Source organism: Pseudomonas mangrovi, from assembly GCF_003052585.1.
In the GTDB taxonomy this organism is placed as follows: Bacteria; Pseudomonadota; Gammaproteobacteria; order Pseudomonadales; family Pseudomonadaceae; genus Aquipseudomonas; species Aquipseudomonas mangrovi.
This window is the reverse complement of sequence record NZ_QASN01000006.1, coordinates 112,392-168,219: the sequence shown is the minus strand read 5'-3', so window position 1 is coordinate 168,219 and position 55,828 is coordinate 112,392. Positions and strand designations below refer to the sequence as shown.

The 55,828-nt window shown below is 64.5% G+C and carries 52 protein-coding genes (1 of these 52 running past the window's edge); 21 read left to right on the top strand and 31 right to left on the bottom strand.

Annotated features, from left to right (window positions below):
- Window positions 1–73 precede the first annotated feature (73 nt).
- The 5 genes from DBO85_RS03710 to DBO85_RS03690 all read right to left on the bottom strand — a co-directional run bounded on the left by DBO85_RS03710 (window position 74) and on the right by DBO85_RS03690 (window position 6,154).
- On the bottom strand, window positions 74–997 hold the full coding sequence (locus DBO85_RS03710; protein WP_158268871.1) for a class I SAM-dependent methyltransferase: 924 nt from the start codon (window positions 995–997) through the stop codon (window positions 74–76).
- A 585-nt stretch (window positions 998–1,582) separates the two neighbouring features.
- Entirely contained in the window at window positions 1,583–2,536 is a 954-nt protein-coding gene (locus DBO85_RS03705; protein ID WP_108105369.1) for an NAD(P)H-dependent flavin oxidoreductase, read from the bottom strand.
- A 95-nt stretch (window positions 2,537–2,631) separates the two neighbouring features.
- A complete protein-coding gene (locus DBO85_RS03700; RefSeq protein WP_108105367.1) occupies window positions 2,632–3,810 on the bottom strand; it encodes a vWA domain-containing protein in 1,179 nt (392 codons plus the stop codon).
- A gap of 189 nt (window positions 3,811–3,999) precedes the next feature.
- Window positions 4,000–4,845: an AAA family ATPase gene (locus DBO85_RS03695; RefSeq protein WP_108105365.1), complete on the bottom strand. Its 846-nt coding sequence runs from the start codon at window positions 4,843–4,845 to the stop codon at window positions 4,000–4,002.
- A 232-nt stretch (window positions 4,846–5,077) separates the two neighbouring features.
- Complete coding sequence (locus DBO85_RS03690) at window positions 5,078–6,154, bottom strand: AsmA family protein (RefSeq protein WP_108105362.1); 1,077 nt, start codon at window positions 6,152–6,154, stop codon at window positions 5,078–5,080.
- A 131-nt stretch (window positions 6,155–6,285) separates the two neighbouring features.
- Here DBO85_RS03690 and cysK point away from each other — a divergent pair, with 131 nt between their 5' ends.
- The gene (cysK, locus tag DBO85_RS03685; protein WP_108105359.1) at window positions 6,286–7,260 is read left to right on the top strand and encodes a cysteine synthase A; all 975 of its coding nucleotides are present in this window, start codon (window positions 6,286–6,288) and stop codon (window positions 7,258–7,260) included.
- A 49-nt stretch (window positions 7,261–7,309) separates the two neighbouring features.
- A complete protein-coding gene (locus DBO85_RS03680) occupies window positions 7,310–7,858 on the top strand; it encodes a glutathione peroxidase (protein WP_108105357.1) in 549 nt (182 codons plus the stop codon).
- Window positions 7,859–8,069: 211 nt separating this feature from the next.
- On the opposite strand, the gene DBO85_RS03675 is transcribed toward DBO85_RS03680, so the two are convergent.
- The 4 genes from DBO85_RS03675 to DBO85_RS03660 form a co-directional block, all read right to left on the bottom strand.
- A complete protein-coding gene (locus DBO85_RS03675) occupies window positions 8,070–10,613 on the bottom strand; it encodes a penicillin acylase family protein (protein ID WP_108105355.1) in 2,544 nt (847 codons plus the stop codon).
- Window positions 10,614–10,943: 330 nt separating this feature from the next.
- Window positions 10,944–11,405: a DUF2489 domain-containing protein gene (locus DBO85_RS03670; protein ID WP_407681441.1), complete on the bottom strand. Its 462-nt coding sequence runs from the start codon at window positions 11,403–11,405 to the stop codon at window positions 10,944–10,946.
- Window positions 11,398–11,589, bottom strand: a complete 192-nt coding sequence (locus tag DBO85_RS03665; protein WP_108105351.1) for an SEC-C metal-binding domain-containing protein — start codon at window positions 11,587–11,589, stop codon at window positions 11,398–11,400. The genes DBO85_RS03670 and DBO85_RS03665 overlap by 8 nt, the downstream gene beginning before the upstream one ends.
- 6 nt (window positions 11,590–11,595) lie before the next feature.
- The gene (locus DBO85_RS03660) at window positions 11,596–12,075 is read right to left on the bottom strand and encodes an LEA type 2 family protein (protein ID WP_108105349.1); all 480 of its coding nucleotides are present in this window, start codon (window positions 12,073–12,075) and stop codon (window positions 11,596–11,598) included.
- Window positions 12,076–12,204: 129 nt separating this feature from the next.
- On the opposite strand from DBO85_RS03660, the gene DBO85_RS03655 reads away from it, so the two are divergent.
- From DBO85_RS03655 to DBO85_RS03645, 3 genes are all read left to right on the top strand, one after another.
- On the top strand, window positions 12,205–12,765 hold the full coding sequence (locus DBO85_RS03655; protein WP_108105347.1) for a hypothetical protein: 561 nt from the start codon (window positions 12,205–12,207) through the stop codon (window positions 12,763–12,765).
- Window positions 12,766–12,993: 228 nt separating this feature from the next.
- Window positions 12,994–14,046, top strand: coding sequence for a PAAR-like domain-containing protein (locus DBO85_RS03650; protein ID WP_108105345.1), 1,053 nt, complete (start codon window positions 12,994–12,996; stop codon window positions 14,044–14,046).
- A 15-nt stretch (window positions 14,047–14,061) separates the two neighbouring features.
- On the top strand, window positions 14,062–14,991 hold the full coding sequence (locus DBO85_RS03645) for a hypothetical protein (RefSeq protein WP_108105343.1): 930 nt from the start codon (window positions 14,062–14,064) through the stop codon (window positions 14,989–14,991).
- A gap of 36 nt (window positions 14,992–15,027) precedes the next feature.
- Here DBO85_RS03645 and DBO85_RS03640 read toward each other — a convergent pair whose 3' ends face one another.
- From DBO85_RS03640 to DBO85_RS03620, 5 genes are all read right to left on the bottom strand, one after another.
- Entirely contained in the window at window positions 15,028–16,125 is a 1,098-nt protein-coding gene (locus DBO85_RS03640; protein WP_233356541.1) for a GGDEF domain-containing protein, read from the bottom strand.
- 159 nt (window positions 16,126–16,284) lie between these two features.
- Window positions 16,285–16,845 carry a nucleotidyltransferase family protein gene (locus tag DBO85_RS03635; protein ID WP_108105339.1) on the bottom strand — a complete coding sequence of 187 codons (561 nt, stop codon included), beginning with the start codon at window positions 16,843–16,845 and terminating at the stop codon, window positions 16,285–16,287.
- 25 nt (window positions 16,846–16,870) lie between these two features.
- Window positions 16,871–17,839: an endonuclease/exonuclease/phosphatase family protein gene (locus DBO85_RS03630; RefSeq protein WP_199286985.1), complete on the bottom strand. Its 969-nt coding sequence runs from the start codon at window positions 17,837–17,839 to the stop codon at window positions 16,871–16,873.
- 193 nt (window positions 17,840–18,032) lie between these two features.
- Window positions 18,033–20,138 (bottom strand): hybrid sensor histidine kinase/response regulator, encoded by a 2,106-nt coding sequence (locus tag DBO85_RS03625; protein WP_108105335.1) that lies wholly within the window; start codon window positions 20,136–20,138, stop codon window positions 18,033–18,035.
- Window positions 20,128–21,627, bottom strand: a complete 1,500-nt coding sequence (locus DBO85_RS03620; RefSeq protein ID WP_108105332.1) for an ATPase domain-containing protein — start codon at window positions 21,625–21,627, stop codon at window positions 20,128–20,130. The genes DBO85_RS03625 and DBO85_RS03620 overlap by 11 nt, the downstream gene beginning before the upstream one ends.
- A 642-nt stretch (window positions 21,628–22,269) precedes the next feature.
- Between DBO85_RS03620 and DBO85_RS03615 the strand changes: the two genes are divergently transcribed.
- The 5 genes from DBO85_RS03615 (at window position 22,270) to DBO85_RS03595 (ending at window position 27,154) form a co-directional block, all read left to right on the top strand.
- Window positions 22,270–23,139 carry a mechanosensitive ion channel family protein gene (locus tag DBO85_RS03615; RefSeq protein ID WP_108105331.1) on the top strand — a complete coding sequence of 290 codons (870 nt, stop codon included), beginning with the start codon at window positions 22,270–22,272 and terminating at the stop codon, window positions 23,137–23,139.
- Window positions 23,140–23,366: 227 nt separating this feature from the next.
- Window positions 23,367–23,519: a GrpB family protein gene (locus tag DBO85_RS19635; RefSeq protein WP_199286984.1), complete on the top strand. Its 153-nt coding sequence runs from the start codon at window positions 23,367–23,369 to the stop codon at window positions 23,517–23,519.
- 617 nt (window positions 23,520–24,136) lie between these two features.
- On the top strand, window positions 24,137–25,792 hold the full coding sequence (locus DBO85_RS03605; RefSeq protein WP_108105327.1) for an alpha/beta hydrolase fold domain-containing protein: 1,656 nt from the start codon (window positions 24,137–24,139) through the stop codon (window positions 25,790–25,792).
- Between the two features lie 371 nt (window positions 25,793–26,163).
- Window positions 26,164–26,553, top strand: a complete 390-nt coding sequence (locus DBO85_RS03600; protein ID WP_108105325.1) for a hypothetical protein — start codon at window positions 26,164–26,166, stop codon at window positions 26,551–26,553.
- Window position 26,554: 1 nt separating this feature from the next.
- The gene (locus DBO85_RS03595; protein WP_108105323.1) at window positions 26,555–27,154 is read left to right on the top strand and encodes a hypothetical protein; all 600 of its coding nucleotides are present in this window, start codon (window positions 26,555–26,557) and stop codon (window positions 27,152–27,154) included.
- A gap of 223 nt (window positions 27,155–27,377) precedes the next feature.
- On the opposite strand, the gene DBO85_RS03590 is transcribed toward DBO85_RS03595, so the two are convergent.
- The 7 genes from DBO85_RS03590 to DBO85_RS03560 all read right to left on the bottom strand — a co-directional run bounded on the left by DBO85_RS03590 (window position 27,378) and on the right by DBO85_RS03560 (window position 31,766).
- A complete protein-coding gene (locus DBO85_RS03590) occupies window positions 27,378–27,821 on the bottom strand; it encodes a hypothetical protein (protein ID WP_108105321.1) in 444 nt (147 codons plus the stop codon).
- 234 nt (window positions 27,822–28,055) lie between these two features.
- Complete coding sequence (locus tag DBO85_RS03585) at window positions 28,056–28,340, bottom strand: hypothetical protein (RefSeq protein WP_108105319.1); 285 nt, start codon at window positions 28,338–28,340, stop codon at window positions 28,056–28,058.
- Window positions 28,341–28,536: 196 nt separating this feature from the next.
- Window positions 28,537–28,914, bottom strand: a complete 378-nt coding sequence (locus DBO85_RS03580) for a hypothetical protein (protein ID WP_108105317.1) — start codon at window positions 28,912–28,914, stop codon at window positions 28,537–28,539.
- The gene (locus DBO85_RS03575; protein WP_108105315.1) at window positions 28,911–29,396 is read right to left on the bottom strand and encodes a hypothetical protein; all 486 of its coding nucleotides are present in this window, start codon (window positions 29,394–29,396) and stop codon (window positions 28,911–28,913) included. The genes DBO85_RS03580 and DBO85_RS03575 overlap by 4 nt, the downstream gene beginning before the upstream one ends.
- A 55-nt stretch (window positions 29,397–29,451) precedes the next feature.
- Entirely contained in the window at window positions 29,452–30,552 is a 1,101-nt protein-coding gene (locus DBO85_RS19030; protein WP_146168161.1) for a Kelch repeat-containing protein, read from the bottom strand.
- 247 nt (window positions 30,553–30,799) lie between these two features.
- The gene (locus DBO85_RS19025; protein ID WP_146168160.1) at window positions 30,800–31,123 is read right to left on the bottom strand and encodes a hypothetical protein; all 324 of its coding nucleotides are present in this window, start codon (window positions 31,121–31,123) and stop codon (window positions 30,800–30,802) included.
- Window positions 31,124–31,226: 103 nt separating this feature from the next.
- Window positions 31,227–31,766 (bottom strand): hypothetical protein, encoded by a 540-nt coding sequence (locus DBO85_RS03560; protein ID WP_199286983.1) that lies wholly within the window; start codon window positions 31,764–31,766, stop codon window positions 31,227–31,229.
- Window positions 31,767–32,405: 639 nt separating this feature from the next.
- On the opposite strand from DBO85_RS03560, the gene DBO85_RS03555 reads away from it, so the two are divergent.
- On the top strand, window positions 32,406–33,038 hold the full coding sequence (locus tag DBO85_RS03555; protein ID WP_108105307.1) for a DUF998 domain-containing protein: 633 nt from the start codon (window positions 32,406–32,408) through the stop codon (window positions 33,036–33,038).
- Between the two features lie 67 nt (window positions 33,039–33,105).
- Here DBO85_RS03555 and DBO85_RS03550 read toward each other — a convergent pair whose 3' ends face one another.
- Window positions 33,106–34,242 (bottom strand): aldo/keto reductase, encoded by a 1,137-nt coding sequence (locus DBO85_RS03550; RefSeq protein WP_108105305.1) that lies wholly within the window; start codon window positions 34,240–34,242, stop codon window positions 33,106–33,108.
- A gap of 167 nt (window positions 34,243–34,409) precedes the next feature.
- Here DBO85_RS03550 and DBO85_RS03545 point away from each other — a divergent pair, with 167 nt between their 5' ends.
- Window positions 34,410–34,754 carry a YgaP-like transmembrane domain gene (locus DBO85_RS03545; protein ID WP_108105303.1) on the top strand — a complete coding sequence of 115 codons (345 nt, stop codon included), beginning with the start codon at window positions 34,410–34,412 and terminating at the stop codon, window positions 34,752–34,754.
- Entirely contained in the window at window positions 34,751–35,188 is a 438-nt protein-coding gene (locus tag DBO85_RS03540; RefSeq protein WP_108105301.1) for a DUF1810 domain-containing protein, read from the top strand. The genes DBO85_RS03545 and DBO85_RS03540 overlap by 4 nt, the downstream gene beginning before the upstream one ends.
- 390 nt (window positions 35,189–35,578) lie before the next feature.
- Here DBO85_RS03540 and pdeM read toward each other — a convergent pair whose 3' ends face one another.
- Genes pdeM through DBO85_RS03520 form a run of 4 tightly spaced genes read right to left on the bottom strand, consistent with a single transcriptional unit; the run spans window position 35,579 to window position 41,566 of the window.
- Complete coding sequence (gene pdeM, locus DBO85_RS03535; protein ID WP_108105559.1) at window positions 35,579–36,259, bottom strand: ligase-associated DNA damage response endonuclease PdeM; 681 nt, start codon at window positions 36,257–36,259, stop codon at window positions 35,579–35,581.
- Between the two features lie 29 nt (window positions 36,260–36,288).
- Window positions 36,289–38,895 (bottom strand): ligase-associated DNA damage response DEXH box helicase, encoded by a 2,607-nt coding sequence (locus DBO85_RS03530; protein ID WP_108105298.1) that lies wholly within the window; start codon window positions 38,893–38,895, stop codon window positions 36,289–36,291.
- Complete coding sequence (locus DBO85_RS03525) at window positions 38,895–40,553, bottom strand: ATP-dependent DNA ligase (protein WP_108105296.1); 1,659 nt, start codon at window positions 40,551–40,553, stop codon at window positions 38,895–38,897. Before DBO85_RS03525 ends, DBO85_RS03530 begins: the two co-directional genes overlap by 1 nt.
- On the bottom strand, window positions 40,550–41,566 hold the full coding sequence (locus tag DBO85_RS03520; protein WP_108105294.1) for a ligase-associated DNA damage response exonuclease: 1,017 nt from the start codon (window positions 41,564–41,566) through the stop codon (window positions 40,550–40,552). The genes DBO85_RS03525 and DBO85_RS03520 overlap by 4 nt, the downstream gene beginning before the upstream one ends.
- A gap of 369 nt (window positions 41,567–41,935) precedes the next feature.
- Here DBO85_RS03520 and DBO85_RS03515 point away from each other — a divergent pair, with 369 nt between their 5' ends.
- The 3 genes from DBO85_RS03515 to DBO85_RS03505 all read left to right on the top strand — a co-directional run bounded on the left by DBO85_RS03515 (window position 41,936) and on the right by DBO85_RS03505 (window position 46,460).
- Window positions 41,936–42,454, top strand: coding sequence for a sigma-70 family RNA polymerase sigma factor (locus tag DBO85_RS03515; RefSeq protein ID WP_108105292.1), 519 nt, complete (start codon window positions 41,936–41,938; stop codon window positions 42,452–42,454).
- Window positions 42,451–43,398: a FecR domain-containing protein gene (locus tag DBO85_RS03510; protein WP_108105290.1), complete on the top strand. Its 948-nt coding sequence runs from the start codon at window positions 42,451–42,453 to the stop codon at window positions 43,396–43,398. Before DBO85_RS03515 ends, DBO85_RS03510 begins: the two co-directional genes overlap by 4 nt.
- A 635-nt stretch (window positions 43,399–44,033) precedes the next feature.
- Complete coding sequence (locus DBO85_RS03505; RefSeq protein WP_158268870.1) at window positions 44,034–46,460, top strand: TonB-dependent siderophore receptor; 2,427 nt, start codon at window positions 44,034–44,036, stop codon at window positions 46,458–46,460.
- A gap of 36 nt (window positions 46,461–46,496) precedes the next feature.
- On the opposite strand, the gene DBO85_RS03500 is transcribed toward DBO85_RS03505, so the two are convergent.
- Window positions 46,497–47,231 carry an SDR family oxidoreductase gene (locus DBO85_RS03500; protein ID WP_108105286.1) on the bottom strand — a complete coding sequence of 245 codons (735 nt, stop codon included), beginning with the start codon at window positions 47,229–47,231 and terminating at the stop codon, window positions 46,497–46,499.
- A 359-nt stretch (window positions 47,232–47,590) separates the two neighbouring features.
- On the opposite strand from DBO85_RS03500, the gene DBO85_RS03495 reads away from it, so the two are divergent.
- On the top strand, window positions 47,591–48,025 hold the full coding sequence (locus DBO85_RS03495) for a DoxX family protein (protein WP_108105284.1): 435 nt from the start codon (window positions 47,591–47,593) through the stop codon (window positions 48,023–48,025).
- A 159-nt stretch (window positions 48,026–48,184) separates the two neighbouring features.
- On the opposite strand, the gene DBO85_RS03490 is transcribed toward DBO85_RS03495, so the two are convergent.
- On the bottom strand, window positions 48,185–49,093 hold the full coding sequence (locus DBO85_RS03490) for a LysR family transcriptional regulator (protein ID WP_108105282.1): 909 nt from the start codon (window positions 49,091–49,093) through the stop codon (window positions 48,185–48,187).
- A gap of 283 nt (window positions 49,094–49,376) precedes the next feature.
- On the opposite strand from DBO85_RS03490, the gene DBO85_RS03485 reads away from it, so the two are divergent.
- The gene (locus DBO85_RS03485) at window positions 49,377–50,294 is read left to right on the top strand and encodes an AraC family transcriptional regulator (RefSeq protein WP_108105280.1); all 918 of its coding nucleotides are present in this window, start codon (window positions 49,377–49,379) and stop codon (window positions 50,292–50,294) included.
- Between the two features lie 112 nt (window positions 50,295–50,406).
- Here the strand turns inward: DBO85_RS03485 and DBO85_RS03480 are convergent, their stop codons facing one another.
- On the bottom strand, window positions 50,407–51,813 hold the full coding sequence (locus DBO85_RS03480) for a CSLREA domain-containing protein (protein ID WP_108105278.1): 1,407 nt from the start codon (window positions 51,811–51,813) through the stop codon (window positions 50,407–50,409).
- Window positions 51,814–52,049: 236 nt separating this feature from the next.
- Window positions 52,050–53,405, bottom strand: coding sequence for a CSLREA domain-containing protein (locus DBO85_RS03475; RefSeq protein WP_108105276.1), 1,356 nt, complete (start codon window positions 53,403–53,405; stop codon window positions 52,050–52,052).
- 278 nt (window positions 53,406–53,683) lie between these two features.
- On the opposite strand from DBO85_RS03475, the gene DBO85_RS03470 reads away from it, so the two are divergent.
- A complete protein-coding gene (locus tag DBO85_RS03470; protein WP_108105274.1) occupies window positions 53,684–54,385 on the top strand; it encodes a class I SAM-dependent methyltransferase in 702 nt (233 codons plus the stop codon).
- 106 nt (window positions 54,386–54,491) lie between these two features.
- Here DBO85_RS03470 and DBO85_RS03465 read toward each other — a convergent pair whose 3' ends face one another.
- Window positions 54,492–54,914, bottom strand: coding sequence for a helix-turn-helix domain-containing protein (locus tag DBO85_RS03465; protein WP_108105273.1), 423 nt, complete (start codon window positions 54,912–54,914; stop codon window positions 54,492–54,494).
- An 80-nt stretch (window positions 54,915–54,994) separates the two neighbouring features.
- Between DBO85_RS03465 and DBO85_RS03460 the strand changes: the two genes are divergently transcribed.
- Window positions 54,995–55,486 (top strand): DUF2938 family protein, encoded by a 492-nt coding sequence (locus DBO85_RS03460; protein WP_108105271.1) that lies wholly within the window; start codon window positions 54,995–54,997, stop codon window positions 55,484–55,486.
- Between the two features lie 31 nt (window positions 55,487–55,517).
- On the top strand, window positions 55,518–55,828 hold the 5' portion of the coding sequence (locus tag DBO85_RS03455) for a flavodoxin family protein (RefSeq protein ID WP_108105268.1). Its footprint extends 277 nt past the window's final position; only the first 311 of its 588 coding nucleotides appear in the window; the start codon lies at window positions 55,518–55,520; its stop codon lies beyond the right edge, outside the window.

Genomic DNA, 55,828 nt, shown 5'->3' with positions numbered 1-55,828 from the left:
CGTGACTTGGCTGGTCTGGTCCTTCAAGCAACGCTCAGGAGGGAGCAGGCCCTCCATCCCCCTTGAGCAAGCTTCATATTCCGGGCTTCGAATCGCCGGATGACGCTGGCGGCTTGCGCGCCAGCACGGCGCCATAGGTGAAGGTACAGCGGCGCAAGCCCAGCAGCGGCGTCAGCAACGATGCGGCGATATGGCGCCAGCGCCAGAGCGGCAGTCGGCCTCGCGCCTTGATGATTTCGACGATGGCGAAGTAGGTGGCAAAGAGCGGCACATGGGCGACCGACGGGGCGACCTTCCACGACCAGTTCTCGATCTTCGGCTCGTCGAAACCCTGCGCGCGTAGCGCCGCGGGCAGCAGGTCCTGGCGGCACATCTCGGGTACGGCCCAGGACAGACACCAGCGCCAGTAGACCTTGGCCATCAGGCGAGACAGCACGCCCTTCTCCGGGAGTTCGCGCAGCAGCATGGCATCGACCATGAGGAAGTGACCGCCCGGCTTGAGGAGTCGGTAGGCCTCGGCAAGTACCGCCGCCTTGGTCGGGCCTTCCGCGTGGCAGGCGCTTTCTATCATGCAGACGGCATCGCAGCTTTCTGCCGGGAGTCCGGTGGCGGTGAAATCGACGCAGTGCATGCTGATGGCATGCCCGCGTTCGGCCTGCTCGTTGAGTCTTCGGCCTATCTCGATCTGGGTCGGCACGATGGTCACCACGTCGACCGCCAGTTCAGGGTAGCTGGCGACTGCCGAGCGGGCGGTTGCGCCGGTGCCGCCACCCAGATCCGCCAGGCGGGTCGGCCTTTCGAGCGGAAGTTGCAGGCGGGCGAGCACCTGCTGGTTCATCTCCTGAAGCATGGCTTCGCGGCGGAAGGGATTCATCCCCCAGCGCCAGTAGCCGAAGTGCATGTTCATCCCCCGGCTCCAGGTGCGGTAGTCCTCCGTTGCCGCGGTGTAGTACTGCAGCACCTGCTCGCGAATCTGTGCCTGACTGGGATGTTGCATGCCCGTTTCCATCTCGCTGCTGTCGGGGCGGGCGTCAGCCGATGAAGTGTCGTTCAAGTGAACCTCTGCTATCGGTAAGGGAATACGGTCTGCAGCCGCCGGTCAGCGGCATCCGCGGCGCAGCCTGCAAGAGCAGGGGCCATGCGGGAGATGTCGAATAGGGAAGATATCGCTGGTGGCGCGGATGAAGCGGGCGCCACCGCCTGGAGACGGGCGGAATGCGGAGGACGAGCAGGTTGTAGAAGGTCGAGTCCATTTGCCAGCTACCGAGTATCCGTGTCGGTGGCCCGTGGCGGCCGGATAAGGCGCCGGGTTCTGCAGTTTGTATACAGCAGCGCTTCGGGGTGGTCGAACTCGAAGCCGCAGGCTGTGGTCTGGCTCACGAAGAGCCGCTGCAAGGTTTGAGTCGAGAGCTTAAGTCAGGGACGGAGCAGGCTCTTCCTGACCCGGCACGCTCGGAGCTGTTGTATGGGTAGCAGCAAGACCGGGGGAAGATGGATTCGTCGAGGCGGAGCGGGGTGGCGCCCGGTGCCACATGGAAAAGGGCCCCGCAGGGCCCTTTCGATTGGCTGGAAGTGCTTCGCCTCAGCCCAGCTTCAGGCGTTCGCGTGCGGCCTGGTATTCGCGGGTCAGGCGGGCAACCACGTCCCTGGTCGGCAGTACCTCCTTGACCGCACCGACGCCCTGGCCGGCGCCCCAGATGTCGCGCCAGGCCTTGCTGCTGGTGGAGCCGAAATTCATCTTCGACGGGTCGGACTCGGGCAAATTGTCCGGGTCCAGGCCGGCGGCGACGATGCTGCCCTTGAGGTAGTTGCCGTGCACGCCGGTGAACAGGTTGGAGTAGACGATGTCCGAGGCGGCAGCGTCGACGATCATCTGCTTGTAGGTCGGGTCTGCGTTGGCTTCTTCGGTGGCGATGAAGGTCGAGCCGATGTAGGCCAGGTCGGCGCCGGCGGCCTGGGCGGCAAGGATCGAGTTGCCGTTGGAGATCGAGCCGGACAGCAGCAGCGGGCCGTCGAACCATTCGCGGATCTCGCTGATCAGCGCGAACGGCGACAGCGTACCGGCATGACCACCGGCGCCGGCGGCAACCGCGATCAGGCCGTCGGCGCCTTTCTCGATGGCCTTGCGCGAGAACTTGTCGTTGATCACGTCGTGCAGGACGATGCCGCCCCACTCATGGACCTTGGCGTTGACGTCCTCGCGGGCGCCAAGCGAGGTGATGATGATCGGCACCTTGAAGCGCGCGCAGACTTCCAGGTCATGCTCCAGGCGGTCGTTGGACTTGTGCACGATCTGGTTGACGGCGAAGGGCGCCGCCGGGCGATCCGGGTTCTGCGCGTTGTGCTCGGCCAGCTCGCGGGTGATGCGTTCCAGCCACTCTTCCAGCACATGTGCCGGGCGCGCGTTGAGTGCCGGGAAGGAGCCGACCACGCCGGCCTTGCACTGGGCGATGACCAGGTCTGGGTTGGAGATGATGAACATCGGCGAGCAGACCACCGGGATCGACAGGCCTTGCAGGATGGCGGGCAGGGACATGGTGACTCCACTTTCGATTGGCCGGGCTGCCCCGGCGGGCGGTTGCGGGATGCCCGGGTGGCCGCGTCATGGCCAGCGCACCCGGGCGTCAGTGATTACTTGGAGAGGAACTTCATGCCGTCTTCCAGGCCCTGCAGGGTCAGCGGGTACATGCGGTCCTCGACCAGCTCGCGGATGATGTTGGTCGAGCTGGTGTAGCCCCAGGCGTCCTTCGGGTAGGGGTTGATCCAGATGAGCTTCTTGTACTTCTCCATGAAGCGCTTCATCCAGACATAGCCGGCTTCCTCGTTCCAGTGCTCGACGCTGCCGCCGGCCTGGGTGACTTCATAGGGCGCCATGGCCGCGTCGCCGACGAACACCACTTTCCAGTCCGCCGCGTACTTGTGCAGCAGATCCAGCGTGCTGGTGCGCTCGGAGGTGCGGCGCAGGTTGTTCTTCCACACGCTCTCGTAGATGAAGTTGTGGAAGTAGAAGTACTCGAGGTTCTTGAACTCGGTCTTGCAGGCGGAGAACAGCTCCTCGCAGACCTTGACATGGGCGTCCATCGAGCCGCCGATGTCGAACAGGATCAGCAGCTTGACCGTGTTGCGCCGCTCCGGGCGCATCTGGATGTTGAGCAGGCCGCCGTCCTTGGCGGTGTGGTCGATGGTGCCGTCGAGGTCGAGCTCCTCGTGGGCGCCCTGGCGGGCGAACTTGCGCAGCCGGCGCAGCGCGACCTTGATGTTGCGCGTGCCCAGCTCGACCTGGTCGTCGAGGTTCTTGTACTCGCGCTGGTCCCAGACCTTGACCGCCTTGCCCTGGCGCTGGCCGGCGTCGCCGACGCGGATGCCCTCGGGGTTGTAGCCGCCGGAGCCGAACGGGCTGGTGCCGCCGGTACCGACCCACTTGTTGCCGCCGGCGTGCTTTTCCTTCTGCTCCTCGAGGCGCTTCTTGAACTCCTCGATCAGCTTGTCCAAGCCGCCGAGGCTCTGGATCTGCGCCTTCTCTTCATCGGTCAGGTGCTTCTCGAATTCCTTGCGCAGCCACTCGTCGGGGATCATCGCCTCGATATGCTGGTTGAGGTTTTCCAGACCCTTGAAATAGGCCGCGAAGGCACGGTCGAACTTGTCGAAGTGACGCTCGTCCTTCACCAGGATCGCCCTGGCGAGGTAGTAGAACTCGTCCATGTCGGCGAACACGACGTTGTGCTTGAGCGCGTTGATCAGATCGAGCAGCTCGCGTACCGATACCGGCACCTTGGCCGCGCGCATTTCGTTGAACAGGTTGAGCAACATACACGTGCCCCTGAAAGAATCATTGATTGCCGCGGGGCCAGTCGACTGGCCAGGGCTGCACGGTGTGAGGGCTGAGCGAGCTAGCGCCCGGCCAGGCGAGGCGTGGTGAGAAAGCGCAGCTTACGTCTGTAAGTGAGCATTTCGAACCGCGCCTCAACGCCGCCTGGCCGACGCGCAGCCAGCCCGGTTTTAGCGCCCGGCGCGGCGGGCCATGAAGGCCAGCCGCTCGAGCAGCATCACGTCCTGCTCGTTCTTCACCAGGGCGCCGGCCAGTGGCGGGATGGCCTTGGTCGGATCGCGTTCACGCAGCACGGCTTCGCCGATGTTGTCGGCCATCAGCAGCTTGAGCCAGTCGACCAGTTCACTGGTGGAGGGCTTCTTCTTCAGGCCCGGCACCTTGCGCACGTCGAAGAACACTTCCAGCGCCTCGGCGACCAGGTCGCCGCTGATGTTCGGGTAGTGCACGTCGACGATCTTCTTCAGCGTCTCGCGATCGGGGAAGGCGATGTAGTGGAAGAAGCAGCGGCGCAGGAAGGCGTCCGGCAGTTCCTTCTCGTTGTTCGAGGTGATGATGATGATCGGGCGCTGCTTGGCCTTGATCGTCTCGTTGGTCTCGTAAACGTAAAACTCCATCTTGTCGAGTTCCTGCAACAGGTCGTTGGGGAACTCGATGTCGGCCTTGTCGATTTCGTCGATCAGCAGGATCACGCGGTCCTCGGACTCGAACGCCTCCCACAGCTTGCCCTTCTTGATGTAGTTGCGAACGTCATGAACCTTGTCGGAATCCAGCTGCGAGTCGCGCAGGCGGCTGACCGCGTCGTACTCGTAGAGACCCTGATGGGCCTTGGTGGTGGACTTGATGTGCCAGGTGATCAGCCGGGCGCCGAAGGCTTCGGCCAGTTGCTCGGCGAGCATGGTCTTGCCGGTACCCGGCTCGCCCTTGACCAGCAGCGGGCGCTGCAGGGTGATGGAGGCGTTGACGGCGAGCTTGAGATCGTCGGTGGCGACGTAGGACTGGGTACCTTCGAACTTCATCTGCAAATCCTCGAAACGGTTGCACGCGGCGCGGAGCCGGGCGGCTCCTTATGAGTAGGCGGCGACTATAACGCGGGCTGGCGGCCACTGTGAACGCAGCGGCGCCATTCAGTCACTGAATGGCTCTGGGTGTCGCTGGAGGAGGTGCCTCAACCCCGGAGGCTTGAATTCTGCCGTGGCCGACGTGCAATCTCGGTCGCGGTGCTTGCCGGGTACGGTGCAGCGTCAACCGTCAGTCCTGCGGGTCGCTCGACCCCTCGAATCCTGGGTCGAAGGCTTCGACGAAGCCGTTGCGCAGGATCGCGATGAACGCCTGCAGCGGGCTCGTCTCGGCATCCTGCAGGCTACCGCTGAGCGGCACCCGGGTGGCGAACTGGTCCTCGCTCTGATTCTTCAACACGTTCTCGCTGATGCCGACCAGGGCTTCCCAGGCCGAGCGGAAGAACCCCTTGTCGCTGTCGGACACGTCCTGTTCCCAGTCGAAGATTTCCACGTCATGCAAAAGCGGCTTGATGTAGCCGTCCAGTTGTCCCTTCTCGGCGCTCGCCTCGATCACCAGGTCGCCATGACCGGCCTTGAAATCGAATTTGCCATAGGCGCCGCTCAGTTCGTTGAGCTGGGTGAGGTCGATGTCGCGGGCACGCAGGCGCATCTCGAAGTCATAGAAGTCCTTGAACGGATCGAATGATGCCTCGGCCTCTACCGGTGCGTGCCCGAGCAGCAGCCCGTCTCCAGCGAACCGCGCGACGCGGGTGCCGTCATCGCCCTCGACGTTGGTCAGGTTGTGGAAGGTCGCCTGGATGTCGCTGGTGCGAACATCCACCTGCGGGTCGGACTGGAAATTGCGAAAGCTTACCTGGCCGTCCACCAGGTGCAGCTCGTTGAGGGTGATGGGCAACAGCTCTTCCAGCTCTTCGCGCCAGTCGGTGCCCTCGCCACTCTGCGAGTCATCCCCGTCCTCGCCGCCATCGACGAAGTTCAGCACGGGTCGCTCGAAGATCACTTCGGCGACTATCGCCCGATCATTCCACAGCGAGCGCCAGCTGACCGCAATGTCGATCGCGGCGATCTGCACGAAGGGCACCGGCATTTCCTGGTCCTTGCGGACGATGAGCAGTTCGTCGAGGCGATAGGCCCCGCGCCACCAGGCGAGGTCGACATCGCTGATCCGGCCGCGGTAGTCGCCCATGTCGGCGAGCTTGTCGTTCAGGTAGTCGCGCAGCAGGTAGGGCAGCAGCAGATGCAGCGCCAGGAGCAGGGCCACCAGGATCAGAACGGCTTGCAACGGGGTGCGTACGAGTCTCTTCATGATCGAGCAGACCGCTGGCCAGGGCCTGCCGTTCCCTGCGCCCCGACGTTGCGTACGGACTGGACGGCCCGGGTGTGCAGGCATAGGCTTTGGCTCTTTCCCGTACTCCGCATTCCGTCAAGGACAGTGCCATGAGCCGCATATTTGCAGACAACGCCCAGAGCATCGGCAATACCCCGCTGGTGATGATCAACCGTCTCGGTGCCAAGGGTGTGACCATCCTGGCCAAGATCGAGGGGCGCAATCCGGGCTATTCGGTGAAGTGCCGGATCGGCGCCAACATGATCTGGGACGCCGAACAGAAGGGCCTGCTCAAGCCGGGCATGACCATCGTCGAGCCGACCTCCGGCAACACCGGCATCGGCCTGGCCTTCGTTGCCGCGGCGCGTGGCTACAAGCTGGTGCTGACCATGCCCGCCTCGATGTCGCTGGAACGGCGCAAGGTGCTCAAGGCGCTCGGTGCCGAACTGGTGCTGACCGAGCCGGCGAAGGGCATGAAGGGCGCCATCGAGAAGGCGGCCGAGCTGCTGGCGCAGAACCCTGGCGAGTACTACATGCCGCAGCAGTTCGATAACCCGGCCAATCCGGCGATCCACGAGAAGACCACCGGCCCGGAGATCTGGAACGACACCGACGGCGCCATCGACGTGCTGGTCTCCGGGGTAGGCACCGGCGGCACCCTTACCGGCATCTCACGCTACATCAAGCACACCTGCGGCAAGTCGATCCTCAGCGTCGCGGTGGAACCGAGCAATTCGCCGATCATCAGCCAGGCGATGGCTGGCGAGGAGCTGAAGCCGAGCCCGCACAAGATCCAGGGCATCGGCGCCGGTTTCGTGCCGAAGAACCTCGATCTGTCGCTGGTCGACAAGGTCGTCACCGTCAGCGACGACGAGGCCATGGCCATGGCGCTGCGGCTGATGCGTGAGGAAGGCATCCTCTGCGGCATCTCCTGCGGCGCGGCGATGGCGGCGGCGGTGCGCCTGGCCGAACAGCCGGAGATGCAGGGCAAGACGCTGGTGGTGATCCTGCCCGACTCGGGCGAGCGTTATCTGTCCAGCATGCTGTTCAGCAACCTGTTCACCGACCAGGAAATGCTGCAGTAACCGTGCGCCCGGAACACCGGGCGTCGCCAGCCAGTAGAGGAGAGCGGCGATGAAGGTTCTACCCACCGTTTTGCTGGCTTTATCGCTGGTAGCCGGCGCGGCGAGTGCCGCCGAGTGCCCGGCGCTGCTGCAGGGTGAGCTGCCGCGCCTGCGTTCACCTGACAGCATCGACCTGTGCGCACAGTTCGCCGGCAAACCGCTGCTGGTGGTGAACACCGCCAGCCACTGCGGTTTCGTCGGCCAGTTCGCCGGCCTGGAGGCGCTGTACCAGCGCTACAAGGACCAGGGGCTGGAGGTGCTCGGCGTGCCGTCCAACGATTTTCGCCAGGAAGACGCTGACGCCAGCGAGACCGCCAAGGTCTGCTACGTCAACTACGGCGTGACCTTCGGCATGACCGAACAGCAGCCGGTCCGCGGCAAGGACGCCATCCCGCTGTTCCGCGAGCTGGCCGCCCAGAGCAGGGCGCCACGCTGGAATTTCTTCAAGTACGTGGTCGGCCGCGATGGCAAGGTCATCGCCAGCTTCTCCAGCATGACAGCCCCGGACGATCCCAAGCTGATCGCCGCGATCGAGCAGGCGCTGGCCTCGCAACGCTGACCCACCCGCACCATCGCCCCACAGCTGTCCTTCTCCCTGCGGGAGAAGGTGGCGCGCAGCGCCGGATGAGGGAAGCTTCGGCGCGCAGGATGCCGAGCGCAGCCTGAGACATGCCTAGGCGGCGAGTCGCCTGCACCATCCCTCACCCGCCTTCGGCACCCTCTCCCGGCGGGAGAGGGAAAACCGGTGTGTTGCTTGAGCTCCCGTGAGGCTATCGCTTGTTGGGGATCAGCAACAGACGCTGGTTGCCATACACCCGGTCGATATTCTCGCTTCTGAACGGGAAGCTGACGTAGTCGCCGCGGCGCCAGGCGTCGATGCCGTCGGCGTAGTGCGGGCTGGCGGGGTTGCCGGACTGGCCGCTGCTGTTGATCGCTTGCATCGGTTCCTGCGCGCCGAAATCCACCACCAGGCGCATGGCCGGGATCAGCCAGGTGTCGAAATCGCGACCCCAGGGGTAGGCGGAGACGTTCAGCGTGCTGTGGTCGCCGCCGGCGGGGTAGGGGCCGCGATTCAGGTAGCCGCTGATGGCTTCCAGCTTGCTGCGCTGGCCGGCCGGCAGCAGGGCGGCGGAGCGGCTGCTGTCGCTGATCCAGTGGTAGCGGTGCAGTTTGCCCCACTGCCAGCCATGGCGATCGGCCCCCAGGCGTTCCTCGCAGAGGGCCACGGCGGCGGCCAGGCTGCGGGCCAGGATGGTCGGCTTGTCTTCGCGTTCGGGGGTGCGCAGATCATCCCAGAAGGGACTGTCGTCGCGACCGAGCAGATGGTCCGCCTGTGCCGAATAGGAGTTGTTGGCGGTGTCCACCAGCGCCTTCCAGGCCGGGCTGTCCTCCGGACCGAGTTCGTCGAGGAATATCTGCTGCGCGCTCATGTGCAGGAAGGCTGAGTAGAGTGCAGCGTCCGCAGAGCTGGCGTGCAGATCACCGTCGAACGCCAGCAGGCGGCGCAACGCTTCCTCAGCCCTGGCGCGTTCCGCGGCGGGCAGGCGGGCGATGGCTGCACGCAAGGGCTGCTGCATGCCGGGGGTGCTGAACATGCCCTGCAGCTTGCCGGCGAAGAGGGTCTTCTGATCGAGCTGCATGGCTTTCATGCTCGCCTGATCGTGCCTGCCGCTGCCGGCCAGCTCGGCGATACGCTCGGCGCGTTCGGGGTAGTACCAGGAGCTCGACAGCTGCATGCCGTAGCCGCGCGGCACGCTGCGCTGGTTGGCGCTGCCGAGCCAGCCTGCGCTGGGGTCCTGGTCGTAGGGATGCAGCATCGGGTCGGCGAAGCCATCCCAGTCGTAGTGGCCGTCCCAGCCGGGTGAGGGCAGCAGGCCGATGCCGCCACGCCGATTCGGGTAGCGACCGGTGACCTGCCAGCCGATGCTGCGCGCATCGGCGAACACCAGATTCAGCGGAACGGCGCGAATCTCGCGGGCTGCCTCGAAGGCCTGGTCGAGGTTCTTCGCCAGCGACAGATCGAAGAACGCATCCAGGCTCCGATCCCCCTCGAGCGAGGGCATGCGCAGCGCCAGGCCGAGGTTGCTGGCATGGCTGGCCGGTTGCAGTGGCAGCTTGCGCTCGCCCGCCAGGGCGGCGTTCAGCAGCGGCCCGTTGCGCGTCTCGTGCAGGGTTTCGCGACGCGGCGACTGGCCCTTGATGAAGAAGGTCTCCTGGCGCTCGCGGGTCGGCAGCCACTTGCCATCGGCCAGGTAGTACAGGCGACCGCCTTCGGACTTGAGCTGTTCGAGGAACAGATCCTGGGTATCGCCCATGACCATGGTCATGCCCCAGGCCAGATGACCGTTGTAGCCGGCGACCACGGCCGGCACCCCGGCCACCGAGACGCCGGCGGCGTTGAATTTCGGCGAGCGGATCTGCACGTAGTTCCATGCCGAGGGCAGGGCCAGCGGCAGATGGGTGTCGTTGGCCAGCAGGCTTGCGCCGCTGCGGCTGCGCTGCGGGGCGATGGCCCAGTTGTTCGAGGCGGCGACGCCGAGCATGTTCAGCTCGGCGATGGCGCTGGCGGTGCGTTCCAGCTGCGGCAGGCCGTCGATCTGCGCGCCGAGGCGCAGGCCGGCGAGTTTCTGCGCTTCATCGAAAGGCAGTGGCTCGTCGGGGTAGGTGGGCAGCAACCAGGCCAGCTTGTCGCTACCGACCTTCTCGGCGAGCACCAGGCTGGCGATCTCCTCGCGCAGGTTGACTGCCAGGCTGAAGTTCATCAGACAGAAGATCAGTGCCGAATCCTCGGGTTTCCAGTAGGCCGGACGGTGGCCGGACTCGGCGAGATCCATCGGCAGGCGGTCGCGGTAGCGATAGAGGTAGGCGTTGACGCCGCGCGCATAGACTTCGAAGGTCTGTTTCAGACGTGGCGAGGCAGCGCGGTAGAGCTGGTCGGCGCTGCGCCTGAGTTCCACGCTGCGCATGAAACGGTCGACGTCCAGTGCGCCGGGCCCGACCATCTCCGACAGGCGCCCCTCGGCCAGCAGGCGCATGCTCACCATCTGGCTCAGGCGATCACCTGCGTGCACGTAGCCCAGGGCGAAGACCGCGTCGTGAAAGCCGGATGTCTCGATCAGCGGCATGCCCAGCGGATTGCGCCGGATGCTGGCGCTGCCGGCCAGGCCGGTGACCCGCTCGATGCCCTTGCTCGGCGGCACGCTGGCGCCGTAGCGGCTGTCCAGCAATGACTGGCAGCCGCTCAACCCCACGGCAGAGAACAGCAGGGCGGACAAGCCGAAGACGGCGAACGGACGGAAGCGGATCGGACGCATGAAGACTCTCGGCTGGAGCAGGGTGGTCCCGGCGGGCTGCCAAGGTTAGCAGCGTGGCTGTGGCAGGCAAGCGGCGGTAAGGGCGGGAGCGGATCGGGATAGCGCGAGCGGCGTCCAGCATCCGGCGGCGAGTCGCCTGAACCATCCCTCACCCGCCTTCGGCACCCTCTCCCGATGGGAGAGGGAAAGGCTGCGCACGCTTGAGGCTCTACATGACAACCACCCCACGCCAGCGTCTCACAGCTGTCCTTCTCCCGCCGGGAGAAGGTGGCGCGCAGCGCCGGATGAGGGATGGTTGGCGCTGCAGGTGGTCTGAAATTCAGCGCAGACTCAGCGCGCCAGCCCTTCATCCAGAAGCCAGCGTGCCGCACTCCGGGCAGCGGCCTTATGTTGCAGCTCCAGTTCGCCGAAATGCACTTCATGGCGACGTCGTTCGGAGCGCTCCAGGGCTTGCCAGTCGGCGTGGGTCGGGATGTCGGCGGTAGCCTCGAAGAGCGTCTGGAAGACTGCGGTGCGACTGTCCTGGCTGAGCAGCGGATCGAAATTGTCGAGTAGCACCTTGATCCGGATCGCGCCCTCGATCAGCGGCAGCTGGCCTTCGAGCAGGGCGCCGGCAAGTATCCGCAGGTCTTCGCGCAGCTGCGCATGGCTGGCCTGTGCCGCCTCGCGCTGCCGTTGCTGCTGGCGCCAGACGCGGCGCCACAGGTGCAGGGCGTAACCGGCGAGTGCCGCCAGCAGCAGAATGCCGGCCGCGACGAGCAGCCAGAATCCGCTCAGTCCGGTCTCAGGCACCGTGGCACTTCTTGAATTTCTTCTCGCTGCCGCAGGGGCAGGGATCGTTGCGGCCGACATCCTTGAGCGCGTTGCGAACCGGCTCCTGGTGGTTGCAGTGCGGTCCGTGCACGTGGCCGTGGTCATGGCCATGGTCGTGATCATGGGCGCAATCGGGGCCGTGGACGTGGGGTTCTTGATGCATGGGGAATTACTCCGGGATGTAGTCGCCGGGGATTATCTCGCCATTGCGCAGCAGTTGCACCTTGCGACCGAACAGCAGCCCGGTCTTGATCTCCGCCTGCAACTGGTAGCTGATCGGCCGGTCGGGTTTCTCGAGCATGCGCACGACCTTCTTCAGGTGGCGCCAGAGGTTGGTGCGTACCGGTACCTTGAAGGTGTGACGGCTGTGCGCGGGGACGGTGAACCAGTCCGAGGATTCGCCATCGGCGAGTTTCATGCCGTTCAGATGCACGCTATAAACCATGCCGCGCACGGGCACGCTCACCGGATTGGGATTGTCGATGCGAAAGGTCAGATGGAACAGCTGGTCGGTGAGCCGGGCGCGTTCCACTTCAATCTTGACGAGCTCGATCTCGGGGTCGTCGAACTGGCCAGTGAACCAGGTCGAGCAACCAGCGAGGCTGCTCAGAAGTATCAGGGAAAGCGTTAGGCGGATAATTCTTGTCATTTGCGCCTGCGATAGGGCCGCTGTTGATGCGAGGCGGCAGTGTAACAAGCCGCAGGTGACAGGCAATCGATTGGTTCGACAAAAAGATCTGCGCCATACTCGGGCCAGCACAGCAAAGGGAGCGTGAGCATGAGCCGCTATGAAATCGCCTTTTCCGGGCAACTGGTGGCCGGCGCGCCGCTGGAGCAGGTAAAGGCCAATCTGGCCCGGCTGTTCCAGGCCGACGAGCAGCGCATCGCGATGCTGTTTTCCGGGCGGCGGATGGTGATCAAGACCGGCCTGGATGAAGCCGGTGCGGAGAAGTATCGGGTCACCCTGGAACGCGCTGGCGCCGTGGCGGAAGTCCGCGCGCTGGATGTCGAGGTCGAGGAAGTCGAGCTGGCACCGCCGCCGGAGCCTCAGGCGCAGCGCCCGGCAGCGTCCGCCGCCGCGGCGCCGACTGCCAGCCCGGCCGGGGCGAAGGTGATTCCGCGCGACGAGTACATGGCCGCGTTCGCCGACGTCGAGGCGCCGGACTTCGGCATCGCTCCGGTCGGAGTCGATCTGCAGGACGAGAAGCCCGATGCGCAGGCCCCTGAGGTCGATCTGTCGCAGTTCAGCCTGGCGCCGGCCGGCAGCGACATGGGCGAGATCCCGCGCAAGCTCGACGGCCCGCTACCGGATATCTCGCACCTCAAGCTGGAACCCTGACGGCTTCCGGTTGAAAGCCAGGGGCGGCGAGTCTTTCGCCGCCCCCGGCTTTTCTGCAACTGGCGGCTGGTGGCCGCAGTTCGGCGCGCACAAGGTCTGTGCGCCACAGCCAGTCGTTGCGGCGCCAGGGCGGGGCGCGGTCGGGCGAGATTTGCAGGCGTCTTTCGTCGTGGCTGCTAGATTCACTTCACCTGCGCAGTGGGCAGACCCTCTTCTGGAGCAGTCGTGATGGCCAACCAGGTATTCGCCAACGGTATGGAAATTTCCTGCAAGGCTGCCGACGGCAAGTCGGTGGCCTGTTTTCCGGATGTCTGCTTCACCCCACCGCAAGCGCCACCTACGCCGCCCGGCGTGCCCATTCCCTACCCCAACACCGGCATGGCCAGCGACACCAGCAATGGCTCGCGCACGGTGAAGATTTCCGCCAAGGAAGTGATGCTCAAGGACCAGAGCTACTTCAAGACCAGCTACGGCGATGAAGCCGGCTGCGCGCCGAAGAAGGGCGTCATCACCAGCAAGATCAAGGGCAAGGTGTACTTCACCGCCTGGTCGATGAACGTCAAGTTCGAAGGCAAGAATGTCGACCGCATGGGCGATCTGACCACCCACAACCACGGCTCCCAGGGCAACACCGTGCCCTGGCCGTATCTGGACGAGGTGGCGCTGGCCCTGGATGACCACCCTTGCGCCAAATCTGGTGACGCCAAGAAGGTCAATGACGATTGCAGCAAGCCGATTGCCAAGGACTGCTCGGATGCCTGCTGCAAGGCCCGGCGCTGCGTCATGGTGCCGTTCAGTCCGAACAGCTGTGTGGGTTGCGGTGGCAAGACCCCGCATCACCCGATTCCGGTTGGCGAGTTGTCCGAGTCGCGCAAGAAGGGCGAAGCCCGCGGCCAGTCGCGCTATCCGAAGTATTCCGACGGTGCCGCACCGTGCATCTGCGTCGAGGGCAAGGACCACGACTCGCGCAACCCGGTGTCGACGGAGCTGGACGAGCACGGTCGCGTCGGCGCCAAGTTCGCCCAGTTGCGCAATGACAAGCTGCCCAAGGGCACCAAGCTGGGTGCCGAGTACGATTTCAGCATCGCCCTCGACTGTGGCGCGCAGGCGGTTTCCTCCGCCACCGGCTGCGACGAGGCCTGCGTGCGCAAGCAGCTGGAAGTCGCGCACGAGCAGATGGACGTGAAACCGACCGACAAGGCCTTCAAGAGCAAGCAGAAGGCCAATGTTCCGCTGTTCAAGAAACCACCGATAGCCGCAGCGCCGGTGGCCCCCCAATAGGTTACGGATAGACGAATGCCATCTTCCCCCGATTATTTCTTTCTCGACGGTATCCCGCTCGGCGCCGGTGACATCGCCCTGGCGGCCCAGTACAACGCCTATGCGGACGTGGAAGCGTCGCGTCTGTTGCTCTGGCTGCAAGGGCAATGGACCTACGTCGACTTCGACGAGGACGTGATTCGCTCGCTGGCCTACGACGCAGCCAGCGCCACTCTCTACATGCTTGGCAAGAATGGCTCGGTGTATCGGCTGGGCGGCGCCGGGGCTGGGATCGGGTTCACCCATGCCAGCATCGCCGGGACCCTGGCCGAGGAGGCGGTGGTCGACCCGGAGGAGCGTGGCGAGCTGCTGCGCATTCGCGTCCTCGACGGACGAGTGCTGGTCTGTGGCCTTGGCGGACAATTGCTGGAGCGCCGAGGTGGCAGCTGGCAGAGCCTGGGCTTCGAGACGCCCATCGCCGAATCCCCGGACTTCGAAGATGTGAGCCTGGACGAGCAGGGCTGGCCGCTGGCAGTCGGCTGGGCCGGCGCCGCCTACCGCTTTACTCCGCAGGGCCCGCAACGCCTGGACTTGCCCAGCAACCTGATCTTCTCGACCTTGGTCGCCGACGGCCCCGGCCGCCATCTGCTCTGCGGCAACCAGGGTGTCGCCTTCGAGATCATCGGCAACATCTTCCGGGATTGCAGCGTCGAGGAGCCGCAGGGCAATCTCTGGTCGATCGTGCGTCACGCCGGGCTGATCTACGCCTGCGAGCCGGGACGCTTGCTGGTGCGCAAGGGCGACGTATGGGAAACCGAAAGCGTCAGCCAGAGCATCGCCGGGCCCTCGTTTCATCGCCTGCTGTCCACCGGCACGGAGCTCTGGTCGTTCGGCGCAGACCATGTCTTCGTCAAGCGCGAGGAGGGCCAGTGGCAGCAGTTCGCGGTGATCGGTAACGAGATTTAGCCGCGTCGCCGTGGTCCTTCCGGGCAGCGCGGCGCTTCAGAGTACTTCGATGCGATCACGCCCATTGGCCTTGGCCAGATAGAGCGCGCGGTCGACGCGATCGAGCATCGCCTGGGTGCTGCGGTCGCCGTCGTACTGGGTCACGCCGAAGCTGGCGCTCTTGTGCTGAACGGTATCGAAGACAAACGCATTGATGCGTTGCTGCAGCAAGGTTGCCGCGGCGCGCGCCTGCTGCGCGTCCGCTTCGGGCAGCACGATGAGAAATTCCTCACCGCCCAGGCGACCGACCTTGTCGACATTGCGCACGTTCTGCCGCAGCAGGGTGGCGAACTGGCGCAGCACGTTGTCGCCGACGGTATGGCCGTGGCTGTCGTTGACGTTCTTGAAGTGGTCTATGTCCATCAGGATCAGCGAAAACGGCGTGCCATAGCGCTGCGCACGGGCCAGCTCGCCAGCGAAGAACTGGTCGATGCGGGCGCGGTTCCACAGGCCGGTGAGGCCGTCGGTACTGGCGCTGAGAGCGAGGTCGCGATGCTGCAGGAAGATTTCCTTGTACGCCTTCTCCAGCACCTGGGCGCAGAGCAGGCCGAAGGAGAACGATGCCAGGATCCAGATCAGGTGCAGGCGCTGCACGCCCGGCTGCAACGAGTCGGTGAAGGTCACGGCAAGGATGATCAGCGCCGAGATCGAGGCGGTCAGCATGGCCTGGCGCAGGCGCAGCCCGGAAATGGCGAAGGTCCAGATCAGGTTCAGGTACAGCTCGGGTGCGAAGTGGGCGAAGTCCGCGTGGCCATAGTTGAAGTGCAGGTTGACGGCTACCGCAAACGTCGGCGCGGTCATCAACACAGCGATCATCGGTCGGTGCAGGGTCGGGCGGAAGCTCATCAGCCCGGTCGCCAGCAGCAATCCTGGAATCACCCCGCCATGCAGCAGCAGGCGCAGGCCATGGGCATCGCTGGCGACATTCAGCTCGATGGCGGCATACACCAGGTACAGCGCCATGGTCAGGAAGGCGACGTAACGGATCTGCGCGACCTTGGCATGCCGATACCAGGCAGCGAAGTGCGCGCAGGTGGCCGGTGAGCTGTCGTGCAGCGGGTCCAGCGATTGCTTCAGGTGTTGGATCAGGCGCACCGGCTTCTCCTGGCAGGTTGCCAGCATGCTACACAGGAAGCGCCGCGCAGCTCCAGCGCCGAGGTGGGCGGAAACGGGTGAGGCGGCGTACAGGCCGCCGGAGACGTTCTGCCGAGAGTGTCTGGCTGCAGCCTTGTCGGCGGAGCCAACGGCGGGCGATCAATCCGTGTCGAGCATCTTCAGCAGCGGCCAGCGTGCCGCCCAGTTCTTGGTGACGACTCGCTCGCGGTACAGCGGGTGCTTCCCGGCGCAAAAATGCGGGCCGGGGCGGACGATCAGGTCGAACAGATCAGTCAGGCCGAAAGGTGCCGCTACCTCCAGCTGATCGTCGTCGCTGAGCCTGATCGCCACGGCGGTCGCGGTCTCCGGCCAGTGGCGCATTGCATCAGTCGTCGAGTCGTAGGGCTGGTCGTGATTGCGCAGGTGCATGCGTGCCTGGTTCTTGATTGACCAGTTCAGCGTCTCGTCGCGCTGCTGCAGCAGTGAATCGAGTTCGGCATCCAGTGCTGCCGCGGCGCGCGCATTATCGAACCAGACGACGTCCACATCGCCCGAAGGCGGCGTGATCGGGCGATGGTGCAGGTGATCCCAGACCGCGTTGCGTACCAGACCGGCAGCCACCCAGCAGTCGGGCAGGGCAAGCTCGCGTACCAGACGCAGGATCTGCATGCGCCTTGGGTCAGCGGTGATGATGTCGCGCAGTCGTTGAATGTGCCGCATGCGGGCCCCTGGCAAGTTCGCGCGTTCAGCGCAGTTGCAAATGCACCACCACCGGCCGGTGGTCGGAACCCAGGTCCGGGCCCAGGCCGGCGTCGATCCGTCGCCAGTGCCCGGAGGCGAACACGTGATCGAGCGGCAGCAGTGAGAGTCCACTGAACGCGTTCGGCCAGGTCGGTGCCAGTCCGCTGGCGCGCTGCAGGCGCGGATCAATGCCGAACAACGTGCGGCTCCAGGGCGTGGCGTTGAAGTCGCCGGCCATCAGCGCCGCCTTGTCGCCTTGCGCCAGCCGCTCTGACTCCTCGGCCAGTGTCCGGTCGCGGGCCCTGGCGAAAGCACTGCTCAGCGGCGGCATCGGGTGCAGCGCGGCAAGCGCTACGCGGCGTTCGGCGAGATGCATCGACGCATGCAGACGCAGGGTCTGCTGGGCATCGGCGGGTTCGACGATCCGTATATCGCTCAGCGGATGTCGGGAGAGGATGGCCAGGCCGAACGGGTCGGCCTGCGGTGCCTCCACCCGGTAGGGGTAGGCGAGCCGCAACGCGTCACTGGCCAGCGCCTGCTGCGCCACCGCGGTGAACTCCTGCAGGAACAGCAGATCCGGCGCCTGCTCGCCCAGCAGCCAGTGCTGCAGTGGCTGAAAATCCCTGCTGGCCAGATTGAGGTTGGCAGAGGCGACCAGGAGGCTCGGCTCCTTTGCGTCACCTTCCTGCGTCGCCGGCAGACTGGTCGGCTGATGGGCGAAAACCAGTGCCAGCACCGCGCTGGGAACCAGGCACCGCCATCCGTCGCGCAACACCAGCAGCAGCGCCAGGCAGAGCATCCCCAGTCCCAGGTACAGCCACTGCCAGTGGCCGAACAGCTCCAGCGCCCAGAGCGCATCCAGGCGGATGAGGCGTGACAGCGGCGCGCTCAGGCTGGCCAGCGCACATAGCCAGAGCAGCCGGCGTGCTCGACTGCGCAGCAGGGTTGGAAAGGATGGGGAGGTCTTGCTCACGAAAAGGCTCGATCGAAGGGGCGCTGGCAGGTGATCAGGGACGGGCGGGGACGGCGGCACCGCCGGGTGAAAATGGCGCAGCGCACTGTGCCATATCTGCCGGCGCATCCGACAGCCAGCCGGCGTGGCCACTGCCGGCGAGCAGCGAGGTGAATGCCCGCAGGTGATGCTCAACCGCCCGGACGAGCGTTGCTCAGTTGAGTCGTCCGGGTCTGCTCGCCGCCTTTGCCTGATCCGTCGCCCCGAGCATGTCGGCCACCCGCGTGGCGAGCACGTCGAGGGCGAAAGGCTTGGTCAGCAGCTGCATGTTCGGGCCGAGGAAATCGGCGCGGCTCATTGCGCCTTCCGCGTAGCCGGTCAGGAACAGCACCGGCAGCTGCGGCTTGAGCTGCTGCACCACCTCTGCCAGTTGGCGGCCGTTCATTCCGGGCAGGCCGACATCGGTGACCAGCAGCTCGATGTCTTCCAGGCGCCGGAAGTAGTCCAGTGCCTCTTCGCCATCGCGCGCCACGACGACCTGATAACCCAGCTCCTGCAGCAGCTCCTGATTGATCAGGCGTACCGAGTCGTCGTCCTCGACCAGCAGGATCGGCTGTCCCTTGCCCGGCACCAGCAGCTCCTGCGCGGCCTGCGCCGCAGAGGAAACCTGCACGGCCTGGGGCAGGCGGATCGAGACGCTGGTGCCGGCATTCGGTGCGCTGTCGATGGTGAGAACGCCGCTGCTCTGACGGGCAAAGCCGTAGACCATGGAGAGCCCGAGACCGGTGCCCTGGCCGATGGGTTTGGTGGTGAAGAACGGCTCGGTCACCCGACTGAGCAGGTTCTGCGCAATGCCGCAGCCCGAGTCGCGTACCTCGATGCAGACCTCGCCTGCATCCGCGCCAACGGCTGATCGTTGCAGGCGAGTGCTGATCGTCAGGTTGCCGCCGTGGGGCATGGCGTCACGGGCGTTGAGGGCCAGGTTGAGCAGCGCGTTCTCCAGCTGGTTGGCGTCGGCGCAGACCCAGGGTTCTTCCGCGCTCAGATCCAGCCGCAGCACGATCTGTTCGGTCAGGGTTCGTTCCAGCAGATCCCGCAGCGTCAGGACCAGGCGGTTGACCTCGAGCGGCTTGGCATCCAGCGACTGGCGCCGGGAGAACGCCAGCAGCCGCTGGGTCAGTGATGCCGCGCGTCCGGCGGAGCTGAGTGCGGCATCCATCAGTCGATCCACGCCGTCGGTTCGCTGGTTGGCGATGCGCAGCTTGATCAGGTCCAGCGCGCTGATGACGCCGGTCAGCATGTTGTTGAAGTCGTGGGCGATGCCGCCGGTCAACTGGCCGACCGCCTCCATCTTCAGCGATTGGCGCAGCTGTTCTTCGGCGCGCGCGCGTTCTTCGCTCTCGGTGCGCAGCTGCTGGACCACCGCGTTGAGCTCGCGGGTGCGTGCCTGCACCTGGATCTCCAGCTCCTCGTTGAAGCGTCGCAGCGACAGCTCGGCCAGTTTTTCTTCATTGATGTCGACGATCACCGCTGCCGCCCCTATGACCTGGCGGCTGCCGCCATACAGGGGTACGGCGCTGACCCGCATCCAGGATTGGGAGCCATCGCCCTGATCGTGGCAGAAGTCGATGCCGGTGGCGGGTTCGCCACGTAACGCTCGAGCGGCGGGGAACATCTGCGGCTCCAGCCGGTTGCCGTGCGCATCGTATCCCGTCCAGGCGGCGGCGCGATCCGGCTGCCGGGAAGGGATGACGCCGCCGGAGGTGTACTGCACATACAGCGGATTGGTGACCAGGGGCTGCCCCTGGTCATCCATGAAGCAGACCCCGACCGGGATGTTCTCCAGCAGCGTCTGCAGGCGACCGCGTTCCTCGGCCAGCTCGACCAGGCGATCACGCATCTCGAACTGCCGCTGGCGCGAGCGCCAGGCAGCCGCCACGGCGCTGAGCAATGACGCCGAGCTGAGAGGGCGCTCCAGCACCACCACATGTCCCGCCGAGTCTGGCAGACGCCGCCGCGCCAGCTCGGTATCCCTGCCGGAGCGACGCTGGTTGGACGACAGCAGGATGACCGGGATTTCCGACCAGGCCGGTTGCTCGTCCAGTGCCGTGCCCAGCGCACCAGTGTTTCTTTGCAGGGCTTCCTCGGTGAGGATCAGGAGCCCGGTCTGGCTGTCTATCGCACTCGCCAGGGTGGAGGCGTCTTCGTAGGTCTGTACCGGGTATTTGTCGCCGAGCAACCGGCTCAGGCAGACCGCATCGCCCTTGAAGGGTGCGGCGACCAGCAGCGTCGTCGGTTGGAACCGGGGTTCATCGGTCACGTTTTCGCTCTTCCAGCAGGGGTGCGTCGGAGCCGAAGTACTCGGGCGTGCCGGTGAGCACGCCGCGGAAGTCGACCAATGGCTCGCCTACCCGCAGCCCTTGCGAGTCGATGCGCAGTTCGCGGATGGCGTTCTCGTGAGCCCCGCTGCGGTGCTTGAGCACCGAGATGGCCTTGCGCAGCCGCCCCTGTGCCTCGAAGAAACGAATCAGGATGACCGAGTCCGCGACATAGGAGATGTCGAGATTGGTCTCCAGAGACCCCACCAGTCCGTGCTGCAGGCCGATCAGGAAGGTCACCACGCCCAGATGGCTGAGGTAGGAGAGCAGCTCGTGCATCTGCAGCAACAGCTGCTGTTCCTGGGGCATGGCGGTCATGTAGCCGTTGAGGCTGTCGACCACGATCATGCTGGCGCCGCGCACCTCCACATCGCTGCGCACGCGCCAGGTGAACTCGCCGGGAGACACCTCGCCCGGATCGATCTGCAGGATCAGCAGCTGGCCGCTATCGATGTAATGGCCCAGCTCAAGCCCCATGCTTTTGGCGCGAGTCAGCAGGGTGCCGATGCGTTCGTCGAACTCGTAGATGGTGCATTTTTCGCCGCGCGCGCAGGCCGCGGCGAGATAGATCAGGGTCAGGGTCGTCTTGCCCGAACCGGCCGGGCCGGTGATCAGGGTGGTGGTGCCCTTCAGCGGCCCGCCGCCGAGCAGCTCGTCCAGCTCGCCAACGCCGCTGCGGACCGCTTCGCCTTTGAATTCCACGTGATGTGACGCTGCGATCAACCGCGGATAGACCTGCAGGCCACCCTTGCGGATGGCGAAGTCATGGAAGCCGCCGATGAAGTCGACCCCACGCAGCTTCTGGACCTGCAGGCGCCGGCGTGCGGCACCGAAATCCAGGGTCAGGCGCTCCAGGGTGATCACCCCGTGGCAGAGGCTGTGCAGATGGTTGTCGCGCTCCGGTGCGCGCCCGGCCAGATCGTCGATCAGCAAGACGGTGACATTGCGCCCGGCAAAGAACTGCTTGAGCGCCAGCACCTGGCGGCGATAGCGCAGCGGGTCCTGGGCCAGCAGGCGCATCTCGGAGAGGCTGTCGAATACCAGCCGTTTGGGCTGCAGTTTGTCCACCCGTTGCTGGATCAGGCGGATGGTGTCGCCGAGTTCCGCTTCCCAGGGATGCAGGATCGATTGTTCATAATCCTCCCCCAGCACCTCTTCGGAGGAACCGAACTCGAACAGCTCGACGCCATCCAGCGACCAGCCATGCGAGTGAGCGACGCTTTCCAGCTCTTCGCTGGTTTCGGAGAGGGTGATGTACAGCACCGGCTCGCCGGCGGCGACCCCTTCCAGCAGGAAGCGAAGGCCCAGGGTGGTCTTGCCGGAGCCCGGTGTTCCTTCCAGCAGATACAGGCGGTTGCTGGGCAGACCGCCCTTCAATACGGAGTCCAGACCGGCATTGCCGGTTGAAATAAGCGGACGCGTTAGAACCATTACTACCTCGAATTGGCGCCGTAGCAGAACGGCAGTGCCTTAGCGAGTCAGAGCTGGAGCAAAGGTCAAAAGTTCATCATCTGTCGCCGAACAGGCGGCTGTCGAAGTGCGCCTTTTTTACAAGAAAAATAAGCAAAAACAGTGAGTTGAGAGTCGATGATGACCTGAGGGCTTCGCCGAAAAGCCCCTGCATCGGCAGTCCGACATCACGCTGTCGGTGGGGCGGTCAGCCCTGATAGGTGCTGGGTGGCGATCCGCCGAATTCGGTTGTGCGCAGGCATAAATGCCCCGTGCTGCGCAGCATCGGCGGCGGCCGGGCGCACGCCCGAGAGCGTCTTGTTTCGATGCGCAGCAGTCGGTATCGGCAATGAGCGGACCCGGTCTTTTCGTCTTGGTCGGAGGCGTGCCGGACTCACCCGGTTTTTTGCATCGACCCGCCCGGTCAAGCAGGATGTAGGGTCACTGGACCGTGCGGCCGGCTCGGCGCCCGTGCATCTGGCCGGGCGCAGACGCCCCAGGCAGGGCTTGTCGGCGGGGCTGCCTGGCAGCCCGCGCAGGAGGCGAAACGAAGATCGAGAGGGAGCATCAGGCGCCGCTGAGGTCCATGGTTTTTCCGCAACAGGTAATGAAGAGGGGTGAAGGATGGATGAGGTGATGGTGCAGCTGGAAGAGTTGTCGCAGGCGTGGCTGCCGCTGGTGTTGCAGTACGGCGGACAGGTGCTGTTGGCGATCGTGACGCTGGCAATCGGCTGGTGGGTCATCGCGCGTCTGACCGCCGGCGTCCAGGTGCTGCTGGAAAGACGCAACATAGACCGCTCACTGCATGCCTTCATCGGCACCCTCGTCAGCATCGGGCTGAAAGTCGTGCTGCTGATCACCGTCGCCGGGATGATCGGGGTCGAGACCACCTCCTTCATTGCCCTGATCGGCGCCGCCGGTCTGGCCGTCGGGCTCGCCCTGCAGGGCAGCCTGGCGAACTTCGCCGGCGGCATGCTGATCCTCATGTTGCGGCCGTTCAAGGCCGGCGAATACATCGAGGCGCAAGGCATCGGTGGCACCGTGGACAGCATCCAGATCTTCTTTACCGTGCTCAAATCGCCGGACAACAAGACCATCATCGTGCCCAACGGCAGCCTGTCGAACGGCAACATCATCAACTACTCGCGCCAGCCGACGCGGCGGGTGGACCTGAACATCGGCATCGACTACGGCGACGACGTGAAGCAGGCGCGGGCCATCCTGCTGGGGCTGGCGCAAGCGGACCAACGCGTCTTCAAGGACCCGGCCCCGGTGGTCTGGCTGACCGCGCTGGGCGAGAGCTCGCTGGATCTTTCCTTGCGCATGTGGACCAGGACGGAAGACTTCTGGGATGTTTTCTGGACCCTGCAGGAGCAGGCCAAGGAAGCGTTCGACAAGGCCGGGATCAGCATCCCCTTCCCGCAACGCACGCTGCATATGATTGCGTCGCCTGCACCGGCGAAGACCGGGGAGCAGCCTCCGGCGCACAACTGAGGCGCGAGGGAGGGCCGGGCGGGGCAGGGTGGCTTTGAACGGGGTGTGATCTCATCCCGCGCAACGGTGTTGCTGCTGCCCGCAATGACGTTGTGCCGGTTGAACGGGCCATCTGACGCCGGCTGGCTTGAGGCACCGATAAAGCGTGGCCCTTCCTGGCTGCACCCCCTGCTCAAACGGTCGCAGGGCCAGCGCCAACCCGCATAGGCTGGTCAGAGACTCCAACGGTGATTTCGCTCAGTGATTACGACGCCACCTGGCCTGCTTTCTTTGACGAGCAGGCTGGCCGACTTGGCGTTTGCTCGTTGCTGCTGCGGGTCGAACATGTCGGCTCTGTAGTCGTGCCCGGGCTTGCCGTTAAGGAACCTCTGAAAAAGTAGCGAGCGAAGGTTGGTGGGAACGCCTAGTTGGGGACGCCTAGCTGGGAACGCCTAGTGGGTCTCACTAAGCTGGAAAGCGCAGTTTACGTAGAGCAAATGAGCATTTTGACGGGGTCGCCTAGACGGGGTCGCCTAGACGGGGTCGCCCTGACGGGGTCACTGTGACCGGCACCGCGGCGCTGGTCATTCCAGCCACGCCAGGCCGAGCGCGGTCCTTTCCAGAGGCGTCGTGGGACATGTCCTGGAGATCGACCATGCTGGTCAGGCTGCATTGGGGAAGATGTGCCGGCGTCCCGTCAGGCCCTATTCGCAGGGGAGACACTAGGCATCGCCGCTCAGCCGTTGAATTCATTGAATATTTGACGGCCGTTAATTGAATGGACCGATGTCGCTCAATGCTCGCTCAGGCATTGATGGCGAGTTGTTCAGCGGTTCGAACCAGCGGAACTTCGTTCAGAAATGCTTCGGATATGTGACGGCCCGCATAGCGCCGATCAGCGGCCGTACCGCCCGCCACATAAGACGGAACCACCGCATTCAATCAGCTTCAAAAGTCCCTGGCCGCCCCTGCCTGCGGTTTCTAGTCAACCCTGATTCCACTATTGGAGCATTTTTCCATGCGCGCCTCCGTGAGCGTCTTTTATGCAAGTTTGCGGCTGTTGTCCGCAGGCTTGTTGTTAACTTCTTCTGCTGCCTTCGCCGCGGATCCCGTTGTAAAAATCTTCGGTATCGGCCAAGGGTTCCTAGTGCCGCCTCAGGAGCCAGTCCGGGTGCAGTATCAGGTCATCCCAGAACTGCCCGGCAACCATTCCTTCTACCTGGACGGCGCCCTTCTCCTTGTCAGGGACGGGAGCCGGATCAGCCGCACCAGCTCGGGCGCCTACGCCATCACTTACCCGGGCGGGATCGCACAGGATCGCGTGGTCGAGCTGCGCATCTGCGTCGATGCGGTGCCCGCTGCCGCCTGCGATCAGGTCAGCATCCGTGCCGGCCAGGCGCTGATGCCCGGCCAGATGGTCGAGGTCAAACCGGTCGGCGTGGCCGGTCACCTGCCGGCGCAAACCGCCTTCGATATCAACTACACCGTTGGCCTGCCAAGCGCAGCGGATCGCCTGCTGTATGTCGACGACGTCCTGCGTGAGCGGCGTGCGGTCACCCGGGTCCGATCCGGCCCCGAGAAGTTCAGATACCCCGGCACCCTGGAAGTCGGCGAAAAGCGCATGGTGCGCATCTGCGTCGACGAGGAATCAGCCACCTGCGGATTTGCCGAAGTGACGGGCGGCCCCGCACCCCATGGTGTCGATCTGCCTGAGCCCTTCCTGGTGGAAAGCCTGCCCGAACACTTCCAGGTCATCGCCGGTTGCACCCCGGTCTGCGGCTACTACTCGAATATCTACTACGGTGATCCCGCCGTCAGCTGGGTGCCCGACCGTGGCGACGGCATGCCCGACGGGCTGCGCATGGATCTCTACTACTCCGGCGCGGATGGCCGGCTGAACCCGGACGCCGTCCCCCGAACCCTGATCATCTACGCGCACTCGGCCGGCTCGAGCAAGGAATCGCTGCTGTCGACCAAACGCTCGTTGCTGAACCACTTCCTCAGAATCGCCAATAACGGCGCCGGCGTGGCGGTCGCTTCGGCCGACTTCCGTCACCCGACCAAGCAGATGAACCCTGACCGCACCCCGGTTTCGGTCGCCGATCTGAGCTACCTCGTCCAGTTCGCCCGCCAGCATGCCGCCGAGCTCAACATCAACCCGGACGATATCTTCATCGTCGGCAGCTCGCTCGGTGGTGGCATTGGCATCCATGCCGCCACCCGCGAAATCGCCAACCCCGCCGATCCCGCGCCGGTCAGAACACAATCCTCGGCCGTCCGCGGCATCTTCATCAACGACGGACAGACGTCGTTCGCGCCGCACTGGTTTCGTAACACCTACCTCGAGCCGGCCGTATGGCCTCGCTACCAGTCCGACCTGCTCGACGACGAAGAGCGCCTGCTCTACGGCCACGCCATTGCTGGCGTCAACAGCAACGCGCCGCTGATGGAGCTGACCTTCAGCACCCGCTATATCGATCACAAGGTCTCCCTCTGGGAGTTCCTCACCCGCACGGCCGACCCCATGCACCTGCCGAACTACGGCCTGGTGATGGAAGCGCAATACCGCCTGCACGGCGTGGGTGAGCGCATCCGCGTGAGAGAGCGCTACGCCGGCAACTTCGGCCAGGACGCCGCACGCTTCATTACGCAGAACCGGCTGGGACGTGACTGAGGCAAAAGACTGCCGGTTTCGGAAATGAATGACTCAGCGAGGGCTGGGGCGCTCGGCCGGAGCTGCGCGCTCAAGTGGAGCTGCCATGACGGGCGGACCCGCGTCAGCAGACGCAGGGTTCCGGCCCGGCAAACTCGTTCGCGTGAAGTAAATGTGGCAGGTTCACTTCCGGCGGGAGAATGGACTTGCAAATAAATCCGCCCCCTTTGTTTCCCCGGGCTCCCGTCAGCTGTACGCGCTGAACAGTGCGCGCCTTCAAAGTTTGGCGAGGTGCTCGGGCGGTCGTCTTGGTCTGGGGCGACAGGCATGGCATAACGAAATTCAGGCGCTCATTGGGAGTGCGGCACCACTGTCCATCCATGCAGGGTCCTATGAACTCAGGGTTTGCTCGCCACAAGGGCCTGAAGCTCGCGCTGCTTGTGGCAGCCTTTGCCGTGCCGATGCTGGCGGCGCTCGCGTTGATCGCTGCCGCCCGTTCCGCTGCGAAACTCGATACGTTGGATATTGCGTTTTGCTTGCTGACGTTGACCAATTGCCAACCACAGAGTCCCTTTAGCGACGCTCCGGTCTGGCCATCGTTACTGAGACTGAACGCGGCTGTTTTTCTGTTCTGGCTTATCTACGCAGGCAGCGCGCATCTGTGCCTGGCAGCCCGTCGTACCTGGCTCAAGGTGTTGGCCCTGCTGCTGGCATTGAGCATGCCCACAGGTATGGTCTTCGTTGGGTTTCTGGCCATTCTGCTGCCTCAGGTTCGGCTCTGAGATGCTACGTCAGCTGACGCTTGCAGGATTGGTCATAGGCCTGGTCATTGCCGCAGCCGACTATCGACTTCTAGGGAAAACCCGCCAATACCTCACGCTGGAGCAAGCGGCGCTGCACCAGGCGCTTGAGCAGCGTGTCGTCGAGCGCATGGACCCGTTGCTGCGCCGGTACTGGCGGGGGCTGGAGCTGCGTCCGGGGCAAGACCCCGATGAGATTGCAGTGCTTGCCCGTTGGGCCTGGATGGATGGCGATGAGCGCGAGGCTGCAGGCTTCGAGATGCTGGTGGATTACAAGGCCTTCGAGCTCCAGCAGCAGGTGCAGCTGCATCGTCCCTGTCTGAGGGAGGTCCACGTGCTGTCGTCGCCGCCGGGCGGCCTGGCCCCGGAGCAATTCATTCAATACCTGCATGTGGATGTCCCATTGGGCCCTCCGCATTCCCAGTCGCCCCTGGCAGGCTGGCGCCCCACGGTCGTTGATCGTGTGGCCATGGAGTCTGGCAAGGTGACCTTTCGAACCGGGTTTTCCGCTTACGCACACCAGGTCCATCTTGCGCCGAATGGTGTATGGGACCCGTTGGATCCCTCTTGTCGGCCGCTGTGAAATCAGCACCTGAACAAAGACTTCATTGGCGTTGACCTGATCGGTCTGCAGTCGCTGCCTTGTCAGCGGGCCATGCGCTTGGCTTGGCCTGCCCGTGGAAGCCCGCAGTGCCATCCGTGGATCCTCGCGCCTTTTCTGCGTTGAATTGATCCCCCTGGGAGAACAGGTGCTGCAACGGTCACGCGTCCCATGGCGAGTTCAAAGGGATGCGAGAAGCGGCCTGTCACTCATGCTTTGCGAGGACTCCCGGGGCTGGCGATGTGCCTTTCTTCACGTTCGCCCCCAGGAGCCCGACCCGAACGCCGTGGGACCTGAGCAGCTTGGTGCTCTGTCTGCTGAGTACCAACAAGACGATCAGATTGATGAGCGGGATGATCGAGAACAACCCCATCATCACCGTGATGGCGACATGGTTCAGCAGCATGGAAAGACGAACCGCGGTGACGAGGATGTAGATCATCAGGATCAAGGACAGGACACCCAGGATGATGACCGCAGACTCACCTTTGATTCCGATGGCCTTGGCTATCGGGTTCAGAAAGATTTGCGCCAGTACGCCAAAGATCAAGGCGCGTTGCCTGGCGGCAACTTTGACCAGTTTGTCAGAGACGCGAGTGTCGGGAATCTGGAGATCCGATTCGGGTGCCCTGTATACGTTAATGTCCATGATGATTTCTCTTTTGAAACAAAGGTGACAGATTTATTTCTGCCGAGGGAATTGACTTTTAAATAGATCCGTCCCCTTTGTTGGCGAGGTGCGCGGGTTTTGGGCCGAATAACTTTGATTCAGTGAGTTAAGTAGGTTTTCGAATGACTGATTGAAAACCGTAGTCTGTCCCGAATGGCACTATTGACTCAGCGCTGAATCGTGGTCTGTGCCTGGTTGCTCCAGGTTGTTTTCTCAGGAGACATTGAAGCGCTTAAGTCCCGCGTAGACAGTGGCAACCACGCCGACGAGTGATGCCACACCTAGAGCGGGAAATAGCAATAGAAGATCAATTCGAATGTTGCATTCCCCCGAGCACAGGATGCGGTACTTCATTAAGAACTCATAAAGGCAGTAGAAAAGCCAGGCACAGCCGACAGCCTGGGCGACTTTGCTCTTAGTCAGAACTCCGGCGACCATGAAAATGGCTGATGGGGCCAAGGCTAGCCAGGGCTGAATAATAAGAACTGATACATCCATGCTTATCGCCTAACAGTAATTGGATTGCGTGCTTCGTTAATTTCAGAGAAATAAAGGTGGCAGATTCATTTCTGGCGGAATAATGGGCTGTAAATAAATTCGTGCCCTTTTTCTAACTGCGGTAGTCGCTGCAAGGGTGGTGGTCACCAAGCATCGGTTTCATTGTGCTTACCGAAAGGGCAGTTGAAGAGTTTGCTCAGGGATACGCATCAACGCCTTGTCTCCAAAAGCACCAGAACAGCAAGCCTGCCGCTGCGCCTATCAGTGCCCAGGCCAGGAGGCCGCTCATCAGCGGGGAGGATGGAAGGGCTACGCAACTCGCTATCGCTCCGGTAATGGCGCCGCCCAGCATAGAGGACCACCATCGGACGAAGTCGAAGCGATAGGCGATATAGAAGAGAGGCGCACCGAAGAAAAGAGCGGCTGCCAGAGTGAAGGGGAAAAGAACAAATGAGAATCCCAAGGGTGCGAGCAAACTTGAACCGTTCTCGATCACCATCATAAAGCCAACGATCATTCCAGGCAGTGCAGAGGAGGCAATAAGACCAGACGCTGCTGCATTGAATCTTTTCATACCCATTCCTTGGCGACTGCCGGAAAAGCGCCGAACCATGTCCACTGCCTGAGGACTACAGGTTGCCCGTGTAACTCTTCGAGCTGTCGCAGGTCTCGCGCGCGATCCTCGGTTTCAATGGGCCCCCAGCCCGAGGAAAGTGTTTGGCCAGTCAAGGATTCGGTGCGTGAGAGCACGATTCTTCCTGATACGAGACTCTGCAGTTTGTCCAGCGCGCCGCGCGCGATCAGCCGCTTGTACCCCAGATTGGTGAGCGTGCGTTCATGGGCGCGAGGATAGAAATCTGTACGGCCTACATGCGTGTGGATTATCTGGGAGGAGATCGTGATTTCCCACGGCTGGATATAAACCGAGACTGATCCGATCTCCTCGCACGGAGAGGCATGGCTTGCGATCAGCACGCCGTAGCGGTTGCGGCTCAAACTGAACTCTCCCAGCCCTCGCTTGGATAGTCCGCCCAGGAATAGTCGTTCGGTCAGCATTGTCTTTCCTCTTCGAAGCCAGCGACTCCGCGCCGGCAGAGCCGTGAACAAGGGCTTAGGAGCAGAGTGGCGAACAGGAGATGGGATGGCGCTCCAGAACCGAGAAGGTGTCCAGCACATGCTTGCGCACCTGCTCGATTTTCTCCTGCGCCAGCTGACCTTCAACGGTCATCTGTACGCTGTAGTTGTCATCGGAGAAACGGACCACTACGCCATCTATGACGATGCGATGAATCCCGTATTCGTCATCATCCTCACATTCAGGCAATGTCTCGTGAAGCAGCGGCGGAGCGTACAGCTGAGGAAACGCGTCCAGCGCGGGTTCACCTTTCAGCTCTTTCCGCAGCTTCAGCAACTGTTCATCAAGGTCACTCTGTTTGAAGTTTCTGCTCCACAGCGCATTCCTGATATCCCAGAGGTGATTGCGACCAGTGTCCTCGCGCTGGAACTCGAAACGAGGCCATTGACGGTCAGTCAAGCGTTCCCATCGCCACTCTTCCAGATGAAAAGCCCAATCATCGATGCTCTCGACGAGGCCGACCTTCTCGCCGCGAAATAGCTTTCCTCCCGAGACAAGGATGCTCGCTCCGTCTTGCAACTCCGCGGTGTGTCGATGAAGCCATCCTGGGGCAGGACCATTTGTCTGGATGGGGCAGACAGACCAGTCACGGGTATCAACGACCAGCACTTGTGTCTGTCCTACATGGCGTTCGCTCAAATAGCCCAGATTGCCGATCAGGATGATCTTGTCCCCGACAGCTGTGGCGCTGTGGAAATCCGTTGGGGGAAATGCAGTTGTCGGGTAGATGAACACCTGAGTCTCACCGGACGGTTCCATGACGACGATATCGTTGTAGATGTAGAAGTCAGGGTCGTAGAAGTCTTCATGTTCCCCTGCGATCCACACCGTGCGACCATCCGCTAACTGGGTTTCGCTTTGTCCGAATCGGTCAAAGCACCACGTGGGGCCTTCGTCGAATGCTGACGGGCCGTTCAGCATATCGTTGGCGCAGAACGCACTTAGGCGAGTTCGGATCAGCCAGTCCCAAAGCGGGTTACTTGATGACTCGGGATTCTTCCCACCCCGGCGTGGCGAGCGCCAGGTGTCGAAGACGCCAGGGGTGACCGTAGCAGGTACTTCATTTTCGGAACTCATACGCAGTTATCTCTTTAGCGGATGCGATATCTTAAAAAGTCGATGAGGCGTCGTGCACAAGTATAGCGCTGTACCAACAAATAAATTTATCGACAAGTAAAGGTGACAGATTTATTTCTGTCGGGAGAATTGACTTTTAAATAAATCCGTCCCCTTTTTTCGCATCTTTAGTTTTTATTTTTATCTTGTGTTTTAGTCTTTATCGTACTGAGTCAGCAAAGCTTTACCTTATTGTGCGAAATGCCAGCTATTTGGCGCGTGCTCTGCGAGCCATTCTGCGTTTTAGATATTCGCCCAATGGTTTATCTGGAACCTTTTTGAAAGCAGATAACCGTGTTAAGCGGGACCTGACTTTTATCTCACTATCTGCTTTATCTGCGTCTACTTCAGATGCATGTCCGTTTAGGCCGCGAAGAGCATCTGCCACTGCGTGTCGCTCGGCCATATGTCCACGCCGTTTTGAGCGCGGAATATTTTTGCGACTTGCCTTTGAGTTCTCATCATAGGTGTTACGACAGTCCTTTTTATAGCTTTTTCGCTTCTTATCATCTGGGGACTTGATTCTGCTCATATTGTTTATTCTTGCATAACGTATGGTTAAGGGGCGGGCTTTAGCCCGTCCCAGCGAGCGGGGCGAGCGATTTGAACCAGTTGTTATGTTTCGACGCAACCATCTAAATTATGCCGGCTTCTTTTTGTAGCTTTTTAATATACCCATTCAAGGATTTATTAAAAACAGGGATGGTGTCACTTACAAAATCCCAGTTAAAATTCAATAAAGCGCTGCTCCAGCCTACGCTATAAATAACCCCGTCTTCGTCGGGTTTTTTATTACCATGCGTCATGATAAAACTTTCTTGATCAAAGTGCGCGCCGTGCTTATTGCGGTAAGCCTTGGCATCTTCTATAAATTTATTGAATTTTACTTTAACTTCGCCAGAAAATGCCTCTGAAATTATCTCATCAAGAATCGGCTCCCAAAATGGTTTCTTGTTGGCGGAAATAACCCCTTCCTTTCCATAGCCGTCGTTAAAAATAGTGCAAAATTTAATAATTATTTCTTCAGTTGTTAGCTCGTCAATGATATGAATATCATGAATGTCAGGGAATAAAGAACCATGTTTTTCTTCGAAGCTGTTTAATGCCTCTCCATCAAGTCGTAGACCAGTTTTCAATCTTCTGCGTTCAGTATCATATAACTCGGTAATATGCAACGGCCTTCCAGTGTTGCAAAAGCGGTGCACTCGTTGCCTAAGCGCCAGAAGATCAATGATTCTATTTGTGGCTATTTGCCAAAGATATAACCTGCCAAGGGTCTCTTTCACTATTAGCATGGCCTTTATTTAGTGTTGATGACTCAGTCAGACTAAGTGAACATAATAGTGATTAGAAGTCCGGTTTTTCGGAGTTGCCTGAAATAAAATTTTCTATCAGAAACAACGACTTGGCTGATCGCTTCGGCGCGTGTTCGTATTCGCTTGACGGCTGTATTTCGTGAATCCATTACACCAGAGCCTAAGAGGCTCCGTCAGAACTGCGGCTGGGGGTGTTTTGAACGGTAGCGGAGAAAATGACGGCGATCCTTTCCGGTGGGTGGGGGGCTTCACTTCCTTGCTGACCCGAGGTTAATGCAGGCCAGTCGCCATGCTCAAGTCGCAAGCCGGATAAAGGGTGCTCTTGTTGCTGCGGAGCGATGTGCGGCGCGTGGTCGGTGTTGGCCGTGTCGCAGATTGAATACCGGTTGAGTGGCTGGCGGGCGCTACGAAGAACCTACAAATATCCATCTCATCGGCTGGGATAAGGCTCTAGCATGGCCTTCGTTTGCCTTTGTCCATGGATTGCAGGAGAGCTTCGTGAAGTTGACCGACCGTTTCTTGTTGGCCCTGGGGCTGGTGATTCCGCTCTGGTTGTGGCTCGGCGTGACGCTGACGGCGCTGGCCTATCCCGGCTATAGCCATCTTGATCAGGCGATGAGCCAGCTGGGCGCTCAGGGTGCGCCGACGCAGGCTTTCTCGGCCTGGGTGAACAACCTGCCGCTGGGTGTGTTCTTCGTGCTTTTCGCTGTCGGCGTTGGGCGGCGGTTTCGCGCATCGCGGTTGGCGCTGCTGAGCGCCGGCTTGATCGGTGTGCATGGTCTGGCGAGTTTCGCTACCGGCTACTTCGCCTGCGACCAGGGCTGTGCGCCGGTGACGCCTTCGTTCTCCCAGCAGATGCACAACCTCGCCGGGCTGCTCATGTTTCTCTCGCTCACCTTGGCCGGTGCGCTGTGGATCTGGCTCGGCAAGCGACTGCTCGCGTCGTCGCGCTTCGCGCTCTTTTCAGCGGCCTGTACTTTGCTTGCACTGGTCAGCGTCGTGCTGATGGGCAAGGCCTTCGAGGATGGCGCCTGGTTCGGTCTCTACCAGCGGATCAACTACGGCGTGTCGGTGCTGTGGGTCGCCGGTCTGGCGTTGATCGCTCTTCGGTCGGGCGAACGAGCGGACTAGCGACTGGCGCTATCCACCCGTTCACCCAGTCATCAACCATTAGTTGCCCAGCGAGTAGCGGGCAGGCTTACCCCGGAACCGGCGCATCCGCATGGATCAGCCCCTGTTCCTTGGCTGCCTTCCAGAACGAGGCGGGTACCGGTGTGGACATCGAGGCGACGTTCTCGCGGATCTGCTCCGGGGTGCTGCCGCCGGGGATGATGCTGGCGACCACGTCCGGGGCGTTGCAGAAGTGCAGGGCGGCAGTGCGCAGGTCGGTGCCGTGCTCGCGGGCCAGGGCCTGGGCACGTTGACGCTTTTCCGGCATGCCGTCAGGAATCTTCTTGCTGTAGTTGAAGTAGTCGTTGCCGGCCAGGTAGCCGGAGTTGAGTGGCGAGCCGATCACCAGCGAAACGTTGCGCTGGCGGCACACCGGCAGCAGGCGCTCGACTGCATCGGCATGCTGGATCAGCGAGTACTGGCAGGCCTGCAGGATGACGTCCGGGTCTGAGCGTTCGATGGCGGCTAGGCTCGGTTCCAGGGTGTTGACGCCCATGCCCCAGCCCTTGATCAGGCCTTCCTCGCGCATCTTCACCAGCTCCGGCATCGCGCCTTTCACCGCCACCTCGAAGCGTTCGCGCCAGCCTTCGCCGAGGTCGATGTTGTCCGGCGAGAGGTCGTGGATAAACACCAGGTCGAGGCTCGATACCCCCATGCGCTGCAGGCTGTCCTCCACCGAGCGGCGGGTCGCGGAGGCGCTGTAGTCGTACTCGTAGCGAAAGCCGACCGCGTCCTTCCAGTTGTCGTGCGAGTAGCCAGGCTCGGCATGCAGCAGGCGGCCGGTCTTGGAGGAGATTTCGAACTCTTTCTGCTGCTGGTCACCGAGGAAGTAGCCGATGCGCTGCTCGCTCAGGCCCAGGCCGTACCAGGGCGAAGTGTCGTAGTAGCGGATGCCGGCATCCCAGGCGGCCTGCATCAGCTGCTGCGCCTGGGCATTGCTCATTGGCCGGCGGGCGTTGCCCAGGGCGATGGCGCCGCCATAGCCGTAGCGCAGGTGCGGGCGGTAGCGTGGATGCCTGCCGTCGTTGGTCGCCAGGCCGAGCTTGCCATGGGCGGGCGGTGTGGAGGCGGCGGACGAAGGGGCTGCCTGGGCCAGGCCGAGATTGCCGAGCGAGAGGCCGGCTGCGCCGATGGCAGTGGAGGCGATGAATTGGCGACGTTGCATGGGATTCTCCGGGCGGGGGCTGTGACAGTTTGCGACCCCTGCTGTCGCCGCAGGTTTCGCCGCAGGCGTTGCCGGATGTCGCGGCCGTCGGAGACAGCGCCGGCTCGCTTGAACGTTCTGCCGCCGGCATCGGTCAGCTGAATCGTCATCCCTATGGAAAAATCCCCATGAAAACACTCATCGATCCATCGAAAACCAATGTCCACGGCCTCGAACGCAGTGCCTCGCTGGGTGGAGGCCTGGCGTTGCTCGGTGCCGGTCTCAGTCGTGGCGGACTGCTCGGTTTCATCGGTGCCGCGGTGGGCGGGTTGCTCGTGGCGCGCGGCGCGACGGGGCAGTGCGAGCTCAAACGCATGCTCCAGGAGAAGCAGGCGCAGTCGCCCGACAAGGCGCGTTACGCCCACATGCCGCTGGATTCCGAATCACGCAGCTTCGATTTCGACGGCCAGAAGCGTTTGCCCGACAGTGTACCGATGGGCCACGAAAGCCATCTGCACACCCCCCTGAGATGAACCTTGCGTATGACCTGGAGCGCTTCGTCGTCGCCCAGCAACGCGATTACCAGCGTGCGCTGGGCGAGCTGCAGGCGGGACAGAAGCGCAGTCACTGGATCTGGTACGTGTTCCCGCAGTTGCGTGGCCTGGGCCATAGCGAGATGGCGCAGCACTACGGCATCGTCGATCTGGCGGAGGCGCGCGCCTATGTCGCGCATCCGCTGCTGGGGCCGCGCCTGCAGGAATGTGCCGGCGCGCTGCTCGCCCACCGCGGGCGCAGTGCGCGGCAGATCATGGGCGCCCCGGATGATCTCAAGCTGCGCTCGAGCATGACGCTGTTCCACGCGGCCGATCCGTCGCAGGCGTTGTTCAGCGAAGTGCTGGTGGCCTTCTACGACGGCGAGGTCGATCTTGCGACCCTCAAGCGCCTGGGGCCGGAAGGCAGCATCTGAGCCGCGCTTGCCGCAGGCCTCTGCATCCGGACACCTGACGTGAGCGATCTATCCAGGTTGGCGCGTGGCGTCATCGCACGCTGGTGGACAAGGCTGCGCCTTGTCCACCCTACGAATAACGGACGCGCTCCGGACCTGGAGCGATCGCCGGGGGTTGGTTGCCGCCGCAGGATGCTGGATGGCTTCGACCATCCAGCCTACGGAAGCCTGCGAGTCGTTTGAACCATCCCTCACCCGCCTTCGGCACCCTCTCCCGGTGGGAGATGCGAAACCCCACACCGCGCCATCGCCCCACAGCTGTCCTTCTCCCTCCGGGAGAAGGTGGCGCGCAGCGTCGAATGAGGGATGAGTGGGGCTGCAGGGTGCCGGCAGAGAAGCGTTCGGCGCTGTTTATTCCTTGCCTTGCGCCACCGCCCAGACCCCGCCATCCCCGACCACGAAGATGCGCTGGCCAGGCTCGGCGCGCTGGTTCATTGCGCCGGTGAAGCTGCCGAACGCGGGCAGCAGGCTGACGCCATCGCTCAGTACGAAGCAGGGCAGACGCAGGCTCTGTCGTCCGCGCCCACGCAGCTGGTAGGCCGGATGCAGGTGACCGGCGAGCACCGGGCGCGTGGGATGCGGCCGCGGCTCGTGTTGCAGCGCGAAGGGGCCGAGCAGCAACGGCTCCGTCACTACTTCGATGCCCAGCTCGGTGGGCGGGTCGCCGGCGCGTTTGTCGTGGTTGCCGCGCACCAGGGTGACGGCCAGTGCAGGATGCCGCGCGCGCCAGTCGCCGAGGGCGTTCAGCGTCGCGGGGGTCTGCGCTTCGGGCGCATGCAGAAAGTCGCCGAGGAAGATCAGCCGCTGGCAGGCAAAGCGCTGCAGCAGCGCATCCAGTCGCTGCAGATTATCGGCCGTGGTGCCTTGCGGGACGGGCTGGCCGAGGGCGCGGTAGGTCGCGGCCTTGCCGAAGTGGATGTCGGCGACCAGCAGTGCCTGCATCGCCGGCCACCAGATGGCCTTGTCCGCCAGCAGCCAGAGTTCGGCGCCGGCCAGCTGCACCGGCAGGTGACGGGGATGTGAGGCGGGCACAGCAGCCTCGCCGCGCGGATATTCGCTGTTCACAGGGTCTTCTTCTGCGGTCGGTGCTTCGGTGGGCGCGGTTTGCCGTCCTTGCCCTGGCGCGGGGTGCGTTTGCGCGGCATCGGGCGCTCGTCATCGATGGCAAAGCCCGGCGCGTCCGTCTGATAGCCGCCGGGGCCGGCAGCCTTTTCCAGGTCGGCGACCATGCGCTTGATGCGTTCGGCGAGTTTCTCCGAACTGAGGCTTTCGCGAAAGCGCTCGACCAGCAGCGGAAAGGCGAAGGGCGTGGCGCGTTTGATCGGCCGTATATCCAGCTGCAGCGCCTGCAGTCGTTGCAGGGTCTGCTGCAGGCGCTGCACGTCCAGCTCCTGACGCAGCACTTCCTGCTGCGCCTGGCTCAGCAGCAGGTTGCCCGGATCGTGCTGCTGGAATACGTCGAAGAACAGGCCGCTGGAGGCCTGCAGCTGGCGAGTGCTCTTGGGCGCGCCGGGGTAGCCGGTAAAGACCAACCCGGCGATCCGGGCGATCTCGCGAAAGCGTCGCCGCGCCAGCTCGCCGGCATTCAGGCTGGCGAGTATCTCGTTGAGCAGTTCGTCACTGGCCGCCAGCGCCGCGGGCAGCGTCTCGGCAAAATCCACCGGGCTGGCGCACAGCAGTTCAAGGCCGTAGTCGTTGACCGCGATGGAGAAGCTCAGCGGCTGGCTGCGTGCCAGGCGCCAGGCCAGCAGACTGGCGAGGCCCAGGTGTACCGAGCGCCCGGCGAAGGGGTAGAGGAACAGGTGCCAGCCTTCGCGGGACTTCAACACCTCGGCTAGCAGGGTGCTTTCGCCGGGCAGCGCGGACCACTGCTGCTGTACCTCCAGCAGCGGCCGCAGCAGGCGCATCTCGGCGCTGGCGTAGTCGTCGCGCGCGGCGGCGTCGAGCTTGACCAGTACCGCGTCGGCCAGCTCGCTGGACAGCGGCATGCGCCCGCCGTTCCAGCGCGGGATGGCGGCCTTTTTGCTGGTGGCGCGGCGGACGAACACGGTCATGTTTTCCACCCGCACCAGTTCCAGCGGCCGACCGGCGAAGAGGAACACATCGCCGGGACGCAGGCGGGCGATGAAGCCTTCCTCGACGCTGCCGAGCGAGCCGCCAGCACCGCCCCTGGTCCAGTACCTAACCGCCAGGCTGGCATCGCTGACGATGGTGCCGATGCTCATGCGATGGCGCCGCGCCAGGCGCGCGTCCGGCACCTGCCAGAGGCCGTCGGCATCCGGCTCGGCGCGGCGATAGTCGGGGTAGGCGGTCAGCGAGTGGCCGCCGTGGCGGATGAACGCCAGTGCCCATTGCCATTCTTCATCGCTCAGCTCGCGATAGGCCCAGGCACTGCGCACCTCGGCCAGCATCGCCTCGGCGAAGAAGCCGCCAGCCAGCGCCATGCTGACCAGATGCTGGACCAGTACATCGAGGGGTTTTTCCGGCGACAGCCGCGCCTCGACCTTGCGCTCGGCCACGGCGGTTTGTGCGGCGGCTGCCTCCAGCAGCTCCAGGCTGTGGGTCGGCACCAGGGTGGCGCGGGACGGTCGGCCAGGCGCGTGGCCGGAACGACCGGCGCGCTGCATCAATCGGGCGACACCCTTGGGCGAGCCGATCTGCAGCACCCGCTCCACCGGCAGAAAGTCCACCCCCAGATCCAGGCTGGAGGTGCAGACCACCGCCTTGAGCCGGCCTTCCTTGAGCGCCAGCTCGACCCAGTCGCGCACCTCGCGCGACAGCGAGCCGTGATGCAGGGCGATCAGCCCGGCCCAGTCCGGGCGCGCGTCGAGCAGTGCCTGGTACCAGATCTCCGCCTGCGAGCGGGTGTTGGTGAACACCAGCGCGGTGCTGCTGGCGTCCAGCTCGGCGACCACCTGCGGCAGCATGCGCAGGCCCAGGTGCCCGGCCCAGGGGAAGCGTTCGAGGCCCGGCGGCAGCAAGGTGTCGATGCGCAGATCCTTCGGCAGCTTGCCCTGCACCAGACGTCCGGCCGGCATCAGCACCTGCTGCGCGTGCGCAAGATTGCCCAGGGTGGCGGACAGGCCCCAGACCAGCAGTTGCGGGTTCCACAGGTGCAGCCGCGCCAGGGCCAGTTGCAGCTGCACGCCGCGCTTGTTGCCGAGCAGTTCGTGCCATTCGTCCACCACGACCATGCTCAGGTGGGCGAAGGCTTCGCGGGCGTCCGCACGGGTCAGCAGCAGGGTCAGGCTTTCCGGCGTGGTGATCAGCGCGCTGGGCAGCCGCCGGCCCTGCCGCGCGCGTTCGGCGCTGCCGGTGTCGCCGGTGCGCTGGCCGATGCTCCAGTTGATCTGCAGATCATCCAGCGGCGCCTGCAGGGCGCGCGCGGTGTCGGCGGCCAGGGCGCGCATCGGGGTGATCCACAGCACCGTCAGCGGGGCGGGGGGCGATGTTCGGCGGGGCGGCGCTGCGGTGCCGATGGCGGGCATCTGGGCGAAGCGATCCAGCGCGGCGAACCAGACGGCGTAGGTCTTGCCGGCGCCGGTGGACGCATGCAACAGACCCGAGTCGCCGTCGTGCAGCGCCTGCCAGACCTCCTTCTGGAAGGCGAAGGGTTTCCAGCCGCGACTGGCAAACCAGAGACTCGACGGGCAGGGTGCACGCGCCATCAGAGCAGGCCCTGTAGCGTGGCCAGGGTGTCGGCATCCTCCACGGATTTGTCGGTGCGCCAGCGCAGCATCCGCGGAAAGCGCACTGCCACGCCGCTCTTGTGCCGTTTCGACAGGGCGATGCCTTCGAAGCCCAGCTCGAACACCAGGGTCGGGGTCACGCTGCGCACCGGGCCGAACTTCTCTACCGTGGTCTTGCGGATGATCGCGTCGACCTTGCGCATCTCTTCATCCGTGAGCCCGGAATAGGCCTTGGCGAAGGGCACCAGCACGCGCTCGCCGGGGGCGGAGTCGTCCCACACGGCGAAGGTGTAATCGGTATACAGACTGGCGCGGCGGCCATGTCCGCGCTGGGCATAGATCAGCACCGCATCGACGCTGAAGGGGTCGATCTTCCATTTCCACCACAGGCCCAGGTCGCGGGTGCGGCCGACGCCGTACAGCGAGTCGCGGCGCTTGAGCATCATGCCTTCCACGCCCAGGTCGCGGGAGGCTTCGCGCTGGCGGGCGAGGTCCTGCCAGTTGCTGCCGGTGATCTGCGGCGACAGGTGCAGATGGGCATCGCCGATCTCGGCCACCAGCATCTCGAGGCGTGCGCGGCGTTCGTCCTGCGGGCGTTTGCGCCAGTCCTCGCCGCGCCATTCGAGCAGGTCGTAGGCCAGCAGCGCCGCCGGCACTTCCTCGAGCAGCTTCCTGCTCAGGGTCTTGCGGCCGATGCGCTGCTGCAGCAGGGCGAACGGCTGGATGCCGAACAGCGCATCGCTGCCTGGTTCGGGCTGTTTCCAGACCACCAGCTCGCCGTCGAGCACGCAGCCATCGGGCAGCGCATCGGCCAGCGCCTGCAGCTCGGGGAAGCGCTCGGTGATCAGCTCCTCGCCGCGCGACCATAGCCAGTGGCGGCCGTCGCGCTTCACCAGTTGCGCGCGGATGCCGTCCCACTTCCACTCCACCAGCCAGTCGCTGGCCGGGCCGAGCTGCGCGTCGAACTGCTCCAGCGGCTGCTGCAGCGGATGGGCGAGAAAGAACGGGTAGGGCTGGCCGCCGCGCTGGGCGTGTTCTTCATCCGACTCCGGCGCGATCAGTGACAGATAACGCGGCGCGCTGGGCCGGTGCGACAGGTCGGTGTAGCCCACCATGCGCTGGGCGACGCGCTTGGCATCGACCTGCGCCAGGTTCGCCAGCGCACGGGTCACCAGCAGCTTGGAGACGCCGACGCGAAAGGCCCCGGTGAGCAGCTTGAGGCTGACCATCAGGCTCTGCTGATCCAGCTGCGCCCACAGCGGCGGCAGACGCGCGGCCAGCTCTTCCGGTGGCAGGCCGCGCAGCGGCAGCAGCTGTTCTTCCAGCCACCAGGCCAGGCCTTCCGCGCAAGCGTGGGGCGATTCGGGGATCAGCAGGGCGATGGTCTCGGCCAGATCGCCGACGGCCTGGTAGCTCTCCTCGAACAGCCAGTCGGAGAGGCCGGACAGGCGGGTCGCCAGTTCGCGGAGGATTTTCGTCGGTACGACCTGGCGCGGCCGCCCGCCGGCGAGGAAGTACACCGCCCAGGCGGCGTCGGCAGGTGCTGCCTGGGCAAAGTAGTCCTGCATCGCCTGCAGCTTGGCGTTGCTCGAGGTGGTCGCATCCAGCTGCGCGTAGAGTTCGGCGAAGGCCTTCATGCGGAGACCTGCGGCTCGGCGGTGTCGTCCTCGTCGCCGTATTCGGTCTCGAACCCGCGGGCATCGAGACCCTGCTCGCGCAGATGGCGCACCAGCACGTTGACCTGCCCATGGGTGACCATCACCCGCTCGGCGCCGGTCTGCTCGATGGCCCAGAGCAGGCCGGGCCAGTCGGCGTGGTCGGAGAGGGCGAAACCACGATCCACCCCGCGCCGCCGACGGGTGCCGCGCAGCAGCATCCAGCCGCTGGCGAAGGCATCGCTGTAGTCGCCGAAGCGGCGCATCCAGGTGCTGCCGCCGGCCGACGGCGGGGCGACGACCAGCGCCTGGCGCAGCGCCGGATCGGTCTTCTTGAAGTCACCGGCGTAGTGGGTGGCAGGGATGCGCACCCCGCCGGCGCGATAGACCTCGTTCAGCGGCTCGACCGCGCCGTGTACCAGGATCGGCCCGATGCTCTCGTCGATGCCATGCAGGATGCGCTGGGCCTTGCCGAAGGCATAGGCGAACAGCACGCTGGCGCGCCCGGCGGCGGCGTTGGCGCGCCACCAGGCATCGATGCCGGCGAAGATCTCGGCCTGCGCCGGCCAGCGATAGATCGGCAGGCCGAAGGTCGATTCGGTGATGAAGGTGTGGCAGCGCACCGGCTCGAAGGGCGCGCAGGTGCCATCCGGCTCGACCTTGTAGTCACCGGAAGCGACCCAGACCTCGCCCTGGTATTCCAGGCGCACCTGGGCCGAGCCGAGCACGTGGCCGGCGGGGTGAAAGCTCAGGGTCACGCCGTGATGATCGAGCCGCTCGCCGTAGGCCAGCGTCTGCAGCTGAATGTCCTCGCCCAGCCGCGAACGCAGGATGCCTTCACCGGGTGCCGCCGCGAGATAGCGCGTATTGCCACGCCGGGCGTGGTCGCCATGCGCATGGGTGATCACCGCCCGCTGCACCGGCCGCCAGGGGTCGATGTAGAAATCACCGGGCGGGCAGTAGAGCCCTTCCGGGCGGGAAACGACCAGATCCATGAATCCACCTTGGCTGCTTGGTAGAGCTATGAACGTTGGCGGGCGGGTTAGGTTCGGAGCCTAACCGAGCTCTGCTGACACTCTCCAGCGGCGCATCGTCGGCAACCATCCGTAGGGCGCAATAAGCGCAGCGCATTGCGCCGTTGTCCCGGCCTGCGAGCACGCGTCGAACGTGCTCGTTCACAAGCTCTACGTGGGAATGCAGCCTTCGACGCTCCAGCGTCGCGCAGCCGGGAACCCACCGTAGGGCGAAATAGGCGCAGCGCATTGCGCCGTCGCTCCTGCGCCTGCGAGCACACGTCGAACTTGCATGCCCGGGCGGTCGCATGACAGCATTCGCAACTGCATCTATTTCCTATTTGCATTCGAATGTCATCGAGGCCCGTCGTGTCGCTGCCGCCTGCGTCTCCCATCGCCGAGCTCTACCGCGGTCACCATGGCTGGTTGCTGGGGTGGCTGCGGCAGCGCCTGGGTTGTCCGCAGAACGCCGCGGACCTGGCCCAGGACACCTTCGTCCGGTTGCTCACCCAACGTCAGGCGCGGTCGCTGCACGAACCACGGGCGTTTCTCGCCACCGTGGCGCGCGGGCTGCTGGTCGACCATTACCGGCGCGCCAGCCTGGAGCGCGCCTACCTGGAAGCGCTGGCCAACCTGCCGGTGGCCGAGGTGCCGTCCCCCGAGACCCGCGAGTTGATGCTGGAGACGCTGCTGGAGATCGACCGGCTGCTGGACGGCCTCAGGCCGCGGGTGCGCGAGGCCTTTCTGCTCGCCCAGCTGGACGGCCTGAGTTACGCGCAGATCGCCACGCGCATGGGCCTGTCGCTCAGCTCGATCCAGCAGTACATGACCCAGGCGTTGAGCCACTGCTACAAGGCGCTGTACCCATGAGTGCGCTGGACCACGCGGTGGTCGAGCAGGCGATTGCCTGGCGCGTGTGCCTGGCGACCGGCACCTGCGCCGCCGAGACCTTCGCCGCCTGCCAGAGCTGGCGTGCGCAGCACCCGGAACATGAGTTGGCCTGGCAGCGCCTGGATGCGCTGGAAGGGCGCTTTGCCGCGATTCCCGCAGCGCTTGGTCACGCCACCCTGGCTGCCGCGCGACATGACCCGCAACGCCGCCGTGCACTCAAGGCGCTGGTGCTGCTGGTCGCCGCCGGCGGCGCCGGAATGCTCGGCGTCTCGAATGGCAACGTCGTGCAGCCCTGGCTGGCCAATCTGCGTACCGGCGTGGGCGAGCGACGCTCGCTCGAGCTGCCCGGCGGCGGGCGGCTGCACATGAATGCCGGTAGCGCGCTGGACATCGACTTTGCAGGCGAGCGCCGCCTGCTGCGCCTGTATCAGGGCGAGATTCTGCTGGAGACCGGCAACCAGGCCGCGCCGCGGCCGTTGCTGGTCAGTACCGACTTCGGCAGCCTGCGTGCGCTGGATTCGCGCCTTTTGCTGCGCCAGCACGTGGACGGCATGCAGCTTGCGGTCTATGCCGGTGCGGTCGAGGTCAGGCCCGCCGACGGTCGACGGCAGCGTGTGGAAGAAGGCTGGCAGGCCCGCTTCGACGCGCACGGCGTGACGGCGCCACAGCCTGCCGAGAGCGAGCGCGCCAGCTGGGTGGACGGCGTGCTGGTGGCGCGCGACATGCGTCTGGACCAGTTCGTCGCCGAGTTCGAGCGCCAGCGCCACGGCCTGCTGCGCTGCGATCCGGCCATCGCCGGGCTGCGCATCTCCGGCGTGTTCCCGCTGGATGACAGCGAGCGCGCGCTGGCGGCGGTGGCGCGTACGTTGCCGGTGCAGGTGGTCTATCGCACCCGCTGGTGGGTGACCCTGCAGCCGGCCTGAGGCCGGCATGCTCAAGCGGAGCGTGGGGGCCTGCGTTTACCCCGGCTGGCGTAGGTTGGCGCTGAGCGCAGCGAAGCCCAACACATGAGGCGTTGCACTTGGGCTGCGCGAGAAGCGGCGGGCCGCCGGGAGGGAGATTCGCCGGGCTCCGTGCTCGCGGACGCAGAGCGTCCGGGGCGGCGTTCCCCCGCAGCGTGGGAGCGATAAAGGGAACGAGCAAAGGGTATCTGCGTTGGGCCTTGCGGCCCAACCTACGCCGGAAGGGGGCGTCGTAGGTTGGTGCTGAGCGCAGCGAAGCCCAACACATCGGGCAACGCATACGTCCCAGGCTGTGTCACGCGGAGCGCGGGCGCAGAGGGCGCCTGTGTTGGGCCTCGGCCCAACCTACGTCGGTGTGGAGATCCGCCGGGCTCCGTGCTCGCGGACGCGGAGCGTGGGAACGATCACCGTGCGGAATGCCAAGCCGGAGCCGCGCGCGCTTTTCCCTCTCCGTCGGGAGAGGGTGCCGAAGGCGGGTGAGGGAGGGTTCGGTGTGCTGGGTGCCGCGAGATTCTTGGAAAAATTTCTGCAGGTTTTCCGCGCTCGTTCGGCCTCCCCTTCGCAAACCTCTTTTCGCAGCTTTCGAAGGATCAAGCATGTTTGTTCAACGCTCTCCGGACTCACTGGCCCGCGCCGTGCGCGGTGCCCTGTTCAGCCTCTGCCTGCCGCTGGCGACCCTGCCGGCGATGGCGAGCGCCGCCGCGGCGCTGCAGGAATACCAGATTCCGGCCGGCGAGCTGGACGTTGCGCTCAATAGCTTCGCCCGCCAGGCCGGCGTGCTGCTCAGCTTCGACCCGGCGCTCACCGCCGGGCAGCGCAGCCCCGGCTTGCGTGGCGAGTACCCGCTGGAGCAGGGCTTTGCCCGCCTGCTGGCTCGCTCCGGGCTGCGCGCGGTACAGGGTGCGGACGGTGACTATCGGCTGGAGCCGATCCCGGCGGGCGAGAATCGCCTGCAGCTGGACGATCTGCATGTCCGTGGTCGCCAGGCGGAGTCTGCCGTCGGCCCGGTTGGTGGTTATGTCGCCCGGCGTACGCGCAGCGCGACCAAGACCGATGCCTCGATCCTGGAAACCCCGCAGTCGATCAGCGTGATCAGCCGCGAGCAGATGCAGGCGCGTGGCGCCGCCACGGTGGAGGAGGCGTTGCGCTACAGCCCCAGCGTAAGCACGCCCTACGGCTACGACCCGCGTTACGACTGGATGAGCATGCGCGGCTTCGATGTAAAGGGCTCAACCTACCGCGACGGCCTGCTGCTGAATCGCAGCACCTACGGCCTGGCGCGCCCGGATGCCTACCTGCTGGAGCGGGTCGAGGTGCTGCGCGGCCCGGCGTCGGTGCTCTACGGCCAGAGTGAGCCGGGTGGCATCGTCAACCTGGTCAGCAAGCGTGCGCCGGACACGCCGCTGCGTGAGGTGCGCCTGCGTGCCGGCAGCGACCAGCTCGGCGAGCTGGCGGCTGACGTCGGCGGACCGCTGGACGAGCAGGGTCACTGGCTCTATCGCGTCACCCTGCTGGGCAACGATGCCAACGGCCAGGTCGACAAGACCGGCAACCAGCGCCAGGCCTTCGCGCCGACGCTGACCTGGCGCCCCAGCGAGGACACCGAGCTGACCCTGTTCGGCATGTACCAGAAGGATGAGGGTGACTTCGCCTTCAGCCGCCGCTTCGCCCCGACCCTGGTCAACGCCTTCCGCCTGCAGCACAACCGCGAGCGGGACTTCTACGAGGGCGAGCCGAGCTTCAACCGCTTCGATCGCGCCTACGCCTCGTTCGGCTACGAGCTCAGCCACCGCCTGAACGACACCTGGACGCTGCGCCAGAACCTGCGCTACGAGCAGATGAACTACGACTATCGCTACCTGAACAACACCGGCGTGGCCTTCGCCGGCACCACCCTGACGCGCAGCGCCAACGTCAAGGACGAGCAGTTCGACGGCTGGACGCTGGACAACCAGGCCCAGGCCGACTTCGTCACCGGGCCGCTGACCCACCAGTTGCTGCTGGGGGTGGACGGGCGACGGCTGGCCGCCCGTGAGATCAGCCGCTTTGGCGCCGCGCCGACGCTGGACCTGCTCAACCCGGTCTACGGCGTCAACGTGCCCTGGCCCGCCAAGGATGCCGACAACGACATCACCCGGCGCCAGACCGGTTTCTACCTGCAGGACCAGATCGCCTTCGACGAACACTGGCACCTGCTGCTCGGCGGTCGCTACGACCTGGCGCGCAGCGAGACCGAAAGCAACCTGGGTGCTGCGCGCAACACCCGTGACGACGAAGCCTTCAGCGGCCGCGTCGGCCTGGTCTACGTCGCCGACAACGGCCTGGCGCCCTACATCAGCTACAGCGAATCCTTCAACCCGACCAACTCCAGCGATCCGGCCAGCGGCAGGCCCTTCGATCCGGAGACCGGCCGCCAGTACGAGGTCGGCGTGAAGTTCCAGCCGGAGGGCGAGCGCAGCTTCGTCAGCCTGGCGTTGTTCGACATCACCAAGCAGAACGTGGTCAGCACCAACCCCAACGATCCGAACGACCGTCGCCAGGTCGGCGAAGTGCGCAGCAAGGGGCTGGAGATCGAGGCGCTGGCCAGCCTGACCCAGGGGCTGGACCTGCACGCCAGCTACACCCGCACCAATGCGCGCATCCAGAAGAGCGTCAACGCCTGGGAGGAGGGCGCGCGGCTGGCGTTCGTGCCGCGCGAACAGGCGGCGCTGTGGCTCGACTACAGCCTGCAGGACGGTCCGTTGGCCGGCTTCGGCGTGGGCGGCGGGGTGCGCTACATCGGCGAAGCCTCCTACACCGGGCAGAACCCGCTGTTCGGCCTTTATGGCCCACGCATCATCGAGGCCGAGACCGCCGGCTACAGCCTGTTCGACGCCAGCCTGCACTATCAGCTGGACGGCCTGCGCCTGGCGCTCAACGGCAGCAACCTGGGTGACCGCGAGTACGTCAGCTCCTGCGACGTGCAGGCCTGCTACTACGGCTATGGCCGTACCGTGACTGCCAGCGCGACCTACAACTGGTGAGTCCGCAGGCGGCCGGTGAGCCCGGCCGCCTCGGCTTCAGTAGGGACTGGCGGTGGGACGCACGACGATCTCGCTGACGTCGACGTCGTCCGGCTGCTCGATGGCATAGGCCAGCGCCCGGGCGATGGCATCCGGCGTCAGCGCGACGCGACGGAACTCCTTCATCGCTGCACGTGCGCCTTCATCGGAGATGGTCTGCGCCAGCTCCGACTCGACCACGCCGGGGCAGACCACGCTGACGCGGATCTTGTCGGTCTCCTGGCGCAGGCCGTCGGAGATGGCGCGCACCGCGAACTTGGTTGCGCAGTAGACGGCGGCGGTGGGCACCACCGAGAGTCCGCCGATGGATGAGATGTTGATTACCTGACCATGTCCCTGCGCCTCCATGCCCGGCAACACGGCGGCGATGCCATGAAGTACCCCGCGCACATTGACATCGAGCATCTGGTTCCACTCGTCGATCTTCAGCGCCGACAGGGGCGACAGCGGCATGACCCCGGCGTTGTTGATGATCACGTCGATCTTGCCGAACTGCGTCTTGGCGAAGTCGGCGAAGGCCTGCATGTCGGCCAGGTCGGTGACGTCCAGCGCGCGAAACCGCGCCGAGCCACCCTGGGCATGGATCTCGGCGGCCAGTGTCTCCAGCCGGTCGGTACGCCGGGCACCGAGGACGACATGCGCGCCCTTAGCGGCGATAAGCCTGGCGGCAGCTTCACCGATACCGCTGCTGGCGCCGGTGATCAGTACGACCTTGCCTTGAATGTTCGACATGAGCGGATCTCCTCCTGAATTGTCGTGGGCGCCAGCGCGGTGCCTGCAGGGGCAGGCGTTCGACTGGCTACGCTCGCCATGCTACGGATGCAACCGGACGCAACGAATGCCGATCCCTGCGCCGCGCTTGCCTATTTCTGTCGGGTTCGTGGACCTGCGAAGGGGTGAATCGAGCCGGGGCTGGCGACAATTCACAGGGGAGCGCGGAGGGCGAAGCCGGGGAGGGAGAGGTTTGTGCTCGTTCGATTTATTCGAACATCATCTTCGATATTGGGTGGCTATTTAGATAAGTGAGTTGCGCGCAGAATTCTCCTCACTGCGGCTCACCAAGGTGGTTAGCCCTTCAAGAGGAAACAGCCATGACCCAGTCCAACGTAATCGCCCGCGCTACCGCCCTCGGCAACTCCGCCGCCTTCACCTCCACGGCCGCGCTCAGCGGTCGCCTCCTGCTCAGTGCCATCTTCCTGCTCTCGGGGATCTCCAAGATCAGCGCGCCGGCCGGGATGATCGGCTACATCGAATCGGTCGGCCTGCCGTTCCCCAGCCTGGCGCTGGCACTGGCGATCCTCACCGAAGTGGTCGGCGGCATCGCGCTGATCCTCGGCTACCGCACCCGTCTGGTCGCAGCAGGGCTCGCCGTGTTCAGCATCGCCACCGCACTGGTGTTCCATAACCAGCTGGGCGACCAGAACCAGTTCATCCACTTCTTCAAGAACCTCGCCATGGCTGGCGGGCTGCTGCAGGTGGTTGCCTTCGGCGCCGGTCGCTTCAGCCTGGATGCGCGTCGCGGCTGACACCACGGCCAGCAGGTCGTCGCCGCCTGCTCAACTGGAGTCGGTGAGTACCGCAGGCAGGAAAGAGAAACCGGGCAGATGCCCGGTTTTTCTTCGTCCGGCTGACGGTGGGTTGCGGTGCTGCGACGTCGCGGATCGGGCCTGACCCGGGCCCAGCGCTCAGGCCTCCCCGGTCAGCTGCGCGCTGAAGCGCTCGATCAACCAGCGTGCCGCAGGGCCTGGCGGGGTGTCGGTGCGGTAGATGATGTCGAAGGGGTAATCGACGCCGCTGCAGTCGGGCAGTTCGAGGCGTACCAGGCGGCCGCTGGCCAGATCGTCGCGGACCCGGTCGATCGGCATGTTGCCCCAGCCGATGCCTTCGCGCAGCAGCATGTGCTTGGCGCCGAGGTCCGCCAGGCGCCAGGTGCGGTTGCCGAGCACGGCGAACTCCTGATCCTCGGTCAGCCGCGAGCGGTCGGTGAGCACCAGCTGCACATGTTCGCGCCCGGCGCCAGGCGCATGTGGACCCGGTTGCGCCAGCGGGTGGCCGGGTGCGGCGACCGGGACCAGCGCCACCTTGCCCACGCCGATGCGTTCGATGCCGTCGATGCTGGTGGTCAGCGGGCCGCTCACGCCCAGCGTCGCCTTGCGCTCGAGGACCAGCTGGGTGACGGCGCCGAGCGCTTCGATGTGCAGGTGCAGCTGCACGGTGGGGAAGTGCTCGCGAAAGGCCTTGAGCGCATCGACCACCCGTGCGCTGGGCAGCATCACGTCGAGCACCAGATGCACCTCGGCTTCCAGGCCGTGCAGCAGGCCGCGCACCTTGGCGCGCAGGCCGTCGATGCCGCTGTAGATGCTGCGTGCTTCGGCCAGAACGGTGCGGCCGGCGTCCGTCAGCTGCGGTTTGCGGGTGGTCTTGCGGTCGAACAGGCTGACGCCCAGCTGCATTTCCAGGTTGGCGATCGAGTAGCTGACTACTGAGGTGGCGCGGTGCAGCTTGCGCGCGGCACCGGCGAAACTGCCGACCTCGACCACGGTGAGAAAGACGCGCAGCTGGTCCAGGGTCGGCGTGCCCGGGTCGGAAATCATCTCAGGTTCCTCGAACGTTTCGCCGCATGTTATCTACGTTGTGTCGATAAGCCAGCAGCACGAATGATCACGGCCCCATTCGCTCGACCGGGTTCGCCGAGACCTTGCTGACCGTGCCGGCGGGGATCGCCACAGGACCCGTCATGGAACTTCTGTGTGGCCAAGCGATACGCTCCGAAAGCGGATTTGCGCGCCATCTGCGCAGTCCCGGTCCTGGCCGGTGCCTGCCCGTTCTGGCAGCATGCCCACCTCAGGCTGATCTGTGTCTGCGAGGAGCCCGCACATGGATATGAAAGTCGCTGCCGCTACGGCCGATACCGCGCTCCACCGCGCCGAGCTGCTGCGCCGGCTGATGCAGCGCGTGCCGACGCCGGGGACCTTCGAGACGGCCATCGCGCCCTTGCACGTCATCCGCTGCGATGCGCCGAACGAGCCTGTGCATGGCGTGCACCGGCCAGCCCTGTGCCTGATCGTGCAGGGCAGCAAGGAAGTGCGCCTGGGTGATGAGCTCTACCAGTACGACCCGCTCAACTATCTGGTGGTCTCGGTGACGCTGCCGGTGTCGGGGCAGGTGATCGAGGCAACGCCCGAGGCGCCCTATCTGTGCATACGCCTGGATCTGGACCCGGCGCAGATCGCCCAGCTGATCGCCGAGGCGCCGCCGGCAGGCGTTCCCGACGAGCCAGGGCGCGGGCTGTTCCTCGAACCCATAGACGCGCCGCTGCTCGATACCATGCTGCGCCTGGTGCGCCTGCTGGATACGCCGCGCGACATCGGCATGCTCGCGCCGCTGGCATTGCGCGAGCTGTACTACCGCCTGTTGCGTGGCAACGAAGGGCGACGGCTGTACAAGATCGCCCTGGGCGATAGCCAGACTCACCGCGTGACGCGGGCCATCGACTGGTTGAACAGCCACTACAGCGAGCCGCTGCGCATCGAGCAACTGGCGCAGATCGCCAACCTCGGCACCTCCACGCTGCACCACCGCTTCAAGGCCGTCACCGCGATGAGCCCGCTGCAATACCAGAAGCAGCTGCGCCTGCAGGAGGCGCGCCGGCTGATGATCGGCGAAGGCCTTGACGTCGCCAGCGCCTGCTACCGGGTCGGCTATGAAAGCCCCTCGCAGTTCAGCCGCGAATACAGCCGCCAGTTCGGCTGCCCGCCGTCGCAGGATGTTAAGCGGCTTCGCGGGAGTGGCTGAGCGAGTGCCTGGGGCGATCTGCCCGCAGACCGCAGAGCCCCTAGCGATGTGATCGGGGTAGGGGTTGGCCGGTCAGTTGGGTTTTGCAAACGCACGGGCCAACCCCTCGCCGTCAGTTCCTGATTACCGGGGGTGTAGGTCGACTGCCGCGCTCATAGGCACCCAGGTCGCAGCGGGCATCGCCGTCGTCGTCGCCGTCCTGGGGGCGGGGGGCGCGTTGCTGGTCGTGGCTGCTGCAGTTGCCGATGCCGGCATCGATGGCCGGGCTTCCCGCCGGCAGCGGGAAGGTCGCCAGCAGCTGGGTATCGTCGAGCCCTGCGATGACTGCCCCGAACAGGTTGTCGGGATCGGCATGCAGCTCCGCCGGGCAGTTGCTCCCTGTGGGCACCAGCATCAGGCCGCTGCTGGATAGCAGGGCACCGGGGCCCTGGCTGTTGCAATCGCGGGGGATTGTTTCATCAGCGTCGAGGTAGTTGCCGATGACCAGGCTGTTGCGTAGCTGCAGGCGACCGCGATTGTCGATGCCTGCGCTGGTGTTGCGAATGATGCTGACGTGGATGAGCTGAGCGCGGGTGTCGCTCTGGTTGTCCTGCCGATAGGGATCACCGTTGTTGAACGCCGCATTCGCTTCCGCACGGCCGTAGGCCAGGGTGCTGTTGACCAGCTTGAGCTGGCCGCCCAGATCGTTGGCGATTGCCGTGCCCCAAATGTCGTTGGTGCCGCCGCCACGGTAGAACAGGCTGCGTGCGATGTCGGCGACCCCGCGGTTGTAAACCCCCGCCCCGGCGCCCTTGTCGTCGGGGCTGGAAACCCCGTTGCTTTCCAGGCGGCTGTCACGCATGAACAGCACGCCGCGGTTGAAGATCGCACCGCCGCGGCCTGGATTGGGTCCTTCGCCGCCGGTAGCGGAGTTGCGCACGAATGCCGACCAGCTGATGTGGGCCTCGCCATAGTTGGCGATGGCGCCGCCCTGGCCCTTCCACCAGCCCTGCTCCTCGGTGATGGGTTGATCGACGGGCTGGACGGTGCGGGCACGGTTGCCTTCCAGCAACACCTGGCGCAGTTCCAGCCGGCCGTGGTTTTCCACCGCGCCGCCGTTGGCGGGGCTGAAACCGTCCTTCAGGCTGAGCCGTTCCAGGCGCAGGCGGGCACCCGGGTGGATTTCGAACAGGCGATGTCGCAGGCCTACCGAACGGATGACGCTGCGCGAATAGCCGCTCCCTACGATGCGCGCGTCTGCGGTGAGATCGAGATCGTCGCTGGCGTTGCCGTCTTCATCCCCGTTGCTGAGGAGGTCGAGCAGATATTCGCCGTCAGGTAACAGGATCAGGTGGCTGCCGGGTGTGCTATTGGCGGCATCGATTGCGTCGCGCAGGGTGCAGTGGCTGTCACAGGCGCCGTCGCGACCATCCTGGGTCTGATTGACGGTGAAAGTTGCCGCTGAGGCTTCGCCCAGACCGAGACAGAGCAGCAGCATCGGCAGCCGAAGGAGCAGGCGTGAACGAACAGGCTGGAACATGGATTTCTCCGGGCGAGCAGGGCTCGCGTGGTGGCGGAGAAAACCGGCTTCCGCGGGTGTGAGCGCGACATCGCGCGTGACGGTGACGGGCCGTTCGCCCGCCGCATTTGTATGGGGCAGTCGAAGGCAAGGATTCCCGGTTTTGCTCGCGGCACCTGAGGTGCCGCTGCGCAACGGAGACGGGTTCGGGCGGCGGGCTGCACTCTTCTGATGAGTGCGACCTGCCAGAGCGCTACTCACGGATAGGCCCGCTCGAACGCCCCCAGATCGCAATTGACGATGCCATCGCCATTGCCGTCGCGCAGACGGTCCAGGCCACGTTGGTCGTGGCTGGCGCAGCCGCCGACGCCGGCATCGATGGCGGCGCTGTTGCGGCGCAGCGGATGGACCTGGCTGCCGTTGTTTTCCTGCAGGAGGAAAAGATGGTGGGTGAAGGTGGTGTCGTCGGCAATGATGGTGTCGGCGACGCAGCCACCGGCATCGCTGCCCAGCAGCAGTCCGCGCGCCTGATAGCCGATGGCGCCGGGTCGGTTGATGCAGTTGCGCACCTCTTCGAACTCGCTTGCGCGGTTGCCGGCGATGATGCTGTTGCGCAGCAGGAGGTCGCCACGGTTGCTGATTCCCCGGCCCTCGTTGCCGGCGATGGTGACGTGGTAGAGCCGAGCCTGGGCTTTTGCGCTGAGCTCAGGCAGCCAGGGATGGCCGTTCTCGAATGCGCTCTGCTCGACGCTGAAATTGCCGCTCAGGGTGCTGTTGGACAGGGTTATCCGCCCGACGTTGGCGATGGCGGCGCCGTAGCCGCCCCAGGAGACCTGGTTGGCCTGGAAGCTGGTGCGAGCGATGTCGGCGTCGCCCAGGTTGTAGAGCGCGCCGCCCATGCCCGACTCGTTGTAGTCGTTGGCCCGGTTGGCGACGAACAGGCTGTCCCTTAGTAGCAGGCTGCCCTGGTTGTAGACGCCGCCACCCTTGCCGGGGGTAGCCGTCTCGCTGGCGTCGAGGCGGTTGCCGCGAAAGGTCGCGCGCTGCGCCTCGAACACGCCGAAGTTGGCGACGGCACCGCCGCTGCCAGTGCGCTCGGCCGGGTAGGGCATGTAGGAAATCAGCAGGTTGTCGACGAATGCCACCTCGCGCACGGCGGTCTTGCCGTGATTGAGCAGGGCGCCCCCGTCGAAGATCTGCAGGCCGCCGGTCAGGGTCAACCCTGTCATCCGCAGCTGCGCGTCCGGATGGACGTGGAACAGGCGGTCCAGATGCTGGGCATTCAGGCGGGTCACTCCGATGCCGCGCCCGACGAGGGTAACCTGGCCATGCACGTCGAAGTCGCCGATGCGGTTGTCGTCCTCCTCTATCGGCCAGTCGTAGCCTGTGTCGGGGTTGGCCCGTTCCAGAAGGTACTCGCCGGCTGCCAGCCGGATGAAGGTATCGCCGGGGGTCTGGTTGGCGTGCGAGATCGCCTCGCGCAGCGAACAGTGGCTCGGCGTGCACTGGCCATCGTCCTCGTCGGCGAAAGTGGTGACGCGCAGATCGGCGGCATGCGCGGGCAGCGCCGCGACCAGCAGCAGGGGAAGCGTGAAGCGGACAAGACGGTGCATGGGACTGACTCCTGAGCCTGGCCAGCCGCTGCGGGCGCAGTGACGATGGCTGGCAAATGGAGCCGGTACCGCGCAGGGGGTTGCCGCGGCAGTGATCAGGAAGTGACGCTGATCACGCTTGATCGATGCTTTCCGACCGCCGGCTGCGAATCGCTCGCGCGCTGACGTTCTTCTCCTGGTCCCTGGGCCTGGACGATGGGGCTTGACGGCTCTGGGATACTGAATCGAGCACCGCCCCGGCGCGGCGCATCATTGTATGACTCCGAGGAAGCAGCCCCATGCGCGAAGCAGAACTCAAGGCCCTGTTCGATCAGCAGGCCGCCGGCTACGACAAACAATGGGCCGGGATGGCGCCGATCCGCGATGCGCTGCATTTCCTGCTCGGCTCGGTCTTCGCCGAGCTGCCGCAAGACGCGCGGATTCTCTGCGTCGGTGTCGGCACCGGCGCGGAGCTGGCCTATCTGGCCGAGCGATTCCCAGGCTGGCAGTTCACCGCGGTCGACCCCTCCGGTGCGATGCTCGACATCTGCCGGCAACGCGCGGAGCGGGGCGGATTCTTCTCGCGCTGCCGCTTTCACGAAGGCTATCTCGACACCCTGCCGGAGCTGCCCAGTCATGACGGCGCCACCTGCTTTCTGGTGTCGCAATTCATGCTCGATGCGCAGGCGCGCATTGGCTTTTTCCGGCAGATCGCCCACCGGCTCAAGCCCGGCGCCATCCTGGCAGACGCCGACCTGGCTTCCGACATCCTCTCACCGGCCTATGAAGCGCTGCTGCGTAGCTGGATGACGCTGATGTCTTCTGCCGGCGTGACCCCGGACATGCTCGAACGGGCCCGCGCGGCCTACGCCAATGACGTGGCCGTCCTGCCGCCGTCGCGGGTCGCCGATCTGATCGAGGCGGCGGGATTCGAGCCGCCGGTACAGTTCTTCCAGGCGGGGTTGATGCATGGGTGGTGTGCGCGGGTGCGGGCAGGTTAGTCAGAGGGGGTTCGATCCGCCGCGAGCGTCCGGCGCCTTGGCGTAGGTCCGCGCACATAACATCCGGCGGCCGGCCCATAGCGCCTGCCCTCGTCGTCTGCCCCCCTCAGAGTCGGCGTTTCCTCGATCTGGTCCTGTCGGTATGGGCGCTGGCGGCGGCTTCGTTGAGAAGACGCTGGAAGGTTGGGCATTCGGCGTGACTGGGCGCCGGGCAGATAGCTGCATGTCTCAGGCCCCTGCTCATTGCTCGCAGGCGTCGGATGGTCGCGTCGATCTCATCTGCCTTGGCAGCCAGGATTTGCCGATCGATGTTCGGCTCGCCTTTCCCGGTGAGCATCGTGCGGATCTCGTCGAGGCTGAAACCGGCGGACTGCCCGAGAGAGATCAGCGCCAGCTGATCCAGGATGTTGGCCGCGAAGCGGCGTCGTTCACCGGGCTGATTCAAGGCAAGCACGAGGCCTTTCTCCTCGTAGAAACGCAGGGTCGAGGCCGGCAGACCGGAGCGGCGGGTCACCTCACGGATGTCCATCTTTACCTCTTGACCTCAAGTTGACTTGAACTTGTAGGGTGGCGACTGAAACCTTTCCAGTCAAACCCATCGAGGCCGCCATGAACTTGAACATCGTTGCAACCATCCTCCTGACAGGCGTGGGTGCCACCCTGGTCATGGACCTCTGGCTGCTGCTTCTGCAGCGGCTCGGTGTACCCACGCTCAACTTCGCCTTCATCGGGCGCTGGGTGGGGCACCTGTCTCGCGGCAGGTTCCACCACCGCTCCATCGCAGCGTCCGAACCCATTCCCCATGAGCTCGCACTGGGCTGGGTGATGCACTACGCGACCGGCGTGGTCTTCGCAGCGATGTTCTTCTTGCTGGAGGGGATTTCCTGGGCGCAACAACCCAGGTTACTTCTAGCGTTAGCGTTCGGGCTGGCCACGGCTGTTTTCCCCCTGCTGCTGGTTCAGCCTGCGATGGGCGCCGGCATCGCTTCAAGGAAGACCCCGAGCCCGATAAGGAACTGCTTGAAAAGCCTGGCCAACCACGCCGTATTCGGAGCGGGCCTCTACCTCTGCGCAACCCTTCTCGCAGCCCGCGTGGCTTGAGCCGCGCACCCATCACCACCGGAGAATCAGAATGAAAAGAGTCGCCATCGTTTATCACAGCGCTCATGGGCACACGGAGCACCTTGCCGGGCAGGTACTGGCGGGAGTGGTGAGCGTTCCGGGTGTAGAAGGCATCCTGTTGCAGGCGCTGAATACGACGGCTGCGCCGAATGAGCTGGTCGGATATGACGGCATCATCCTTGGGTCCCCCACCTACCTGGGTGGCGTGTCCGCGCCTTTCAAAGCATTGATGGACGCTACCGGCCAGCTGTGGCGTACCCAGAGCCTGCGCGGGAAACTTGCGGCGGGTTTTACGGTGTCGTCGCTGCCTGCCGGGGACAA

Excerpts from the sequence above, each read along its gene's own strand:
- DBO85_RS03710 (WP_158268871.1), bottom strand. The coding sequence starts at position 997 with ATGCAACATCCCAGTCAGGCACAGATTCGCGAGCAGGTGCTGCAGTAC.
- DBO85_RS03705 (WP_108105369.1), bottom strand. The coding sequence starts at position 2,536 with ATGTCCCTGCCCGCCATCCTGCAAGGCCTGTCGATCCCGGTGGTCTGC.
- DBO85_RS03700 (WP_108105367.1), bottom strand. The coding sequence starts at position 3,810 with ATGTTGCTCAACCTGTTCAACGAAATGCGCGCGGCCAAGGTGCCGGTA.
- DBO85_RS03695 (WP_108105365.1), bottom strand. The coding sequence starts at position 4,845 with ATGAAGTTCGAAGGTACCCAGTCCTACGTCGCCACCGACGATCTCAAG.
- DBO85_RS03690 (WP_108105362.1), bottom strand. The coding sequence starts at position 6,154 with ATGAAGAGACTCGTACGCACCCCGTTGCAAGCCGTTCTGATCCTGGTG.
- cysK (WP_108105359.1), top strand. The coding sequence starts at position 6,286 with ATGAGCCGCATATTTGCAGACAACGCCCAGAGCATCGGCAATACCCCG.
- DBO85_RS03680 (WP_108105357.1), top strand. The coding sequence starts at position 7,310 with ATGAAGGTTCTACCCACCGTTTTGCTGGCTTTATCGCTGGTAGCCGGC.
- DBO85_RS03675 (WP_108105355.1), bottom strand. The coding sequence starts at position 10,613 with ATGCGTCCGATCCGCTTCCGTCCGTTCGCCGTCTTCGGCTTGTCCGCC.
- DBO85_RS03665 (WP_108105351.1), bottom strand. The coding sequence starts at position 11,589 with ATGCATCAAGAACCCCACGTCCACGGCCCCGATTGCGCCCATGATCAC.
- DBO85_RS03660 (WP_108105349.1), bottom strand. The coding sequence starts at position 12,075 with ATGACAAGAATTATCCGCCTAACGCTTTCCCTGATACTTCTGAGCAGC.
- DBO85_RS03655 (WP_108105347.1), top strand. The coding sequence starts at position 12,205 with ATGAGCCGCTATGAAATCGCCTTTTCCGGGCAACTGGTGGCCGGCGCG.
- DBO85_RS03650 (WP_108105345.1), top strand. The coding sequence starts at position 12,994 with ATGGCCAACCAGGTATTCGCCAACGGTATGGAAATTTCCTGCAAGGCT.
- DBO85_RS03645 (WP_108105343.1), top strand. The coding sequence starts at position 14,062 with ATGCCATCTTCCCCCGATTATTTCTTTCTCGACGGTATCCCGCTCGGC.
- DBO85_RS03635 (WP_108105339.1), bottom strand. The coding sequence starts at position 16,845 with ATGCGGCACATTCAACGACTGCGCGACATCATCACCGCTGACCCAAGG.
- DBO85_RS03620 (WP_108105332.1), bottom strand. The coding sequence starts at position 21,627 with ATGGTTCTAACGCGTCCGCTTATTTCAACCGGCAATGCCGGTCTGGAC.
- DBO85_RS03615 (WP_108105331.1), top strand. The coding sequence starts at position 22,270 with ATGGATGAGGTGATGGTGCAGCTGGAAGAGTTGTCGCAGGCGTGGCTG.
- DBO85_RS03605 (WP_108105327.1), top strand. The coding sequence starts at position 24,137 with ATGCGCGCCTCCGTGAGCGTCTTTTATGCAAGTTTGCGGCTGTTGTCC.
- DBO85_RS03600 (WP_108105325.1), top strand. The coding sequence starts at position 26,164 with ATGAACTCAGGGTTTGCTCGCCACAAGGGCCTGAAGCTCGCGCTGCTT.
- DBO85_RS03595 (WP_108105323.1), top strand. The coding sequence starts at position 26,555 with ATGCTACGTCAGCTGACGCTTGCAGGATTGGTCATAGGCCTGGTCATT.
- DBO85_RS03590 (WP_108105321.1), bottom strand. The coding sequence starts at position 27,821 with ATGGACATTAACGTATACAGGGCACCCGAATCGGATCTCCAGATTCCC.
- DBO85_RS03585 (WP_108105319.1), bottom strand. The coding sequence starts at position 28,340 with ATGGATGTATCAGTTCTTATTATTCAGCCCTGGCTAGCCTTGGCCCCA.
- DBO85_RS03580 (WP_108105317.1), bottom strand. The coding sequence starts at position 28,914 with ATGAAAAGATTCAATGCAGCAGCGTCTGGTCTTATTGCCTCCTCTGCA.
- DBO85_RS03575 (WP_108105315.1), bottom strand. The coding sequence starts at position 29,396 with ATGCTGACCGAACGACTATTCCTGGGCGGACTATCCAAGCGAGGGCTG.
- DBO85_RS19030 (WP_146168161.1), bottom strand. The coding sequence starts at position 30,552 with ATGAGTTCCGAAAATGAAGTACCTGCTACGGTCACCCCTGGCGTCTTC.
- DBO85_RS19025 (WP_146168160.1), bottom strand. The coding sequence starts at position 31,123 with ATGAGCAGAATCAAGTCCCCAGATGATAAGAAGCGAAAAAGCTATAAA.
- DBO85_RS03550 (WP_108105305.1), bottom strand. The coding sequence starts at position 34,242 with ATGCAACGTCGCCAATTCATCGCCTCCACTGCCATCGGCGCAGCCGGC.
- DBO85_RS03545 (WP_108105303.1), top strand. The coding sequence starts at position 34,410 with ATGAAAACACTCATCGATCCATCGAAAACCAATGTCCACGGCCTCGAA.
- DBO85_RS03540 (WP_108105301.1), top strand. The coding sequence starts at position 34,751 with ATGAACCTTGCGTATGACCTGGAGCGCTTCGTCGTCGCCCAGCAACGC.
- DBO85_RS03530 (WP_108105298.1), bottom strand. The coding sequence starts at position 38,895 with ATGGCGCGTGCACCCTGCCCGTCGAGTCTCTGGTTTGCCAGTCGCGGC.
- DBO85_RS03525 (WP_108105296.1), bottom strand. The coding sequence starts at position 40,553 with ATGAAGGCCTTCGCCGAACTCTACGCGCAGCTGGATGCGACCACCTCG.
- DBO85_RS03520 (WP_108105294.1), bottom strand. The coding sequence starts at position 41,566 with ATGGATCTGGTCGTTTCCCGCCCGGAAGGGCTCTACTGCCCGCCCGGT.
- DBO85_RS03515 (WP_108105292.1), top strand. The coding sequence starts at position 41,936 with ATGTCATCGAGGCCCGTCGTGTCGCTGCCGCCTGCGTCTCCCATCGCC.
- DBO85_RS03510 (WP_108105290.1), top strand. The coding sequence starts at position 42,451 with ATGAGTGCGCTGGACCACGCGGTGGTCGAGCAGGCGATTGCCTGGCGC.
- DBO85_RS03505 (WP_158268870.1), top strand. The coding sequence starts at position 44,034 with ATGTTTGTTCAACGCTCTCCGGACTCACTGGCCCGCGCCGTGCGCGGT.
- DBO85_RS03500 (WP_108105286.1), bottom strand. The coding sequence starts at position 47,231 with ATGTCGAACATTCAAGGCAAGGTCGTACTGATCACCGGCGCCAGCAGC.
- DBO85_RS03495 (WP_108105284.1), top strand. The coding sequence starts at position 47,591 with ATGACCCAGTCCAACGTAATCGCCCGCGCTACCGCCCTCGGCAACTCC.
- DBO85_RS03490 (WP_108105282.1), bottom strand. The coding sequence starts at position 49,093 with ATGATTTCCGACCCGGGCACGCCGACCCTGGACCAGCTGCGCGTCTTT.
- DBO85_RS03485 (WP_108105280.1), top strand. The coding sequence starts at position 49,377 with ATGGATATGAAAGTCGCTGCCGCTACGGCCGATACCGCGCTCCACCGC.
- DBO85_RS03480 (WP_108105278.1), bottom strand. The coding sequence starts at position 51,813 with ATGTTCCAGCCTGTTCGTTCACGCCTGCTCCTTCGGCTGCCGATGCTG.
- DBO85_RS03475 (WP_108105276.1), bottom strand. The coding sequence starts at position 53,405 with ATGCACCGTCTTGTCCGCTTCACGCTTCCCCTGCTGCTGGTCGCGGCG.
- DBO85_RS03470 (WP_108105274.1), top strand. The coding sequence starts at position 53,684 with ATGCGCGAAGCAGAACTCAAGGCCCTGTTCGATCAGCAGGCCGCCGGC.
- DBO85_RS03465 (WP_108105273.1), bottom strand. The coding sequence starts at position 54,914 with ATGGACATCCGTGAGGTGACCCGCCGCTCCGGTCTGCCGGCCTCGACC.
- DBO85_RS03460 (WP_108105271.1), top strand. The coding sequence starts at position 54,995 with ATGAACTTGAACATCGTTGCAACCATCCTCCTGACAGGCGTGGGTGCC.